The organism is Rahnella sp. 2050, from assembly GCF_040544515.1.
Classification (GTDB): domain Bacteria; phylum Pseudomonadota; class Gammaproteobacteria; order Enterobacterales; family Enterobacteriaceae; genus Rahnella; species Rahnella aceris.
In genome coordinates this window covers 1-57,671 of the sequence record NZ_JBEPKE010000013.1, presented here as the reverse complement: position 1 = coordinate 57,671, position 57,671 = coordinate 1, and the positions used below count along the sequence as shown (strand labels likewise).

The window sequence follows — 57,671 nt, the reverse complement described above, 5'->3', positions numbered from 1 at the left end:
CCACCGCTTCACCACGATACATCACCAGCGTGCGGTCAGCGATTTCCGCCACCACGCCCATATCGTGCGTGATAAACAACACCGCCATCCCTTCTTCTTCCTGCAACGTTTTAATCAGGTCCAGAATCTGTCCCTGAATGGTCACATCCAGCGCGGTCGTGGGTTCGTCGGCAATCAGTAATTTCGGTTTCAGCGCCAGCGCCATGGCGATCATCACGCGCTGGCGCATGCCGCCGGAAAACTGATGGGGATATTCATCAAACCTTTTGGTTGCATTGGGAATACGGACTTTTTCCAGCAACCGCAGAGTTTCTGCCCGCGCTTCGGAAGATGACATGCCCCGGTGCCGTTTGAGACTTTCGGCGATTTGCCTGCCGATACTGAATGTAGGATTGAGCGACGTCATTGGCTCCTGGAAAATCATCGCCATGTCGTTGCCGCGAATATCACGCATCTGCTTATCCGAAAGCGCCAGCAAACTGCGCTGATTCAGCCAGACTTCACCCTCAATCCGGCTGCTTTGTGCTTTCAGCAAGCGCATCACCGACAACGACGTCACGCTTTTTCCCGAACCGGATTCGCCGACGATCGCCAGCGTTTCGCCGGGATAGACATCAAACGACAAATCGCGTACCACCGGCAGCCAGTCGTCTTCGCCGCGAAACGAGGTAGTGAGATGTTTCACGCTCAGCACGGGCTGACGGTTTTCCGGTTGTCCGGTGGTCGGGGTCATTTCATTTGCTCCTGGAGGAAAGCTGCACCTGCGGCACGTAGCTGAAGTCACGGTCAAACGGGAAAGTTTTACGCGGTTTGCGATGGCGTGGCAGGCGTTCGACAAACTGATCGACCACGCCATTCGACAGCGCCATCAGGTTCGGGCTGGCAATCGGTGCCAGTTCCGGTGACAGATAGCCGGATTTCACGACAACAATGTCTGCGGTATGCGGATCCAGTTCCAGCACGGTAAAGTCGCTGATGTTGTGATACGGGCGGCGGCGCGCCGACACCACCACATCAATTCCGCCAATGCGCAGCACGGCCTGACGGTCAGACGGTGCCAGTGCGTCAAGCAGAAAGACGACTTCAAATTCACCTTTCACCTGCGGGCTGGAATGATCGAGCGACGCGCCAAGTGTCAGCGTCAGTATTGACCCGACACCGGCATTGAATGCCGCATCGGTTGCCGGTGCATCAGCAATCCCGGCCACAATGGTATTCTGCGCATACTGTTTGATCAGTTCCTGCAACACATCCGCGCGGTCACCGACACCGCCACCTGTCGGATTATCGCCGGAATCCGCCAGCACCACCGGCCGCGTTTCACTGGCAATCGCTTTTTTCACACAGGCCTCAACGGTGTCGGTTTCGCAGCCGAACACAAAATCTTCCCGTGCGTCCCAGTAAGCCTGTGCCAGTTGAGTGGCCTGCTGCTCCAGCCCAGTACGGTCGGTGCCGGTCATGATCACCGCCGCCGTCGCACGCGGCTCATCCGCCCACACATAACCCACCATCAGTGAGCTGTCCCACACGCCGTCAACTTCATCCATTTCCGGCAAACGGGCGTACAAACTTTTTGCCGGTTCATCTTCCGTGCTGGTGCGCTCACCGGGTAACACCACCGGTACCGGCACCCACAGCAGCGTCGGTTTTACGCCGGTTTGCAGATGCTTTACCAGCATGGCGACAGAACGGCGCATGGTTTCCTCCACATCAATATGCGGCGCAGTGCGGTAGGTCGAAAACATATCAATGGCGTCAATAATGCGTTGTGACACGTTGCCGTGCAGATCATAACTGACGCTGATCGGGCAATCCGGCCCGACGGCTTTACGCGCCGCGGCAATCCAGTCACCTTCGGCATCCTCCAGCCCTTCAACATACATCGCGCCGTGCATCGCCAGATACAAACCGTCGAACGGTTTTCGCGCCTCCAGACCCGCCAGCATTTCCGCTTTGAATTTATCGTACGTCGCACGCGCTACCGGACCACCGGCAATAGCACGGGCGTGAATGGTCGGTAAAAACGTCGCAGGATAGTCCTGCAAAAAACGAAAGCGCGGTGATGCCAGTAACTGCGCATCACGCACGACGGTGAAATCCTTTTCCTCGTTAAGCACCGGATTGTAAGTGCTGCATTCAATATGGATACCGCTGACCGCTATACGCATGTTGCTCATTCCTCAGACAGGCTTCAGACCAACCAGAAAGCGATGTGCGGCTATACTCGCCGCCGCGCGCGCCCAGGTGTCGTCGTTTAGGGTAAAAGTACGAACCGGTGTTTTACCGGCGTTGCCCGGCAACACATTGGCTTCAACAGACTGATGTACAACCGTGCCGAACAGCCCGGAAAAATCGGCATCCTGATGGGCAATCAGGATCAGGTCCGGGTCATTGATTTGAATCAGATGCGATATCGCCAGGCCCAGCGCAGAACCGGCACGGTGCAAAATACGGATTGCCGCCGTCTGGCCCTGCATCGCCAGTTGTTCCAGCCCGCCGATCGTGGAAGCATCCAGCCCTTCAGCTTTGGCCATTTCCGCAATAGCATTGAGGGAGGCCAGCGTGTCGAGACAACCGCGCTTGCCGCAGCGGCATGGAGAACCGTTCAGCTCCAGCGTGCAGTGCGCGATCTCCCCTGCACCGCCGTGTAAACCACGATGCAATTGCCCGGCGATGAAATGCGCGCTGCCAATCCCCGCCCCGTGGCTGACCAGCGTAAAGCTGCTCAGATCCCGCGCCTGACCAAAACTTTTCTCGCTTACCGCCAGCGCTTTGGCGTCATTTTCAATAGCCACGTCCATGCCTGTCGCCTGCGAAATCAGCCTGGCCAGCGGCACATCCCGCCAGCCCAGCAACGCCGACTGCACGCAGGTCGACTGATGTTCATCGATAAGACCCGATAGCGTCACGCCCAGCCCGACCAGCTTTTTTGCCGCCTCGGGATGAGGCTCGAGCAACGCCGGTAAGGCGCTGGCGATATTGGCTGCCAGTTGTTGCGGATCCGCATCAGCAGCAAAAGACACCCGCGAAAGTATTTCGCCATGCAGATTGATCAGGGCCATTTGCGCCGGATTTTGCAGCAAAGAAACACCGGCAAACCACGCGCCGTCAGGATGCACGACCAGACGTACCGACGGTCTCCCCTGTCCGCTGCCCGGCACCGTTTCTGCCTCATGCAGAAAACCGGCCTCGATCATCTCGCGTACCACGCCGCCGATAGCCGCTTTACTCATTCCTGAGGACTGCGCCAGTTCGGTACGGCTTAAACCGCCTGCGGCATTCACTGCGCCCAAAATCTGACGTTGCAAAGTTGTTAGCATATTCGTTTTGGCGCTCTCAGTTTTCGCTCATCTGCATTGACATTAAACGGTAGAAATGGATATATCAATGCCAATTAGTTCACAAATTAAACTAAATGTTCCGATATAAGTATTTCATATGAACTATTTGTTAAATCTCTTTGTTAAAACAAACTGTCATTAAAACCGGCGTTTTACTCAACCGGCAGACTGAGCCAGAGCCACTTAATCCGATTTTTCACGCAGAGGGCAGAACATGAAGATTACCCGTTATATCCGGCGTCCCTTACCGTTAACGCTGCTGAGCAGCGCCCTTCTCGCCGCGTTTTCGCTGCCGGTGTTTGCCGCCACGCTGAACGTGATGCAAAACGAAGCGCCGCGCAGTATGGATCCGGGCAACCAGACCGCGACCTTTACCGGCACGGTACTGGATCCAATGTATGAAGGTCTGCTGCGCATGTCGCCGCAACTCAAACCGGAAGCGGCGCTGGCGACCTCGTGGAGCAGCGATGAAAGCGGGCTGGTGTGGACCTTCAAACTGCGCAGTGGCGTCACTTTCCACGACGGTACACCGTTTAACGCTGACGCTGTTGTCGCCAACTTTGCCCGCCATCTCGATACCAAACGCGGGCTGGCCGCCAGCGGACGTCTGCGCACCTTCCTTGACAGCGTCACCAAAACCGACGATTCCACCGTCGTGTTCAAACTGAAAAAACCGTATCCGGCCTTCCTGAATTTACTGACTACCGGCGCCTGTCTGATGGTCAGCCCTGCAGCGGATAAAACCGGTACGCTGGACAGCAAAGCGGTCGGCACCGGCCCGTACAAAATGGTGCAGTACAAAACCGGCGAATTCGTGCTGGAAGAAAAATATCCGGGTTACTGGGGTGATAAAGCCGCCGGACCGGACGACATTAAATGGACCTGGAGCGCTGAGCCTTCGGTCATGAACATGGCGTTGCAGGCGGGTGAAACCGACGTCATCAACCCTGTGCCGCCACAATTTGCCCGCGTACTGAAAAATAATCCTAAATTCAGTTTGCATGAAAGCCCGGGTGCCGCCGTGTTCTGGGTTGCGCTGAATACCGACCTTAAACCGCTGAGTGACGTCCGCGTCCGTCAGGCACTGAACTATGCCACCGACCGCGACGGACTGGTGCGCGCCATCATGTCCGGTTTCGCACAACCGGCGAATTCCCCGCTGGCACCTGTGACCGCCGGTTATGACAAAACACTGAACCCGTATCCGCTGGATCTGGCAAAAGCCAAAGCCCTGCTCAAAGAAGCCGGTGTGGCTGACGGTTTCACGATGTCGATTGCCGTACAGGGCCAGGATGCCCGTATCGGTCAGGTGCTGCAAAGCATGTGGGCGAAAATCGGCGTGAAACTTGACGTGCGGATCATGGAAAGCGGCGTGTGGACTAAAGCCGCGTTTGCCGATCAGGCCGGTAAAAAAGCCGATAACACCGGTGCGGTGCTGGCTTCCTGGTCTTCCGGCGCCAACGGCGCAGATCTGCAACTCCGTCCGCTGTATTACAGCAAAAGCTTCGCACCCGGCGGCGCAAATCTGGGCTTCTTCAGTGACCCGAAACTGGACGACATGTTAGACAAAGCCGCCTCAATGCTGGATGAAAACACCCGTAATGCGATTTACGTTGACGCCCAGAAAGAAATTAACCAGCAGGCACCGCAGGTGCTGTTGTATTACCAGAATGATTTGTATGCCACCGGCACGAATATTTCAGGTGTCACGATGATCCCGGGTGGACAAATTGTGGTGAAAGATGCACAGAAAAAATAACCGCAGTATCTACAGTGGAAAATAGCCATGAAAGCCTATCTTGCCAAAAAGCTCATCGCCTTCCCGGTCATCCTGATCGGGGTGTCGATGCTGATTTTTGTGTCCATCCGCGCGCTGCCGGGCGATCCGGCGCGTCTGATGGCCGGGCCTGAAGCGACGCAGGAAGCGGTCGATGCCATGCGCGTTCGTCTCGGGCTGGATCAGCCGCTGGTGACGCAATATCTGCATTTTGCCGGTGATGTGTTGCATGGCAATCTCGGCATCTCGCTACAGTCGCAGCAGCCGGTCACGCAGGAAATCGGGGAACGAATGCCGTATACCCTGATGCTGGCGGTGCTGGCGTACTTTCTGGCTGTAGCGGTTGGCGTTCCGGCGGGCATGATAGGCGCGGTTTACCGCAACCGCTGGCCGGATTTTGGCGTGATGTTACTGGCGATTGCCGGCGCGTCCATCGCCAACTTCTGGCTGGGGCTGATGGCAATGAACACCTTTTCGGTCAATCTCGGCTGGCTGCCGCTGCTCGGCGCGACATCATGGAAAAGCTACATTCTGCCTTCCGTGACGCTGGCGGTTTTACCCATGGCGGTGATGGCGCGCATGACGCGTTCCAGCATGCTGGATGTCTTGTCGGAAGATTATATCCGCACCGCGCGCGCCAAAGGTTTGTCCGCCACTACCGTGTATTGCAGCCATGCGTTTCGCAATGCGCTGATCCCGATTGTCACTATTGTGGCGCTCAATTTCGGCAGCCTGATTGGCGGCGCAGTCGTCACCGAATCCGTCTTTAACTGGCCGGGCATTGGTCGCCTGCTGGTGGATTCCGTGCGTTATCGCGATTATCCGGTCATTCAGGGCGTGGCGCTGGTCGCCGTCTGCGGCGTGGTGGTAATGAACCTGCTCGGTGAATTACTGATTGCTTTCCTGAATCCAAAAATAAGGTTCGATTAATGTCTGCCATTATCACGCAATTACCCCGTCGCAAACCGCGCACGTTGCGGTTGTTCCGCTGGTTATGGCGTCATCCGGCCGTGGCTCTCGGGGGATTTATTGTCAGCCTGATCGTGCTGATGGGCTTGTTTGCGCCATTGATCACCCGTCACGATCCTTACGCACAAGACCTGATTGATACCCTGCTTTCTCCGAATGCAAGTCACTGGTTCGGTACGGATGATTATGGCCGCGATATCTTCGCCAGAGTGATTTATGGTGCGCGGATTTCGATTATCGAAGTGGTACTGAGCGTCGGGCTGGCAATGATTATCGGCATTCCGCTGGGAATTATCGCCGGCATGGCGGGCCGTTATACCGACATGATCATCATGTGGTTTATGGACATGCTGTTTGCCTTTCCGGGCATCGTGCTGGCCATTCTGGTGGTCAGTATTCTCGGCGGCGGGCTGGTGAACTTGCTGATCGCGATTTCATTGTTTGCCATTCCGGTATATGCACGCCTCAGCCGTAACCTGACGCTCGGTTTAAAGCAGATGGAATACGTGGAAGCCGCGCAGGCGCTGGGTTTATCAAATTACCGTATTATCGTGCATTACATTTTGCGCAATGCCATCGGGCCGATTATCGTGCAATCGACGCTGACTGCCGGCACGGTGATTCTCGCCGCTGCCAGCCTGTCATTTCTGGGGCTTGGCGTGCAGCCGCCGATGCCGGAATGGGGTACCATGATGAGCGATGGCCGGAACTTCCTCGGCATTAATATTTACCTTTCGCTGTTCCCCGGTCTGGCCATTATGCTGACCGTGCTTGGTTTTAACGTACTGGGCGACGGACTGCGAGATTTACTGGACACACGCTCATGAGTTCTGCAGTTTTTTGCGCCGATATCGGCGGTTCATTTATTAAATTTGGTGTTTCACGTTATTCCGGCGAAGTGGAAGAATGCGGCAAAGTGCCGACACCCGTTGCCTCATGGAATGATTTCGTTAACGCCATGCAAAATCTGATCGACACGTATGGTGCTGATTTACCGGCTGGCACACCACTGGCGATTTCCACCGCCGGGCTGGTCTCCCCCCAAACCGGCGAAATGCTGGCCACCAACATTCCCGCGTTCACCGGACATTCTCTGGCGCAAGATCTCAGTGCTGCTCTGGACCGCCCGGTCACCGCCGCCAACGATGCAGATTGTTTTGCCCTCGCTGAAGCCCATGCCGGTAACGCACAACATCAGTCCGTCGTGGCGGCGATTATTTTAGGTACCGGCGTCGGCGGAGGACTGGTGATCAACGGCCAGCTCGTCCGCGGTCACGGCGGCGTCACCGGCGAATGGGGACACGGTGCGATTACCCGCACGGAACTGACGATTGACAACAAAAAATACGCCGTTCCGCGCCTGAAATGTGGCTGCGGCCAGACTGGCTGCCTCGATATGCTCGGCGGTGCGCGTGGCATGGAACGTTTGCATCAGCATTTTCACAGCCAGCAAAATACCAGTCTGGAGATTGTCACCGGCTGGCTGAACGGGCATCCCGACTGTTCGCTGACCGTGAATGCCTGGCTGGAACTGGTCGCCGAACCGCTGGCGCTGCTGGTCAACATCCTCGGCCCTTCCCGTATCGTCGCGGGCGGCGGGCTGGCCTCGGCAAAAGAACTTATCGCCGCACTGGATGTGAAAGTACGCGGGGGGGTGCTGCACACTTATGCAGAACCGTTGCTGATACCGGGGAAATTTTTGACCGACGGCGGATTAGTGGGGGCATCGGTACTGGGGAGGATGCAGAGTTAGTTGTTTGATCCTTTCCCTGCAATGGCCGTACAGTTTTGGTTTCAACTCCTCCCCCTGCGAAGGGGGAGGCAGGGAGGGGGTTTTAAGTATTGAAACAAAGGCCTGCGTGGTCACGTATCCCACTGATTTATCTTTAATACCCCACCCCAACCCTCCCCTTCGCAGGGGAGGGAGTCAGACCCGTTTTAGCCGATACAAACAATGTTCCCGCAACCAGTGCCCTTCCTCAATCACCGGATGCATGAAGTTCTCTTCGGGATCGCACACCATTCCCAGCTTTTTCATCACTGCCTGTGAGCGGACATTCGGCAGCGCTGTAAATGCCACAATTTCGTTGAGCCCTAGCTGAATAAACCCGGCATCCAGCGCAGCGCGGGCAGCTTCGGTGCAAAAACCCTGTCCCCACGCATCCGCCCGTAAACGCCAGCCGACTTCAACGCACGGGTTGAACGGCAGGTTATATCCCGGTGTATGCAACCCGACGAAGCCCATAAACTCGCCGGTTTCACGTAACTCAACCACCCAGATCCCCCACCCACGTTCAGTGATCAAATCCCGACAGCGGATCGCCATTTCATCACTTTTTTCACGGGCCAGCACTGACGGGAAAAATTCCATCACCTGCGGATCCGCGTTCATGGCGGCAAAAGGTTCAAAATCTTTATCCTGCCACTGGCGCAAAATCAGTCGCGATGTGGTGATAGCCAGCGGCGGCGATGCAACGGGGACGGTAAAAGACTGCATAAACAACTCCTTTTTTATGGCAGACATGGGTTAAAAGTAAATTCTGGTATTTCCTGTTAATGATATTTATAACAATAATAAATAATTCCGGAGCTGCCATTATGATTTTTCACCGCTATCACGGACTGGGTAACGATTATCTGGTCTGCCATCACCGCGTCGCCGCCCTGCTCAGTAACCAGCAAATCCGGCGCATCTGCGATCGTCATTACGGCATCGGTTCCGACGGTTTGCTGATCGACAATGACGATGCAGATATCCCCTCCCTGCGTATTATCAATCCTGACGGTTCAGAAGCTGAGAAAAGCGGCAACGGTCTGCGTATTTACGCCCGTTATCTGTTTGATATTGGCCGCGTCGCGCATGAGCCGTTTCTGGTGAATACACCGGGCGGGCAAGTACGTTGCGAAGTCACCGACGGCGCCCATCAGGTGATCGTGGATATGGGGCAGGCAAAATTCTCGCCAGCCGCTTTACCCGCCAGTGTAGAAGGCGATGAAGCTCTCGCGCTACCCATCGTCGCGGGCGGGCATAATCTCAGTGCGACGCTGGTATCCATGGGCAATCCGCACTGCGTGATCCGGGTGGACAAACTGGATCTGGATTTAGTAAAGCAACTCGGCTCAGAGATTGAAACGCTGGCGATTTTCCCGAAACGTACCAACGTGCAGTTCGCGCAAGTTCTTGATCGCAATAATATCAGCATCGGCATCTGGGAGCGCGGCGCGGGTTATACGCTGGCTTCCGGCAGCAGCAGTTGCGCGGCAGCCAGCGCGATGCGCAAACTCGGGCTGGTGGATGACCATGTCACGGTACAGATGCCGGGCGGAAAACTCGCCATCAGTTTCAGCGGCGACTTTCAGGTCAACATGCGTGGCCCGGTGCAGAAAATTGCCATAATTACCCTTGATAACGACTGCTTCCGGGATATGCCGGCATAGCATTCTGACCTGCTGGACGTTCCCGACTCACCTCCCTTGTATGAAACTCTCCTGACGGCAGCCTGTCTGCCGCTCTTTCTGCACGCCCCCTATAAACAAAACTCATACCTGCATAATGATTTTATGGCAGACAGCATGCTTTGCAGCCCCTAAGTTGGTTATCAGGAAACACAACAATGAATAACCAACTTACTGTTTAATAAATAAAATAATACTTATAAAAACCTCTCACGGCCGTTTTCTGTGCTTAACCGGTCAGTGAAATTTTGTTCAAAGTTTTAATCCGATCACATATTAATAAAAAAAACAGAGAGCGTACCCTATGAGCAACAACACCATCGTGGATGTGAAAACGTGGATAGATGAACGCCCGATATCGAAATATCAATGGGTGGTTTTGTCACTGTGTTTCATCATCATCATGTTCGACGGTTATGACGCCGCGGTAATGGGCTTTATCGCCCCGGCGCTGATCGAAGACTGGGGCATCAGCCGCGCGGAAATGGGGCCGATCCTGGGTGCCGCCATGTTTGGCGTGGCGATCGGCGCGCTGATTGCCGGACCGAACGCGGATCGCTTTGGCCGCAAGCGGGTGCTGATGTGGTCGATTCTGTGTTTCGCCCTGTTCAGCCTGCTGAGTACCTTTGCCCGCACGCCGATGGAAATGGCAATTCTGCGTTTTCTCACCGGTCTCGGCTTAGGCGCGGTAATGCCTAATACCGTGACGCTGGTGTCGGAATACATGCCCGAACGCCGCCGCAGCCTGATGATCACCGTGATGTACAGCGGCTTTAATGTCGGTTCCGGCGCGGGGGGATTTGTCGCGGCCGGTCTGTTGCCGCACTTTGGCTGGAAAGCAGTAATTTTTGCCGGTGGGATTTTGCCGCTGCTGATGCTGCCGTTACTGCTGTGGATCCTGCCGGAATCCGCCATGTACATGGTGGTGCGTAACGTCGCGAAAGAAAAAATTGCCAAAGTGCTGACCCGCGCCGGGGGTGTTTTCAGCGAAGGAACCAAATTTGTGCTCAAGGCACCGGTTATTCAGAAAAAAGCCAAAGTATTCCAGCTTTTCACCAACGGCTACGCCAAAGGCACGATGGTGTTGTGGGTCACTTACTTCATGGGCCTGTTCGTGATTTATCTGCTCAACGGCTGGTTGCCAACCATTATGCGTAACGGCGGTTTCTCGCTGGAACGCGCGGCTATCGTCGCCGGTTTGTTCCAGTTGGGCGGCACTTTCGGCGGCCTGATGGTCGGCGGGCTGATGGACAGACTCACCGCCAAACGTGTCATTGCGGGTTTCTACATGATGGGCGTGGTCAGCCTGCTGTCGCAAGGTATTGGCAACTTTGGCCCGGATATTCTCGCCCTGCTGGTGTTCATCAGCGGTGTCTGTATCAACGGCGCACAGACCGGTTTGCAGGCGTTTTCGCCAGCCTTCTATCCGACCGAAATGCGTGCCACCGGCGTCTGCTGGATGCACGGTATCGGCCGCAGCGGCGCGATTATCAGTTCATCGATGGGCGGCGTTCTGCTGGGTGTTTTCTCCGGCCAAAACATGATCTTTATTATTCTGGCGCTGCCTGCGTTGCTGGCAGGGCTGAGCATTCTTTTACACCGCGCGGCGCACCCGGCCGAGATGATCAAAGGCGTTGATATTACTGACATCCCGGAGTTGTCGCGCACCATGAATATCCGCTAGTCTCCGGATTAGCCACCTGATAATTAGAAACATATTCATCACCATAAATAATGCGGCGCGACGTGCGTGTCGCAGTTACCCTACAAAAAGTATTGAGGATTTAAGATGGCGAAAATCATAGGCGGTTTAGCAGTTTCACATACCCCGACCATCGGTTTTGCGGTTGACCATAACAAGCAGGAAGAAAGCGCCTGGGCGCCGATTTTCGAGAGTTTTGCGCCAATGCAAAAATGGCTGGATGAGAAAAAACCGGACGTGCTGGTCTACATTTTCAACGACCATGTGACCTCGTTCTTCTTCGATCACTATTCCGCCTTTACGTTAGGTATCGACGAGCAGTATGAAGTGGCCGATGAAGGCGGCGGCCCGCGTGACCTGCCTGCGGTCAAAGGCCATGCGGCGCTGTCGCAGCATATCGGTGCCAGCCTGATGGCGGATGAATTCGATATGTCGTTCTTCCAGGATAAGCCTTTGGATCACGGTTTGTTCTCGCCGCTTTCCGCCCTTCTCCCGCATGAAGGCGGCTGGCCAACACAAATCGTTCCGTTGCAAATCGGCGTATTACAGTTCCCTATTCCCACCGCCCGCCGCTGCTACAAACTCGGTCAGGCGCTGCGCCGTGCGATTGAAAGTTTCCCGGAAGATTTAAACGTGGCGATTGTCGCCACCGGCGGCGTGTCGCATCAGGTTCACGGCGAACGCTGCGGGTTTAACAACCCGGACTGGGATGAGCAGTTTGTCGATATGATCGTCAACGACCCGGAACGTCTGACCGAAATGACGCTGGCCGAATTCGCCACGCTGGGCGGCATGGAAGGCGCGGAAGTGATCATGTGGCTGGTGATGCGTGGTGCGCTGTCAGCCAATGTGAAGAAACTGCATCAGGCTTATTACCTGCCGTCGATGACCGGTATCGCCACGCTGATCCTCGAAAATCAGTCGCGTGAAGCACCGTATGATGTGCAACAGCGCCAGCGTGACAAAATCGCGCAACAAATGGCGGGCGTTGAAAAGCTGCCGGGCACCTATCCGTTCACCCAGGCACGCAGTCTGAAAGCGTTGCGCATCAACCGTTTCCTGCACCGTCTGATCCAGCCTGCATGGCGTGAACGTTTTCTTATCGATCAACATGCGCTGTTTACCGAAAACAAGCTGACGGACGAGGAACAGCAACTGCTGCGCGAACTCGACTGGCGCGGCATGATCCATTACGGCGTCAGTTTCTTTCTGCTGGAAAAACTCGGCGCGGTAGTCGGTGTGTCCAACTTACATATTTATTCCGCGATGCGGGGCGAATCGCTGGAAGAATTCCAGAAAACCCGCAATCAGCAAGTTCTCTATTCAGTAGCAGGTAAAGCGAAAGCATGACAATTTTTGATCAACCCAAGATCGACACCCATCACCACGTGTTTGATCCGGCGCGCTTTCCGTACCTGCCGGACACGCCGTATCGTCCGGAAGGTCACGAGATTGGCACCACCGAGTATTACCGTGCCGTGATGCAGGCGTACAACATCCGCCACTCGCTGATTGTCGGCCCGACCTCGGGATATAACACCGACAGTGCGTGTCTGCTGGATGCGCTGCAAAAAGGCAACGGGCGCTTCAAAGGCATTGCCGTGGTGCCGTTTGACATCGGCATTGAGCGGCTTGTAAACCTGAAAAATGCCGGTGTGGTCGGAATTGCCATGAACGTCGCGATGCTCGGCACGGAGCCGTTTTTGCATCTCGACGGCCTGATGGGGCGTCTTGCCGAACTGGATATGTTCGCCGCCATTCAGGTGCAAAACGATCAGCTTCTGGCATTGTTGCCGCTGATTAACCGTACCCGCGCACGGCTGCTGATTGATCACTCCGGGCGACCTGACGTCACGCAGGGGCTGCAACAACCGGCTTTTCAGGCACTGCTCAGCCTCGCTGACCAGCAAAGAGCCTGGGTAAAACTCTCAGGCTTAGCGAAATTCAGCCGTCAGCCTTTCCCGTATCAGGACGGGCACGCCTACCAGCACGCCCTGCTGGATGCCTTCGGCGCGGAGCATTGCATGTGGGGTTCCGACTGGCCGTTCCTGCGGGCGGAGCACCGGATGGATCTCGGTACGTTACTGATGCTGGTCGGACAATTATTTCCTGATGAAAAGATCCGCCAGCAGATTTTGTGGCAGACCCCGAAAGATTTGTTTGGATTTACGGATTACTGAAAAAAGGCAGACACTGATGAACTACAACATTGCCGTATTCAACGGCCCGAATCTCAATTTACTGGGCACCCGTGAACCGGAAACCTACGGTCACGACACGCTGGCGACCATCGAAAAGCTTTGTCATCAGACTGGCGAAAACTGCGGCGCAAAAATCGAATTCTTCCAGACCAATCACGAAGGAGATCTGATTGACCGCATTCAGGCATGCCGTGGCAAAGTGGACGCGATTGTGCTCAACGCCGCTGCGTGGACGCACACGTCCGTCGCCATCCGCGACGCCGTGACCGCCGTCAGCCTGCCGCTGTACGAAGTGCATATCACCAACGTGCATAAACGCGACGCCTTCCGCCACCATTCATTCCTTTCCGACGTTGCCGTCGGCGTAATCTGCGGTTTTGGCATTCAGGGCTATGAATATGCGATCAGACAGGCTGTGGTGAATCTGAATAAATAAAGCAGATTTTTGGAAAAAAACTTAAATAATATAAGGATTCAGAGTGTGAATCCTTATATTTCAGGCATGTTATTCAGCAGATTTTCGAATACCAATACAGCAGACTGCCAGCGACATGACAAACAATGTTGCTGTCTGATCATAAAGAATCACTGAATCCGTCAGTCCGGTAACGAATAAAGCAATAAATGGTAGCACCATGCCTTTAATATTAACTTTCCTCACCCACCCATAGATTAAAACCAGATAAGGCAGCAATAAGGAAAACGTTCCTAATAATCCCTGAAGTGTAGTGACCTCAAGAAATTCGTTGTGCATATTATATTGAACATTGGTATAGCCTTCCGTGTTTTCCGGATGATGCGTTTTGATAAACGCTCTGGCCAACGTGGTTCTCTCATCAGGCGTAGTAAAACCAATATGGTGATGTAACAGGTATATGCCACTTTCCCAGATCGCCACCCTGGCCCCCAGTGATGTTGAACTTTGTACATCATATTTCTGGATATCATTAATACCCTGAGCCCAGCGATGCCCGGTGATGCCGATAATCGTCACAATAGCGAGCACGACCAACCCCGCCATCTGCCAATTTTTTCTTAAGTCTATTTTATACTCTAAAAATATAAAGGTAAGCTTAAGGAATATGAGAGCGAGAATGGTAATTCTTGTCCCACATAAATACAGGAGGATAAAGGTCAGTATAAAAGCCCCTAAATCCAGACATTTTGAATAACGATGATTTTCTAACCGGCTTAACCCCAGATAAGCCGCGTATATGAAAATAATCATATAAGAGGACATTGACGCTGCATCAGTCGTCAGTTTTATCCGGTCATTCACGGTATAAAAATGTTCATGTAACCCGAAGCCCAGCGTAACAATCAACCCCAGCACGATTATTACTTTACTTAAGAATATAGTTTTTTGAGTTGTCAGCGAACCATACACAGAAAGGCATAAGATGACAAAAGCACCCAGCAGGATCCTTTTGCTCCCTACTAAATAATTGTTAATGATGCCTGCGCTCGTCGGCGAGGGATCTATGCCATTATGCTTTAGCATCATTGCCCAGACAAAACGGACAGCGGCTAAGAAAAACAATGAAAAGAACATCACCAGATAAAAATGTTCATTCTTAAATGAGATATCCTTTTTGTAAATAGCATATAAAGTGGTAAAAAAACTGACGTAAGAAACAACATAAAATATTTTTTGTGGCCATCCGGTGATAAACATGCTCAATGAAAGTGAAATGCAAAGAGCAATAACTGATGCATTTACAATTATTTTCAAAGGAGCTGTAGCAGATTTGCTATTCATCTTTTCCCTCAGCAATCTTATTAAGAATATTCTTAAAATTATTCATATACGCATCTTCGTAAAACTTCCCGATACTTTCCTTTATCACTGCCTGCTCTGGCAATACCCGATCACTGCCTATTTTATTAATGATTTGAGAAAGCCTAATAATGTCATTTTGCGGATAAAGTTGCCCATTAATATTGTTTTCAATTATTTCTGACGGACCGCTGATACAATCAGAGGAGACGCAATATATTCCCCGGGATATCGCTTCCAGCAGCACAAGCGGGAAACCTTCGAAATTAGACGTCATGACCAGGCAAGTGACTTCTTTGATATTATTTTCGACATATTCCCAGGGGTCACTTTGCCATCCATGCCAGGTAATCTGATCAGAAATCCCCGACTGTTGCGTATAAGATTGACATATGGCCAAATCTTCACCATCTCCCACGATATCTAATGACCAGCGGACATTGACCCGGGCAAGCGAATCAAAGAGATCTTTTAACTGCTTTTGTCTTTCAAAATGTATTCTGCCGATGTAGAGGATTCTGAGCGACTCAGGTCTTAAAATAACCGTATCCGTTTTTTTCACGGGGTTAAAAACCACATCGACGTTATTTTTGTCGACACCCAACTCTGTCAGTTGATTTTTTATTTCATCGCTGATCGCAAAATGATGTTCTGCTGATAACAGATAATGCGGGCGATACCGCTCCCGGGGTGGAAGATGCATCCATGTCGATAAAACAGTCTTATGCGCAGAAAAGGTAATTGCACGACGTGCCATTAAGCTGGGTATTGTATTAAGTGTAATGACATGTTCTGGTTTATATTTTCTGATAAAAAAGAGAAGCCGCAGAGTATGTATGAAGTTTTTTACTTTTTTATTTCGTAGTGTGCAGACACTTTCAAATAGCACGGCATTATCGAGCCAGGATTTTGAGTACGTCTTTTCACCACTATTGATGACGAAAAAACCCGCCTCAAACTCTTCACTCTTTTTGAGTGCTGATATTACCTGGCTGGTCACGTTTTCCATGCCGCCACGCCCGATAAGTAAATCTGTCACAAGCACTATTTTCTTTTTATTAATAACTTCTTTTTCTTTAGTTATCATAGTCCAGTCTCTTCACAGCCCTCAAACCGCGAGAGCAATATTCAACCTTTATTTCTCAACACATATTTATACAAGGTTTATCAAAAAACAGGCATTCCCTTCACAAGGGCGGACATCTTACCTTAAAATGACAGGCCATTCATGTACAAAACAGACACAAACGTAACCTTGTCTTAAAAATTAGAGAATTCCCAATACTGACAGAGCCTGTAAAACGAGGGCGATCTGATACAGGTATTTTGTTTATACAACGAACCGGAATTCATCCTGTTTGTATTAAGGATAATAATGACCCAAAACCCAAAGCACATAACAACATCGTTCATATTTCACACACGATAATTACCCGTAATCAAAATTTTCATATGAAAATGGGGTTGCCACACACTTTTCTGATCTCCATCACCAGCGCCTCTGCGGCAGGTGAAAGCAGACTTCCGGCGCGGAAGGTCAGGCCAATGGCGCGGTGCGTATCGGCCAGATCCAGCGGCAGTTTAACCAGTTCGCCGGATTCAAGCTCATGCTCAAGCTGGCGGGCTGATACTGCTGCCAGCATGTCCGAACCGAGCAGCAGCCCACGCACAATCCCCAGATCACCGCTTTCCACCACCGGGTCCGGCGGCGGTATCCCCATGGCGGCAAAACTGTTATCCAGCAGGTGTCTTGCCGGGGTTTCAGCACGCGGCAACACCCAGCGCGCCTCGCGCAGAGTTTCCTGCGTGACATTTTCTGCCAGCAACGGATGTCCTTTTCTCGCCAGAATCACCATGCTTTCGGTAAACAATGTTTCTGTTGCCATATCAGCCGCATAATCACGGGATCTCAGCGCGCCAAAAATAAAGTCCACTTCGCCGGACCGCAGCTCGGACGCCAGTGCGCTGAAGGCACTTTCGTTGGTCACCACTTTCACGCCGCTGTAGCGCTGCGTCAGGCCGATAATCGCCTGCGGCAGTAAGCGCGTGCGCCCGAGTGGCAAAGCGCCAACCTGCACAGTGCCTTCCAGCACACCGCGACGGGCGGCAATGTCGGCGGGAATATGACGCAATTCATTAAGCGCACGACGCAGGTTCGGCACGATATCCTGCCCCGCAAGTGAAGGCATCATGCCATGCGGTGTGCGTTCCAGCAGCGCAACACCGGCACCGTTTTCCAGTACTTTCAGCGCAGCACTGACCGCGGGCTGGCTGAGGCCGAGCAGCGTGGCGACCGTCTGCATATGCCGGGTTTTACACAGAGAGATAAAAATTTGCAGACGCCGGACGTTAAACAGATACAGCGGTTCGGTATCCCCGCGCCTTTGCCCGCTTTTGCCCTGTAATTTCGCCAGCTGTGAGGGGATCTGCCGCAATTCGGCAATCGCACGTCGCGCACGCGGCAGCACGCATTTACCGAAATCCGTCAGTAGCATGCCGTTGGCATGACGTTCAAACAGCGGAACGTCGAGGGACTGTTCCAGATCCCGTATCGCCCGTGTTACCGCAGATTGTGTGCGGTACAGTTCATCAGCCGCGCGGGATACACTTCCCTGGTCGACCACCTGACAAAATGCTCTGATTTGCATCAGGTTACTCAACATCTGCGACTGTGCCATCCCCTTCTCCTTTCAGCTTTTTTTGCGTGACCTTTCCCTGCAATATAAATAAAACGCATACCCCCTGCAATCAAATGAATTACCCGTCGCAGACTCAGACTGACAGCATGGAACTCAGACATTTTGAGAACAAAAACCAAGGACATCTCCATGACTCAGCCAAAAAAAGAGAACACTAAAAGTGCATTAGTCGTCAGTGCCCACTCTGCCGATTTCGTCTGGCGTGCGGGTGGCGCCATCGCCAGACATACTCAGGCCGGTTACGCCGTGCACATCGTTTGCCTGTCGTTTGGTGAACGCGGTGAGTCTGCCAAACTGTGGCGCAAAGGCAATATGACCGAAGAAGTCGTGAAAGCATCACGCCGCGAAGAAGCCATGGCCGCCGCCGAAATCCTCGGGGCCAGTGTCGAGTTTTTCGATATGGGCGATTATCCGCTGCGCGCCGACAAGGAGTCGTTGTTCCGTCTGGCTGATGTTTACCGCCGCGTACAGCCGCATTTTGTGCTGACCCATTCGCTGAAAGACCCGTACAACTACGATCACCCGATGGCGACGCATCTGGCTCAGGAAGCACGGATTATCGCGCAGGCAGAAGGCTATAAGCCGGGTGAAACCATTGTCGGTGCACCCCCGGTTTACTGTTTTGAACCACATCAGCCGGAACAGTGCGACTGGAAACCCGATGTTCTGCTCGATATCACTGATGTCTGGGACAAGAAATATCAGGCCATTCAATGCATGGCCGGTCAGGAACATCTGTGGGAATACTATACCCGCGTCGCCCAACAGCGCGGCGTGCAGGCCAAACGTAACGTCGGGATCACCAGCACCAAAAACATCGTTTACGGCGAAGGCTATCAGAGCCTCTTCCCGCGAGTGACGGAGGATTTAGCATGAGTCTGGTCGGCAAAAAAGGCGTCGTGATTCGCCATATTCCACGGGCAAATAAAGCAGATGTGTCGGCACTGGCGGGTTTTGGCGTGGCGACGGTACATGAAGCGCAGGGTCGCAAAGGCTTGCTGGATGCGGGCATCCGTCCGATACAGCAGGATTGTGCGATTTCCGGCAGCGCCGTCACCGTGCTCACCGCACCGGGCGATAACTGGATGTTCCACGTCGCAGTCGAACAATGTCAGCCGGGCGATATTCTGGTGGTTGCGCCAACCTCGCCATGTTCTGACGGCTTCTTCGGCGATTTGCTGGCAACGTCACTGAAAGCGCGCGGCGTGGTCGGGCTGGTTGCCGATCTCGGCGTGCGTGATACCAAAACGCTGCGCGATATGGGTTTCCGCGTCTGGTCACGGGCCGTTCACGCGCAGGGTACGATCAAAGAAACGCTCGGCTCCGTGAACGTGCCGGTTGTCTGCGCCGGACAGCTAGTGAATCCGGGCGATGCCATTGTGGCCGATGATGACGGCGTTGTGGTCATCCCCCGCGAAGAGGTCGCACAAGTGGCACAGGCCAGCCGTGAGCGGGAAGCCCTGGAAGAAAGCAAACGTGCCAGGATGGCTGACGGTGAACTCGGATTGGATATCTACAATATGCGTCCGCGTCTGGCAGAAAAAGGCCTGAAGTATTTCGATTCGCTGGAAGAACTGGAAAATGCCGCAAGGCGCTGAGGAGCCGATATGCCGCAGACCCGAATCCCCTGCCTGCTGATGCGCGGCGGGACGTCAAAAGGCGCATTTTTTCTGGCGGACGATTTACCGCACGAGCAGGCCTTACGCGACAATGTGCTGCTGGCGGTGATGGGTTCCCCCGATCCGCGCCAGATTGATGGCCTTGGCGGCGCCGATCCGCTGACCAGCAAAGTGGCGATTATCCGCCCTTCGGCACGCCCTGACGCCGACGTCGATTATCTTTTTGCGCAGGTTAATGTCGATAAAGCCGTGGTGGATTACGGACAAAACTGCGGCAATATCCTGGCTGCCGTTGGCCCGTTCGCCATTGAAAGGCAACTGCTGAGCGCGGTTGAAGGGATTACCCCGGTGCGGATCTTCATGGAAAACACCGGCCAGATTGCGACCGCGCATGTGCCGGTAAAAGAGGGTCAGGTGTGCTATCAGGGTGATTTGCGCATTGACGGCGTACCGGGCACCGCGGCCAAAATCAGCGTGGAATTTGCCGATATCGCCGGTTCCAGTTGTGGCGCGTTGCTGCCAACCGGTAACGCCCGTGACACGTTTGACGGTATCGACGTCACCTGCATCGACAATGGCATGCCCGTTATTCTGCTGCGCGCCGCCGATTTCGGGTGCAGTGGTTATGAAAGCCGTGAACAGCTGGATGCAAACACGGAACTGAAAAAACGCCTCGAATCCATCCGCTTACAGGCGGGCCCGAAAATGAAACTCGGCGATGTCACGCAGCGCACCGTGCCAAAAATGACATTAATTGCCGAACCGCGAAATGGCGGTGCCATCTCCAGCCGGACGTTTATTCCGCATCGCTGCCACGCCTCGATTGGCGTACTCGGCGCGGTCAGCGTCGCCAGCGCCTGCCTGATCCCCGGCAGCATCACCGATGGGCTGGCACATACGCCGTCCGGCAACACGCCGTTAATCAGCGTGGAACATCCGGCCGGGGAATTCAGCGTGGAATTACAACTCGATCCGACAAAAACAGGGGCAGAACGGCTGGCTGGCTGTGCCCTGTTACGTACCGCAAGGCTGATTTTTGAAGGCCGTGTCGCCATCCCCGCCAGCATCTGGGACGGTCATCAGGACGATCAACAGGGATCTCATCATGAATAACGTGACCCGCATTACCCTCATCGGCCTCGGCGAAGTGGGCACCATTCTGGCAACGGATCTGAAAAAGCAAAATCCGGCACCGGATATCGTGGCGTTTGATAAGCTGACAGATTCAGCGGTTATCCGGCAGCGCGCCCGTGACGCCGGAGTGCATTTTGCGCCGTCACTGGAAGACGCCGTGAAAGGCAGTCAGATCATTTTCTCCGCTGTGACCGCCGCCGAAGCGTTGAATGTAGCCGGTGCCGTCGCCCGGCATCTCGCACCCGGTCAGTTCTTTCTCGATCTGAATTCAGTTTCGCCGCACACCAAACGCGAAGCGATGGCGCTGATTGAGCAGGCGTGTGGCAATTACATTGATGTCGCCGTCATGGCCCCCTATCCGCCTGCAAGGCTGAAAACCCCGTTACTGCTGGGCGGCACACATGTTTACGCGATCAATGAATGGCTGAATGAAACCGGATTTAACAGCAAAGTTCACAGCAACACCGTCGGAGAAGCCTCGGCGATAAAAATGTGCCGCAGTGTGATGATAAAAGGCCTGGAAGCGCTGACCGCCGAATGTCTGAGTGCCGCACGTCAGTACGGCGTCGAGAAAGAAGTGCTCGCCTCGTTGCACGCCAGCTTTCCGTCACTGGGCTGGGACGGACCGTTTCCGCATTATCTTATCAGCCGCATCGCTGAACACGGCAAGCGCCGCGCCGAGGAAATGCGTGAAGTGGTGAAAACACTGGAAGACGTCGGCGTCGCGCCCAACCTGAGCCGGGGAACCGTACTTGCCCAGCAGGGGCTGGTGGATGCGCTGGCCGCGAAGGGGGTCAGATATACGGATCTGGAGCCGTTTGACTGGGGGAGGACAGTAGATCTTTTACGAAAATAAGTTGTCCCTTTCTCACCTGACCGGAGGAGAAAACCGGTCAACTCCCTCCCCTGCGAAGGGGAGGGTTGGGGTGGGGTATTACAGAGAAATCATAGCGTTGAAGTTTGCTTTGGCACGTTTTTACCCGGCGGATACTTCAACAATCTTTTCGCCATTAATACCCCCTCCCCGCCTCCCCCTTCGCAGGGGGAGGAGCTAAAACCAAACTCTGGTCAGATTTAACTGGCGTGCTTCCTTCCCTTCGCAGGGGAGGAGCTAAAAACTACACCCGCTCCGGCATAACCCGATGACACCTCGCCACCACGCCGCCCACCCCATGCACAAGATCCTGCGGCATCTGACAACCATCCCCGGCCAGCGGACAACGTTCGCGGAAGTAACATCCCATCGGCAGGTTACGGTTGCTGGGTAATTCACCTTTCTTATCGACTATCCCTTCATCAAGCTGACGACCGGCGCGGGGAACCGAATCCAGCAGCAGACGGGTGTAAGGATGTTGCGGTTCGGACAATACGTTTTCCGCAGTGCCCAGTTCCACAATTTGCCCGAGATACATCACCGCCACGCGGTCACTCATGTGGCGAACAACCGACACATTGTGAGAAATCAGCACATAAGTCAGGTTGCGCTGGCGTTGCAGTTCCACCAGCAAATTGAGGATTTGCGCCTGCACTGAAATATCCAGCGCCGAGGTCGGCTCATCCAGCACGATGATGTCTGGCTCTGAAGACAGCGCACGGGCGATAGAAATACGCTGACGCTGACCGCCGGAAAACTCATGCGGCAGACGGTCGAGGTATTCCCTGCGGATCCCCACCTGCTCTGCCAGCGTCGCAGCCAGTTCACGACGCTCGCGGCTGCTGTTGTGTTTTTGCACGAACACCGGTTCGGTGATGATCCGCCAGACCGGCAGACGTGGATCCAGCGACGACTGCGGATCCTGAAACACCATTTGCATGCCTGAACCGAACCAGGAATTGTCATGGCGTGCGCGGTGCACTTCGCCGCTGCTCGGCTTTTGCAGCCCCATCAGCAACTGCGCCAGCGTGCTTTTCCCGCAACCGGATTCGCCGACAATGCCTAGCGTTTCGCCGCGGATAATATTGAGATCCAGCCCGTTCAGCGCGTGCACATAACTGGTGGGTTTGCCGCGCCAGTTATAACTGGCCGCGAACCGCACGCGCACATCCTGCAACTCTACCAGTGCCTCAGCCATCATCAGGAATGCTCCTCAATGCGTTGAATGTGGATTTCGCCGGCATGACGCTGCGGATGCCAGCAGGCAACAGATTGCTGCGGAAAATGCGGCAGCGGGGCCAGCGCCGGTGTCTGTATGCACTGGTCATCGGCATGATTGCAGCGGCCACGAAACGCACAGCCCTGCGGCAGTTTGGCCAGATTCGGCACCGTGCCCGGAATGGCTTTCAGCAGGCTGCGCGGCTCGCCGTTTTCCGGCGCGGCCTGTAATAATCCGATGGAATACGGATGCGACGGCGTGTCGATCACATCCGTCGTATTGCCGCTTTCAATCACATGTCCGGCATACATCACATAAACCCGGTCGCAAAGCTGGGACACCACGGCCATATCGTGAGTGATAAATAACACGGCGGTTCCGCTGGCACGGGCTTTGCGCTGGAGCAAACGCAAAACCTGACGCTGCACCGTAACATCCAGCGCCGTGGTCGGTTCATCGGCGATAATCAGCTCCGGCTCGCAGGAAAATGCCATGGCGATCAGCACACGCTGACGCATACCGCCGGAGAGTTCGAACGGATAACGTGACATCACCTGCTCCGCATCGGCAATCTGCATGTCCTGCAGCAGGCCGATGGCTTTTTGCCACGCCTGTGCCTTGCTGAGTTTTTGGTGCAGACAAATGACTTCGCACATCTGACGGCCAATTTTACGCGTCGGATTCAGGGCGTTCATCGGCTCCTGGAAAATCATCGCCACGCGCGCGCCGCGCAATGTGCGCATCTGCTCCTCACTGGCGTGAATCACGTCGGTGCCGAGCATGCGTAACGCACCGCCGGTCACGGTAAAACCGTCAGGTGGCAGCAGGCGCATCGCCATCATCGCCGTGACCGATTTGCCTGAGCCGGATTCACCGACCACGCCGACGATTTCGCCAGCGTTCACTGAAAGCGACACCTGATTCAGCGCTTTCACTTCTCCGCCGTAAACCGGAAAGACCAGTTGCAGATTGTCGATTTCCAGTACCGGCGCCTGGGATTGTTCAGTCATCTCAGCGCCCTCTGCTTTTCGGATCCAGCAGGTCGCGCAGACCGTCGCCGAACAGGTTAAAACCGGTGGCGGTAATCAGAATTGCCACACCTGGAAAGGCTGAATACCACCATTGATCGAGAATATAATTGCGGCCGTTGGAGACCATCGCGCCCCACTCTGCGGTCGGTTGTTGAGCGCCCAGGCCGATGAACCCTAACGTTGCCGCCATCAGAATCGAGGTACCGATATCCAGAGAAGCCTGCACCACCAGCGGCGGCATCACATTGCGCAGCACGTGCCAGGTAATGAGATGCCAGCGTGACGCGCCGAACGTCCGCGTAGCCTGCATATGAGCCTGATGACGCAGCATCAGCGTCTGACCGCGCGCCAGCCGCACATAAAACGGAATGCGCACCACCGCAATCGCCAGCATGGCGTTAAACAAACTCGGCCCGAGCGCGGCGGCCAGCGCCATGGTTAATACCAGCGACGGCACCGACAGCATGATGTCCATACAGCGCATAATCAGCGCATCCACCACACCGCCGACCACGCCGGAAAAACAGCCAAGCAACGAGCCTGTCGTGCCCGCGATGATCACCACCGCCAGCCCGGCGGCTACGGATTGCTGGCTACCTATCAGCACACGACTGAACAGATCCCGCCCGACTTCATCAGTCCCAAACCAGTGCAGCGCGGAAGGTGCCTGCAAGCGGTCGGTCAGGCTGATGGCGTTCGGATCATGCGGCACCAGCCACGGCGAAAAGATCATGATGAAAAGCACAATCAGCATGATCGCCAGCCCTAACATCGTCAGCGGACTGCGGCTCAGCAAATAGAATGTGCGCCGCCAGTTGGCAAAGCGCGGTTTGACATCTGGCGCCACGATGTCGGCCCGATGATTATTGACGCCCGGTTCAATCACAGACATTGGCTCACCCCTCACGGCCGATGCGCGGATCGATCCACACATACAGTAAATCGACGCATAAATTGACGATGACGTAGGCAAACGACACCACCACCGCAAAACCCATCACCGCCGGGAAATCCAGCGCCTGAATCGAATTCACCACGTACGCGCCCATACCCGGCCAGGCAAACACCGTTTCGGTCAGCACCGCGCCATACAACAAATCGCCCATCGCCAGCCCAAGCACGGTGACCGACGGGATCAGCGCGTTCGGCAAGGCGTGGCTCAGGATCACCCGCCAGCGTGACAACCCGTTAGCCCGCGCCGTCCGAATGTAGTCTTCACTCAGTTGCTCAAGCATCGCCGAGCGAATTTGCCGCGCCACGATCCCCATGTGTACAAACGCCAGCGTCAGCGCAGGCATCGCCAGATGTTGCAGGCTGTTCCAGAAGGCGTCCCGGTTACCGGTCAGCAGGGAATCGAGCACATAAAAGCCGGTGATATTGGCGGGCGGATCCATCCAGTCATCCAGCCTTCCGCCGCCCGGCAGCAGGTTCAGATGCCCGTAGAACAGGATGATGACGCCCAGTCCCAGCCAGAACGCAGGCGTGGAAATGCCGAGCACGGAAAGCAGACGCACCAGATGATCCGGAAATTTATTGCGGTACACCGCCGACAACACGCCCAGCGGAATGCAGAGCACAATCGCCAGAAACAGTGCGCTGACCGCCAGTTCCAGGGTCGCCGGGAAGAACGCTTTCAGGTCTTCGAGTACCGGACGACCGGTACGGATCGACGTGCCCAAATCGCCGTGCAACAAATCGCTGACGTAACGGAAAAACTGCACGTAAAGCGGCTGATTCAGCCCCAGTTGCTCACGGATATGTTCGACCATTTCATTACTTGCCCGATCGCCCGCCAGCAGCCGCGCCGGATCACCCGGGATCATATGCGAGATGATAAAAGTAATGACGCACACGCCCGCCATCACCAGTATCAGACCCCAGCAGCGCTGGCGAATCAGAGTCCAAAAAGTCATAGTTTTTCCCCGTAAAACCCCTTTCAGGTCGTGAAAGGGGTTTTCGTGAATGATATTGCGGTTATTGCTTATGCATCTGACCAACATTGAAGACTTGCTCCAGCATCGGGTTGAAAACAAAGCCTTTAACGTCTTTGTTCATCGCCACCTGATAGTTTTTCTGGAACAAATACACGTATGCCGCTTCGTCGATAACGATTTTCTGCGCCTGCTGGTAATAGTCGGTGCGCTGTTTCTGATCGGTCACTGACACGGCTTTTTTCAGCAACGCATCAACGTCAGGATTTGAGTAGAAGGAACGGTTACCGGGCAGGCCTTTTTTGTCGGACTCAAACCAGTAGTTCATAAACATGTACGGGTCGGCGAAGTCCGGGCTCCAGTTACCAATTGAGATGTCGTAATCACCCTGCCCGATGCGGTCACGCATGGTGGCGTTAGCCAGTTTTTCCAGCTTCACGTTAATCCCGGCCTGGCCGAGGCTGGCCTGCACGGAAAGCGCGATGGATTCCCAGTTCGGATCGTTATCGGAGTACAGGAAGTCCAGCGTCTGCGGCTTGTCTTTGACTTTCTCCAGGTCAGCTTTGGCCTGCGTCAGATCTAAGGTGTATTGCTTCGCCGTCGGGTCGAAACCCCACATGCCATCAGGAATTGGCCCGCGCATTTGTTTGGCGTTACCGCCGAGAATGCCTTTCACCATGCCCTGATAATCCACGGCAGAAGAAATTGCGCGGCGTAAATCCACCTGATTCAGCGGCGTTTTGCCGTTATTGAGATACAGATAGGTCACGCGCAGCGACGGGAATTCTTCCACGGCGACTTTATTTTCTTTTTTCAGGGCAGCCAGCTGGTCCATCGGCAGGGAATCGGCAATGTCCAGATCCCCGCGCGACAGTTGCAGGCGGCGGGTGGCGCTTTCACCGATAATTTTCACGGTCACACGTTTAAAGGCTGGTTTTGCGCCGCTGTAATGCGGATTGGGCACCAGCACCAGTTGCTGACCTTTTTGCCAGCGATCGAGTTTATAAGGGCCGGAACCGGCAGTATGTCCCGCCAGCCACGCCTTACCTTCATCGGCCGGATTGGCTTTGGCAATCGCCGGATTGACGATACCCGCGCCGTCATTTGCCAGCGTGTACAGGAATGGCGCGAACGGCGTTTTGAGCGTAAAGGTCACCGTCATCGGATCGACAACGGTCACCGTCATGTCTTTCGGGAAGGCTTCCGACGGCCCCTGACCGATTTTCATCAGTCGTTCGAACGACCATTTCACCGCATCGGCATTGACGTCGGAACCGTCATCAAATTTAGCGCCCGGCTTGAGTTTGAAGGTCCAGACCCGTTGATCCGGTGATGCCGTCCAGCTTGCCGCCAGATCCCCTTCAACCTGCGTCGAGCCTTTGCCGTCTTCGGTTTTATACTGCACCAGACGCTGATACGCCGGATACGTGACCGTCCAGTCGTTGTTGTCGATAGTCACCGCAGGATCCAACGTTTGCGGATCGGCTGCTTTACCAATCACCAGCATGTCTTTCGGCACGGCGGCCTGCGTGGCAAAACTTAAGCCTGACAAGGCGAGAAAAATGGCACCGGCGACCTGTGTTTTCGTATTTTTGCGGAACGTGTTGATTGCTGTGTTGCTCATCTGAGAACTCCTGGCTCTGTCAAAAAGTGATAAGAGACGTGCAATAATTACGCGGCATTAACCGGCGGATAGCAGCCGAACCGCTCTTCCAACAACGGATACGTTTTGGCATCCGGTAATTCAAAGTGCCACCACTCGCTGGTGATACCCTTAAAGCCACCCGCCGCCATCACGGCGTTAAGCAGCAAGCGGTTACGCTGAATATGTGGCGGTAAATCGGGGTAAAACGGATGCGATACTTCGGTCATTTCATCGAAGCCCGCGCCCATATCCACCGCCTCACCCTGCTCATCCAGCAAGGTCAGATCCACCGCCACACCGCGGCTGTGGTGCGAACCGAGTCTGATATCCACCACATAATCCGGATTCGGGAACGCCGCCCACAAACAGGCCTGCGCCGCCTGCGGCCGGTAAGCGTCATAGATTTTCAACGTGAATCCGGCCAGTTTCGCGACTTCGTTACAACGAACCAACGCCGACGCGGCATCGGGATGCAGCAGGCAGAGGGATTCGCGATAAATCGGCTGACCGGTCAGGTTATCGGCGGTGGCATATTTCAGGTCGATCACCGCATCAGGCAGAATTTCAGCCAGATCGATCAGGGCAACATCAGGTGTTTTCGTATTCATCAATAAATCTGTCCGCTGGTTTAGAAATTCAGGATTCAAATTGTCCAAGCTGTTTTTGCAGGATGCGGTTATTCGCCAGGCGCTGTTCTACATCGTGACCGCGCAGTTCGAGCACCGCCGAGCACAACAGATTGAACAGGCAGCTTAGCGGCGCCATCGAGTCCCAGAACTGGCCGGTGTCGGTTTTCACCTGCAATAAATCCACCGGATAATCGCGCGCCCACGGACAGTAAATGTCGGTGATCAGTGCCACGTTCAGGCCGCGTTCACAGGCAGCTTCGCAATAAGTTTGCGCCATCTTCGAATAGGCACGGGTGTCGGTCACCACCAGATAAGGCTGCGCGAATTCCGAATTCAGGGATTCGACATAGGTGCCGGAAAGCCCGTCGGCGAAATAGACTTTTGGCCGTAAGTACTCGAGATAACTGGAGAAGTTGTTGGCAATGCCGCGTACCGACTGGATACCGAGAATAAACACCGTCTCCGCATCGGCCAGACGGCGGCTGACCTGTGCAAAACTGTCAGTTTGCGCCAGCTGATACACGTGATTAATGGCTTCGAGTTCGAGCGTCAGCGACTGTTGCAACTTTTCCTGCTGCGGCTGTTTGCTGCGTTCGCGATAAGCGCCCAGACGGTCGGTAACCACCCACGGCTGATATGATGTGCCGCTTTGCAGGCGCAGCGTTTGCTTGAAGTGATCGAGATTGCGATAGCCGAGACTGCGCAGATATCGCCCGACAGAAATGCCACTGGTCGCCGCGCTGCGCGCAATGCTGTCCGCCGTTTCAAACGGGATCTGTGCAAGATTTGCCAGCAGATAGCTGGCAATGCGTTTGCCCGTGGGTGTCTGCCCGGCAAACGAGGCTTCGATTTGTTCAATCACATCCTGCGCTGGCTGCATCAGTTAATCCCCTGTTGCTTCATTGTCAAAAAGCTAGCCGTTGTTAGTAAAATAACAATGCACGGGGTGTGCCAGTTTCGAAATATGAGTGAAATTTGTGCAGCAGATCTGAATTTATGACGATTTTATGGCCAGTGGCTGGCAAAAAACTTGCAGAATAACGGCCAGAATAAAACTTACCGATAACTCCTGCACAACAATCAGGCAACTTGTGAATACTTTTAGTGCAATACAGACGTGAAAAGGCGTGACGTACAGAAAAATGGCAGAGGTTTTAATCACTTTGCCTTAATAGTCAACAAGTTGAATATTAAGAAAGCAGTCAGACAACTTTTTTCGTTAACCCTTTGACATGCCCACAGGCAGTCGCTATTATTCGCCCCGTTCCAACGATTCCTCTGTAGTTCAGTCGGTAGAACGGCGGACTGTTAATCCGTATGTCACTGGTTCGAGTCCAGTCAGAGGAGCCAAATTAGAAAGGCCCGCTTAAGGAAACTTAAGCGGGCTTTTTGGTTTTTATACGCCGGAGCCCCTGCCTGTATGGCGTTGAGGCAATCAGTGAGCATGAAAACCTTCCCGCTGCATTTTCAGTTTCCCCTCCGCACCGGGAGAATTTGGTGGTCAGATTTGGGGTCAGGTGAGTTCGATTCGGGTTGATACGGAACCACGGCTTACCGGAGGTAAACCCTGCATTCTGGCTGTTTGTGCGCAGAATATTCCCGCAGACAGAGCTTAACGTTGATAAATCCGTGTTTCATAGGGCCGTAAAATGTGCAGCGCTCCCTCCTCCTGATAGTTACCCAGTAGCAATTGCGCACCTTCCAGCGCCAACTGTTGTGAATCAACCTCTTGTGGACAGGCGCTGAAATTACCGATCACCAGGATCTGCTGATTTTCCAGCGTACGCAGATAGGCGTAAATATGGGGATGGGAAGGCAACAGGAGTTGATAGTTCCCCTCAATCAGCGCTGGCATCTGCCGCCGCAGGCGGATCAGCGCACGATAAAAATTCAGAACGGAATGGTTATCTTCGCGCTGCTGCGCGACGTTGATTTCGCGGTAATTGCTGTTTGCAGGAAACCAGGGCGTCACGGAGCTGAAACCGCCATGAATGCTGTGATCCCACTGCATCGGTGTACGTGAGTTATCGCGCCCGGTACGGCTAAGAATTGCCAGAATGTCTGACTCCTCCATGCCCTGTCTGCGCATTTCACTCGCACGTTTTCTTGCGGCAACATCGTCAAAATCATCCAGGCTGGCGAAATGCGTATTGGTCATGCCGAGCTCCTGTCCCTGATAGATAAACGGCGTTCCTTTCATCAGGAAGTACATAGCCGCAATGGCAGTCGCACTCTCACGATGATAGTTTTCCGCGTCGCCCCATCCTGACACCACGCGGGGAAGATCATGGTTCTCGACGTATAACGCATTCCAGCCTTTATTTTCCAGCAGCGTCTGCCAGCGCGTGAAAATATCTTTTAAGCCCATCAGATCGAGGCCAGACTGCGCTTTAGTGTGTTGACCGTCCTGCCACAGCTTTACGTGCTCAAACTGAAAGATCATATTCAGTCTGCCGCGCTGCTCACCAACCCACTCCTCGCCCTGTTCAGCGGTGACGCCGTTCATCTCACCGACGGTAACAATGTCGTAGCGGCTGAGTACCTGTTCACACATGTCATCGACGTAATCGAGCAATCCGTCATAATTCAGATGGCGTTCGAACGACGGCACATAAGGGAGTCCCTGCGGATTAGGCATGTCACTGAATGCTGGCTCTTTTTTCATATGACAGATAGCATCAATTCGGAAGCCGTCCACGCCTTTATCAAGCCACCAGCGCATCATGGTGTAAATGGCCGAGCGCACGCCGGGGTTCTCCCAGTTGAGATCCGGCTGCCTTTCAGAAAACAGATGTAAAAAGTACTGCCCGGTGGCCGCGCTATATTTCCAGGCGGACCCGTTAAAAATGCTCTCCCAGTTATTCGGCTCCCCACCCTGTTTACCGTCGCGCCAGATGTACCAGTCGCGTTTCGGATTATCGAGGGAGGAACCCGACTCCACAAACCAGGGATGTTCATCAGAAGTATGATTAACGACCAAATCAATAATCAACCGCATCCCGCGCAGATGAACCTGCTTCAGCAGGTGGTCAAAATCGGCCATCGTGCCGAATTCTGCCATGATTTGCTGGTAATCGCTGATGTCGTAGCCGTTGTCGTCGTTGGGTGACTGATATATCGGACAGATCCAGATCAGATCGATCCCCAGATCCTTAAGATAATCGAGTTTTTCAGTTATGCCGTTAATATCGCCAATACCATCGCGGTTGCTGTCTTTGAAGCTGCGTGGATAGATCTGATACGCCACGGCCTCTTTCCACCAGTTTGCCATCAGAGACTCCCGATTAATAAAGCAAAAGATTCATAGGGTTGCAGTTGTAAACGCGCACCCAGTTGCTCACGTGGCGCATAGTTACTGATCAGGCACTGGCCCTGCAACGACTGCAGGTTGTCCGGCACGTCAAGCGTCAGGGGTTCACGGGTGAAATTATTGATCACCACCAGCGTCTGGTCGCCCGACGTGCGTAACCAGGCAAAAACCTGCGGATGGCTGTTGAAAATCTGCCTGAAGTCGCCGTGAACCAGCAGCGGTTGTTGCTTACGCAGCGCCACAAGTTTCTGGTAGTGGTAAAAAACAGAGTTGGGATCGTCAAGCGCCGCCGCCACGTTTATCTGTTTATAATTGGGATTCACGTCAATCCAGGGCTGTGATGTTGTAAAACCAGCATGCTGACTGCTGTCCCACTGCATCGGCGTTCGGGCGTTATCGCGACCGTTGGCGTGGATCCCCCTCATCATCTCTTCGTGACTGACGCCTTCGGCCACCCGTTCCTGATACAAATTCAGACTTTCAATATCCCGATAGTCGTCAATACGCGGAAAACGCACGTTGGTCATGCCAATCTCTTCACCCTGATAAATGTAAGGCGTGCCTTTAAGGCAATGGAGCGCTGTGGCCAGCATTTTTGCCGACTCGACGCGATACTGACCGTCATCGCCAAATTTGGAAACGGCGCGTGGCAAATCGTGATTACTCCAAAACAGCGAGTTCCAGCCGCGGTGGGCTAACGCTGTCTGCCATTTGTCGATAACAGCCTTGAAATGCAGCAGATCAAAGGGCTTGTTGCGCCACTTTCCATGATGTTCATCCCAGAAAAGCCTGATGTGCTCAAACTGAAAGACCATCGTCAGTTCCTGCCGCGCTTCGGCGCTGTAAAGCAGTGCATCTTCCGGCGTTGCACTCCACGTCTCACCAACGGTTATGCTGCCGTACGGGCCAAAGGTGGCGCGGTTCATCTGATGAAGATAAAGATGCAGATTTTTACCGTTTGCCATGATCTGTTGATCGACGTCTTTGCCGATCAGGTCAATAACATCCATTCTGAACCCGCCGATACCACGCGCCAGCCAGCGGTTCATCATCGCGTGGATGGCGGCACGTACGTCGGGATTTTCCCAGTTGAGATCGGGCTGGCGCGTTGAAAACTGGTGCAGATAATATTCCCCACTGGCCTTATCCAGTGTCCAGGCGCTGCCGCCAAAATGGGAACGTTGATCATTGGGCGGTCCGCCGTCGGCCGCCGGTTTGCGCCAGATGTAGAAATCACGGTAAGCACTGTTTTTTGATGTCAGCGCATCAATAAACCACGGATGCTCATCGGAGGTGTGATTGACAACCAGATCCATCAGAATGCCGATATCCCGTGCTTTTGCTTCCGCGATCAGATGCTCTATTTCAGCCATCGAGCCAAAAATATCGGCAATATTCTCGTAATCGGAGATGTCATAGCCGTTATCGTCCATCGGCGAACGATAAACCGGCGACAGCCACAGCATATTGATGCCGAGCTGCTGCAAATAGTCGAGTTTACTGATGATGCCGTTGAGATCACCGGTACCGTCACCGTTACTGTCCATAAAGCTGCGCGGATAGACCTGATAAACCACGGCATCCTTCCACTGCTGTGCGCTGTGCATATCACTCATGACTTTCTCTTCCCTAAACGGATTAATGATTCATGGTCAGATGGCGATGGAACGCCCGACCGTGACTGTCGAACAGGTAACAGCGCTCCACCGGCAGCCGCACGCCAACGATCTCGCCAACCTGAATGGCTGAACGTTCTGCGTGACGGACCACCCAGGGTTCACTGGCATTGCCGTTATCCAGATACAACAAAGTTTCGTTGCCCATCTGCTCAACAAACATCACCTCTCCCTGATATTCACACTCTTCCCGATTGCCGCTGCGAATATGTTCCGGGCGAATACCAATGTTCACGCTGCGGCCCTGTGCCGCTGCCGGCGTGGCAACAGGCAGAACCAGCGCCTTGCCGTTATCCAGCTCGACCACGCTTTGTTGTTCACCCGCCTGGCGCAGCGTGGCAGGAAGCAGATTCATCTTCGGCGAACCGATAAACTGCGCCACAAACTCATTGGCAGGTTGGTCGTACAGCTCCAGCGGCGTGCCCACTTGCTCGATGTTGCCCTGATTGAGCACCACAATACGGTCGGCAAGCGTCATCGCCTCAACCTGATCGTGGGTAACATAAATAATGGTGACGCCCAGACGTTTGTGCAGGGCCGACACCTCCATGCGCATCTGCACGCGCAGGGAAGCGTCAAGGTTTGAAAGCGGTTCGTCGAACAGGAACAGACGGGGTTCACGGACGATGGCACGGCCAATCGCTACACGCTGGCGCTGGCCGCCGGACAAGTCTTTTGGCCGTCTCGCCAGCAGGGGTTCGAGCTGTAAAATACGTGCGCACTCACGCACGCGCTGGTCGATTTCGGATGCCGGATGGCGCGCAAGTTCCAGCCCAAACGCCATGTTCTGATAGACGCTCATGTGCGGATAGAGGGCATATGACTGAAATACCATGCCAATGCCGCGTTCTGCCGGCGTGTCATCGTTCACATAGTTCCCGTCGATATACATGCCCCCGCCACTTATCTCCTCAAGCCCGGCAATCATCCGCAGTAGTGTTGACTTGCCGCAGCCGGAAGGCCCGACGATCACCACAAACTCTCCGCTTTTAATGTGCAGATCCAGCGATTTGATGACCTCTGTCTTTGCACCATAGCGTTTTTGAATCTTGTCCAAGGTCAGTTGCGCCATATTCCCCTCCGAATCCATGATGTTGTTATGCCGGAAGCTCCCGGCATCAATAGAGTCTGTCTTTATTTCAGATAGTTAAGCCATGGGCTCTGACGAGAAATCATCACATCCACCAGTTCTGGAATAGCACGGCATTTGTTGTTCACCGGGTCAACCAGCAGTGCCTGAATCACCAGATCGCGGGCCCCTTCAAGGATGGCCTCCGCCGTCAGGTCGTGGATGGCAACCTGATTACTGAGTAACCCGCCGATACCGGCCGGGACATCGATCTTGATCCCATGTACACCTTTCCGGTCAATAATCGCAGGCACTTCCACGGCGATAAACGCTGGCAGTTGTTTGATAAATCCGCGGTTCGGAATGTTGACGGCGGCCTCCTCATAGCCTGAGTCGGTCAGAATTCCCTCGATGACGGGCACCACGCGCTCCTTCAACTTAAGCTCAATCTTCGGCTGCACCTCACCGAGGTAGTTACGATAGAAAGTATAAAAGTCGAGAATGCCGCGATGATCGCTGACCTCGCCCGCCCAGCTGATGTATTCGCCAAAATGGCTGTCGCCGGTGATAGGCAGGTGGTGAAACTTCTCAAGGATTTCTTTGAATAACGTACGGTCTGCCCAGGGATACGAGCTGTCTTTGCCGCCGAGCGCATGACGTTCGGTGCTGCCTTCGGTTTCCACCCACTTACCGTGGGAGCGGGTATACGCCAGGATGTCGCTGTAACCCGGCAAAGTCGCGAAATAGTCCGGGGCTTTGGTCCTGACGTCGGCATACGCGTCTTTACCACTGTCTTTATACCGGGCTTCTAACAGCACGCTGAAGTGGTTGAGGCCACCCGAACGCAGATTCAGATTATCGAAGGAGGTTCCCAGCATTTCAGGCAGATAGCGCTCAAGGGACGCTATTTCGTGACACATGCCGACAAAATTCAGCTCAGGGAAGGCACGATGCACGGTGGTACAAATGCGGCTCATCGGATTGGAATAATTAAATATCCAGGCGTCAGGGCAAATGTTGGCCACGTCGGCGCAGATGTCCAAAATAGGCGGAATAATACGCAGCGCATGGAACAATCCCCCCGGGCCGCCGTTCTCGCCATAGACCTGCTGAATGCCATACTGCTGCGGGATCTGCCAGTCAAGATCCCACAGGGCAAAACGATCGCCCACCTCAATCGAGATAATCACAAACCCGGCACCGCGCAACGCCGTGGCACGGTCAGTGGTCGCACTGACGATAAAGGGGAGATCTTCTTTTGCCAGGAAATCACGGGCCGTCTTTTCCGTTACCGCCAGCGAGGCCGGATTGATGTCATGGAGTACGATTTCACTGCCGTACAGCGCGGTGCTCTGGAAAATGTCACCCAGCGTACCGTAACCAAACTGCGCACTGCCTGCGCCCACTAAAACAATTTTTGTAGCCATATTATTCGGGTCTCCTGACGATACTGATTGAGGCATCAGCCTTTGACTGCGCCGTTGGTTAATCCACTGACAATGCGTCGCTGGAAAATAAGCACCAGCACCACAATGGGAAGCGTGACGATGACTGAGGAAGCCATGATGGCGCCCCATGGAAGTTCGAATTGGGAAGATCCTTGCAACATACTGATCGCCACGGGAACGGTTCGCTTGTCGCCGGAAATCACAAACGTCAGGGCAAACATAAATTCATTCCAGGCGCCGATGAACGCCAGCAGTCCGGTCGTCACCAGCGACGGCCCCATGATGGGCACAAAGATACGGCTGATAATGGTCCAGGTGCTGGCACCATCGACGATTGCCGCTTCTTCCAGCTCGACGGGAATCGCCTTCATAAAGGTGGTCAGCACCCAGATTGTGAAGGGTAATGAAAAGGTGGTGTAGGACAGGACCAGCGCGCCAAGCGAGTCATACAATCCCATAAACCGCACCAGCTCAAACATACCTGACAGCACAGCCACCTGCGGGAACATGGACACACAGAGAATGGTGAACAGCAGATACTTTCGCCCTTTAAAACGAATGCGCGACAGCGCAAAAGCAGCCGTGATTGACACCAGCAGACACAGACCAACAGTGAGCGTTGCCACCACCGCCGAGTTAAAGAGACTGCGGGCAATGCCGTTATCCATCAACGCGGTCACGTAATTCCCCCAGTTCATTTCATTGGGCAACCAGATCACGGTGAACAGATTTGCCCCCGAACGTAGCGAGGTGATAATCGCGTAGTAGAACGGGAACAGGCAGATCAAACAGGCAAATGCAGATCCTGCAAAAATCAGTGAACGCTGTGCGAGTTTTTGCTGCTGACGTTTCATTTTCATGATTATTCCTCTCCATTGCGGCGGCGACCCAGCATCAGGAAGCAGGCTGCAATCCCTGCCACCATCATGAATACCAGTACCGACGCGGCGGAACCGGATCCCATCTCCTGATAACTCACCAGCAAATCTCGTGCATAACCCGACACCGACACAGTGGCTTCACTGTTGGAGGTCAGGATATAAATCAGATCAAACACCCGTAGCGCATCCATGACGCGGAAAATCAGCGCGACAATCATTGCCGGCATGATCAACGGCAGTGTGATTCGACGAAAACGCTGCCAGGTATTGGCCCCGTCAATCCGCGCCGCTTCATACAGATCGCGCGGAATCAGCTGCAACGCGGCCAGCAGCATCAGCGCCATAAACGGTGTGGTTTTCCAGACATCGACGATGACCACCGCCCACATGGATAACCCCGGGTCTGCTACCCACGCCAGCGGGGAGTGAATAACCCCAAGCCTGAGCAACAGATTGTTCACCACCCCATACTGGTCATGGAACATCCAGCTCCACATTCTGGCGGACACAATCGTCGGGATCGCCCACGGCACCAGAATGGCGGTTCGCACCAGCCCCTGACCGCGAAACTTCTGGTTCATCAGCAAGGCAAGTAGCATGCCGAACACCAGTTCAAGCGACACCGACATCACACTGAAACGCAGCGTGTTACCAACGGCCTTCCACCACAGCGGATCGGCCAGGACGCCGTAATAATGGGCACCGTCGGCCAGGTCAATGTAGTTGGTGAGGCCGACAAAACGGTAATCATCGGGCGAATCCAGCATGGCATCGGTGAAGCTGTAAAACAGTGTGCGGAACAGCGGCCAGCCTGCAACGGCGGCCAGTAACAGAAGAGATGGCGCCACCAGCAGCCAGGCGATACGGCTGCGGCGTAGCTGATAACCGGGCTTGCTGCGCTTCACCGCGCGGCTGCCAACGTTATCGTCAGGAAGTGATAGTGAGGGTGTTTCTGGCTTCATGCGTCAAACTCCGGACCGTTAATGGGGACGCTGAACTCAGCGCCATCCTCTGGCTTTAATTCTCTCCAGCCGCTGCTGCAACTCTGCCACTGCGGTCGCCCCGTCGCTGTCGCCACGCAGCACGTTGTAAGTTGCGTTATAAATCGCTTTGGAGACCTGCGCGTACTGGCGTTTGGTCTGCGATGCAGGGCGAGGCCTGGCCAGCAGGAAGATCTCTTTAAACTCGGCGAGATAGGGTGCCTGCGCCAGGACGTCAGGATCGTCATACAGCGCGGTGCGTGACGGCGCCCTGCCCATCAGCGTCAGCCCTTTCTTCTGTGATTCGGCACTGCTGACAATTTTTAACAGCGCCAGCGCGGCTTTCGGATTTTTGGTGTAAGCGCTGATCGCCCAGTGCCAGCCGCCCATGGTGCTAACAGAGGTGCCGTCCTCGCTCCGGGGTAACGGAATGACGCCGACTTTGCCACGGATCGGGCTGCTGCGGTCTTGCGCCAGCGTGTAGGCATAAGGCCAGTTGCGCATAAACAGGGCATCACCGTTCTGGAAGACCGGACGGGACTCCTCTTCCATGTAACCTAATGCTCCCGGTGGAACGATTTTCCCGATCCATGCCGCGGCCATATCCAGCGCCTGTGCGGCGCGTTGATTGTTGATGGTGATATTGCCGTTAGTATCAATAAAACTGCCGCCCTTCTGCGACTCCACCCACTCCAGCGCATTGCAGGTCAGCCCCTCATAGGCTTTGCCCTGAAACACCAGCCCCCAGAAGTTTTGATGTCCCGCTTCACGCTCACCTTGTTGAATCAGCGTGGCAATACGCGTCAGCTCGCTCCAGGTCACAGGCGGCTTTTGGCCGTATTTCGCCAATAAATCTTTGCGATAAAACAGCGCGCCTGCATCCATGTAAGCGGGAATGGCTTTGACACGACCGTTAACGATGTCGTTTTGGAACGCGTTCGGGAAAAAATCATTGCGGATATCACTGACGCTATCTGTTAAATCCAGCAGATGTTTATCCAGCACACCGATCCAGACGGTGTCGGCCAGGAAGAGATCGATCGCGCCCGAATCTTTGGCGGCGAATATCTGTTGAAACAACGACAATTTTTCATTCGAAGCCGGTGGAAGATCGATAAATTCCAGCGTGTGACCGGTCTGCGCTTCAAACTGCTGTTTAATGTCGTTACAGAACTGACGACTTTCCTTGCCAGGCGGACATTCCATACGCAGGGTGTCGGCATGAACCAGACTCGATGTCAGGGTCAGCGTGGCTGCAACCAGTCCCGGGATTACTCGTCTCATGGCTTACTCTCAGGTCGTGGCGGGAATACCGTCATAGGAGGAAAATAGCGAAGCGGAGACATTGGTGGAAATTGATTTTCACTGCTAAGGTATACAAATTATCTATACCACCTGGGAAATGTGTGATCTTGGATAAAATTCTGCGGCAGTTTATCGAAGTGGCGATGTTCAAAAATGTGAGTCATGCAGCAAACAAACTTTGCCTTAGTCAGCCGACACTTACACATAATATGAAGAAGCTGGAGGAGAATCTGGGCGTGCAACTGCTTGTGCGCACCTCAACGGGCGTGAAAACGACCGAGTACGGCGATCTTTTGCTGGAGCAGGCGCAGATGATGCAGCGTATTTATGAAAATACGCTGAGTAAACTGGCGCTTATCAAAGCGCGTCAGGTGCAGAGTTTGCGGATGGGCACCGGGCATGCCTGGTGGCACATGTTTGTACGCGACAGTTTCAACACTTACCGCACGCTGCATCCCACGGTAAATATCCATATCGATCAGGGAAATCACCTGCGACTGATGGACTTACTGCTTGGCGGTGATATCGATCTCTTTATCGGGCATGAGATTCAGGGGCTGAATTCCAGGGCAGGCATCACCTTTGTGCCGCTGTTCAGCGTCACCGACAGCCTGTTTGTCCGACGCGGGCATCCGTTAGGCAACAACGTCATCGACCCCTTCCAGCTGCAAGACTATCCTTGCGTTGAACTGACGCCGGATGAAGGGCGTTTTCAACACATGGTCGAGGACATGCAACCCAAAAGGCTGGCGCGCAACCAGATGCATCTTGAAGATAGGGTGATCTGGTCAACTAACTCGATGATGGCGGCAATAGACATGGTCAATGATTCCGACGCCATCATGCTGAGTTATCCGACGTGCATGGCGGACTACTTTGCGCGTTACGGCATTATACCGCTGCAAACCACGCAACAAAGCCCGCGCTATAACGTGGGCTTTTATATGATGCGGGAGAAGATGGATGCGGCGCACGTGGTGCAGATGCAGGCATTGATGCAAGAGCATCTGGCGCGGGTCAGCCACCTGCTGGTCTGACTATTTTTGAGTTAACGCCGTCAGCGCCTGATACAGCGACCGGGTATTGCCCGGTCCGACCACCAGATGATACTCCGTGTCGCATTGTGGTGTTTCTACTTCAAGTACAGCCCGAATGGCCTCCGGTGCTTCTAATGCCTGCCTGTCGAGCAGGGAGGCATCGCGTACCTGCATCCGGATCCTACTGGCACAGTAGGTCATTTTAGTGAGGTTATCCGCGCCGCCAATTGAGTGAACAACTAACGCTGCCAGTTGTTGGGTTTCCATATTCTCTCCTGATAGCCCTTAATGTTTCCGCAGCAGCATAAGTCTGACGTTCAATAAAGTGAAATCGATTTATTCGCAAGCGATATAGACGTTGTCTATATCTTTACGGCAGGGCCTCTGCCATTGAATACCTCAGGCATTTCCCGTTTTCCCTCCGCTCCGGGACAATCATCCCCTCCCGGATGGGGGTTTAACGCTGACAATCAATAAGCGCGACGTAACGCCGCGCTTTGATTTACATGCAGAATACGTTTTCATTCGCTTACTGCGGAACAGGTGTCACCAACGGCTCGCCCGCAAAATAGGCGTTGACATTTTCCAGCACCAGACGCGACATCTCTTTGCGCGTCGCCCAGGTAGCACTGGCCATATGCGGCGTGACCACCACATTTGCCCGGTGTAACAATGCGTGCGGAACGTGCGGTTCGTCGGTGAAAACATCAAGACCGGCTCCCCCGAGTGTCCCCTCTTCGATGGCTTCAATCAGCGCCCGCTCATCGACTACCGAACCACGGGAAATATTGATCAGAATGCCTTCCGCGCCCAGAGCATTCAATACATCGCGGTTAACGAGGCCGCGGGTTTCGGCACCACCGTTGGTACAGACCACCAGAAAATCACTCGCCCCGGCCAGCGATAGCAAAGTTGCATGGAAGGTGTAATCCGTGTCGGCAAGTGCAGCGCGATCCGTATAGGCGATCGACATATTAAATGCCGCAGCGCGTTTGGCGATAGCACGCCCAATACGCCCCATGCCAATAATGCCTAACCGCGCCCCTGAGACTTTACGGGTCCAGGGATAACCGCCCTTCTGCCATGCTCCCTGTTCGATAAAGCGTTGTGCTGCGGGGATCTGGCGTGACGTTGCCAGTATCAACCCCATGGCCAGGTCGGCGACGTCATCCGTCAATACGCCGGGGGTATGGGTCACAGCGATCTCACGTTCTCTTGCTGCGGCAACATCAATACCGTCATAGCCAACACCAAAGTCGCTGATGAGTTCAAGGTTAGGTAGCCGTCCCATAAATTCGCGACTGACCACGGCTTCGCCGTTAGTGAGTACTACACGAAACTCGGCGGCCAGCCGGTCAAACTCCCCGGCGGCCATGTCGTTGTATTCATACACATCGTATAGCGCGTTCAGTTGTGCATTCAACTGATCTGGCAGCGATGCCTGCTTCAATATTTTCTGTTTAACCGCGATATTCTTCATAACGAGACCTTAGTGTTGCGATAATGATGAGGCTGACGATTTTGTCGCTATTACTTTAGCCGGACGGCCGACATAGATACCGACGATGCCGCCGATAACCAGTGCCGTAGCAATGATCAATAAGCCATAATGGAAACTGCCGGTGACATCCTTTATTTTTCCCAGCAATGGCGGCAATCCCAGACCGGCAAAGTTGGCAATGGCATTAATGAAAGCAATAGAAGCCGCCGCAGCAACACCCGCTAATTTTTCGGTCGTTACCGCCCAGAATATCGGGGTAAGCGCGAAGTTAAAGCCTACAGTCAATACCAGCATAATATAGGCAATAAAGAGGTTACTGGTATATATCGAAGCAGCCAGCAGTAAGCCGGAAATAATTAACGGCACCCCCAGATGTAGCGATCGCTCTTTGGTGAGATCCGAATGACGTCCATTCACGTACATAAATATCGCGGCAAAGGCAAAAGGAATGGCCGACAAAACGCTAATAACGAAATTACTCTGTTCTGTAGCCACACTTTTAATAATGAGCGGCAGGAAGAGTGTAATACCAATTGAGCAAAATGCTTGCAGGAACCACACCAGACTCAACATCAATACCACTTTATTCCTGAGCGCACTGGCCCATGAATGATGTTTCCCTACTTCTACGTCACCATTCTCTTGTTGTAACCGGGTGTTCAGCCATTTTTTCTCGTCCGCACTCAACCAGGTGGCATGATTTGGCGTATCCGGCAGACGTAACAGTACCAGACAGCCGAGAATGATGGCCGGGATGCCTTCCATCGCAAACAGCCAGCGCCAGCCCGCGATATCAGCAATGCCGTGCATATTGAGAATACTGCCGGAAATCGGTAATCCAATCACTGACGCCAGCACCGATCCCATATAGAAGAACGACATGGCACGGGCGCGGTTGCTCTTGGGAAACCAGCAGGAGATATAGTAGATAATCCCCGGTGTAAACCCGGCTTCTGCCATACCCAGCAAAAAGCGCATCACGTACAGTTGTGTCGGCGTATGGACCAGTGACATCCCGGCGCTGACAACCCCCCAGGTAATCATGATGCGCGCAATCCAGATGCGTGCACCAACCCGCGTCATAATGACGTTACTGGGTATTTCAAAAATGATGTAGGAGATATAGAACATACCGACACCCAGGCCATACATACTGGCAGACAGGCCCAAATCGGCATTCATTTGCAGTGCCGCAACGGATATATTGGTTTTATCCAGATTGGCAACAAAGTAGCAAATAATAATAAAAGGTATTATTTTTGCGTTTAATTTTTTTAGTGTTGTAGAGCACAGATCGATGTTCATTATTATCACCTTAATGAGTCTGTCCCTGGTGTCAGGGCATAAGATGGCCATTCCACGTAATGTGGATTAAAAAACAAATACGGATATATCGATATTATTAATTGCTTTATTGATATAGTTTTACCTGATAGCTCTGTTACTTAAAATATATAGAACAGGTTACCATTCGGCGACAGCACCATCTTCATAACGCCAAATTGGGTTGCGCCAGTCAGGGGCATTCTTACTGCGCTCAATCACCAACTCCTCATTAATTTCAACGCCCAGTCCGGGTTTATTCAGCGGATAGAAATAACCATCCGTCATGGTAAAGTCTTCTTTATTAATGACATAATCCAATAATTCGGCTCCCTTATTATAATGGATACCCATACTCTGCTCCTGGAATACCGCATTACGCGCCACAAAATCCAGATGCAGGCAAGAAGCCAGTGCGATCGGCCCCAACGGACAATGCGGTGCCAGCGAAATATCGTAAGACTCTGCCATCGCAGCAATTTTGAAGCATTCCGTGATCCCACCCGCGTGCGACAAATCCGGCTGGATAATGGCTAAACCACCGTCGGCCAATACACGTTTGAACTCAAAGCGCGAGAACATGCGTTCACCGGCAGCAATGGGAATATGTGTCTGAGCAGCCAGACGAGGATAGTATTCTGCCTGTTCGGCCAGTACCGGTTCTTCGATAAATAGCGGACGGTAAGGTTCGAGCTCTTTGATCAGAATCTTCGCCATAGGTGCATTGACGCGGCCATGGAAGTCGAGTCCGAACTCAATGCTGTTACCGAATGCTTCACGTATTTGCGCCACGACGGCGACGGCATCGTCAACTTTACGTGAATTGTCTATCATGCCCATTTCTTCGCAGCCATTGAGTTTAAAGGTATCAAAACCAATGCCTTTCAACTTTTTAATGCCTTCAATCACATCTGCCGGGCGGTCGCCGCCAACCCAACTGTAGGCTTTAATCTTATCGCGAACCAGACCACCGAGCAGTTGATAAACAGGAACGCCCAGGGCTTTGCCCTTAATGTCCCACAGTGCCTGATCGATGCCGGAAATCGCGCTCATCAGAATCGGACCACCGCGATAAAATCCACCGCGATAGAGGGTCTGCCAAATGTCATTGATGCGCGCCGGATCCTGTCCGATCACATATTCAGACAGCTCATGCACAGCAGCCTCAACACTGCGGGCACGGCCTTCAACTACCGGCTCTCCCCAACCGACAATGCCTTCATCAGTTTCTATTTTCAGGAACATCCAGCGCGGCGGCAGCCGGTAGGTGGTTAGTTTGGTCACTTTCATCGGGTTGATTCCTTATAAGCTTTAACAAAGGCGTTAGCTTGTTGTGTCGTACGTTCAACAGACTGTCCGGCACGGTAGAGATCACTTCCCAGCCCTGCACCGATACAACCGGCATTAAGATAGAGATGTAAATTTTCAGGAGTGATACCCCCCACGGCAAAGACCGGAATTTCTGGCGGTAGCACCGCTTTCAACGCTTTGATGTAATCCGGTCCAAAGGCGTTGGAAGGGAAGATTTTCAGCGCCTGAGCGCCCGCATCCAGTGCATTGAAGGCTTCCGTCGCGGTCGCGCAACCAGAGCAGACGGTCATGCCATACCCCACAGCCCGGCGAATCACTTCCGGCTGAATATTAGGGGTGACCACCAGACGGCTGCCCATCGCATTCAGTTCATCAACTTGCGCAGGTTGTAAAACCGTCCCGGCACCAATCAGCGCCCGATGCCCGAACTCTTTCACCGTTTCACTGATGCTGCGCTGCCAGTCAGGCGAGTTGAGTGGGATCTCCACGGCATCAAAACCTGCCTCCAGCAATGCTGTCACATGCGCCTGAACGTCTTGTGGCGTGATACCGCGCAGAATGGCGATTAACGGAAGTTCAGTATTCCAACTCATTGATAATACTCCTTATACCTGCCTGGAAAGCGCGGTCGCCTTCCAGCGTTTGCCAGGTCAGTCCGGCAAACTTCAATGCCTGCTGGTAACGTGCGGTCAGTTTGGGACTCCCAATTAAGGTAATGGGCTGATCGCCAGTGATGCCGTATTGCCGCTGCATTTGCGACACTTCATTGCCGATCAACAACCCCGACAGCCATTCACTGACGGCGCTTTTATCTAATTGCCCTAACACATGCGCCGCGCGGGTCTCAAAAAGACTGCGAATAATGTTGGTTTCTTTGAAACCACTCTCCAGCCCCTGCTGGAATACCGCCGGATTTGCCTGTTGCCCGGTCAGCCCGATACCAATCAGCGAATGGTGTATCAGCAAATGGTGGAGTTCGCCGGTCATGACAGTACGGAAATCAACAACCTCGCTACCATCCATCTGTACCCATTTACTGTGCGTTCCCGGCATCAGATAAAGCGAAGCCGGACATTCTGTATAAGCACCTATTAACTGTGTTTCTTCACCGCGAATGACATTGCAATTACCCTCGCTGACCACACTCAGACCGGGAATAATCCACGCGTTGAACGGTGTGGCCTGCTCCACCCGCGTTAACTGTCTGGAGAAATCAGTCAGCCGCGTCGGGCAAGGCAGATAAGGTACCGTCATCCATCCTGCGTTGCTGCCAACCATTCCCGCCATCAGAACCGGTACCTGATGAGCTTGCCAGGGTAAAAGTGTGTCGCGGAAAACCTGTTCAGGAGTACGGCCATTGAGCCGGGTAACCCCCGCTTCTGACTCCAGGTGATCGGTACATTCACCGTTCAGGTAGAGCCAGGCGCGCAAGTTGGTCGAACCCCAGTCAATGGCGATATAACTTTCTCTCATGTAATATCCTTCAGCCTTTTGGTCGAGCTGGCGATCATTGTCAGTGCCGCCTGTTCTGCTGCATCTGCGTTCTGATGCCGTATCGCATCGTACAGATCCTGATGCTCCTTCAATGTGCGCGGCATGTTGGCTTCATCGGCCATATAGGTCCGTTCAAATACGGCACGCTGTAAGGAACTTATCGCCACACTGAGTTGTTGCAGCACCGGGTTATGCACCGACGCCAGTACCGCTTCGTGAAAACGGATATCAGCCTCATTGAAGGCGTCACGATTTTGGTGATCGGCGATCATATCGTTAAGCGCTTTTTCAATAACCGCTAATTCGCTGGAGGTCGCCCTTTCCGCAGCCCAGCGGGCAATGACCGGTTCAACCAGATTACGCACCTCGCTCATCGCCGGGATCAGCCGCGGGTCATAATCATTCGCCAACGACCACTGCAAAACATCGGTATCCAGATAATTCCACTGGTTGCGTAAAGCCACAAAAGCACCGCGATAACGCTTTATCTCCACCAGCCGCTTCGACATCAACGAGCGAAGCACTTCACGAATGATGTTCCGTGACGTCTGGAACTCTTCGCACAACTCCGTTTCCGCTGGCAGCGCAGACCCCGGGGCATATTTGCCACTGACGATTTGCTGCCCTATCTCGAGAATAATGCGATCGGTTTTGCTCAACTCCTGGCTACTCATAGATGCTCCACAAAAGACTAAAAGGAAAAGTTGCCGGGTACTTTACCTGTATCGAGCCTATGCGTCGCAAGATCACCGCACAATTCACAATTATTGTTCTTAACCTTGATTTAAATTGTAGTACAAAGTATTAATCATGTACTGCAATGTAGATCACAAAACGGTCGATACCTTGCGATTTTGCTGAACAGCAGGGGTTAGCACGAAGATCGTTTTCGTTTGGCGAAAATCCAACAAGATGAGAATCTTTTATCGCTTTCTGGCCTGAGTTCGCTGGCCAGATGGGCTGAGAGAAATGCGTCGAATTGAATTAAACAGGCTGGATGATGCCATCAGTCTCTTTTAGGCATACAGCGAACTGGCTGGTATCACGGGCTCTCCTGTCAACCTCAATCTTCCAGTGAATTGAGTTTCTCGTCCTGAAAACAAGGTGTGCGGGGTGAAGACAGGTAATCGAAAAGTGCCGATGCGTCTTTCTGTTTGAATGCGCGAATAATGAGTCGCGGTGTGGTAGTTAAAATCATTAAGACCACATATTATCTGGCAGGTGTTTATGCATTCTAATTAATATCGAACTCTAATGTGAAACCAAGTTTTCCTATACTCTATATCTGTACTTATCCTGATGTTAATAATCCTTCTGGCATTCAAGGGGCGCTCCCACCTATCAAACCTGGCGTCGGTAAAGCTTCCAATACCAATGATGTAGTATAGTGTTCCACGTCACCTTTCAGCATGCATGATTATTGGTTCTTTTGGCATAGTGAAAATATCGTATCAGATTCCTCCCCCACCAGCGGTCTGATTTTAGCTGTTCTTATCGGGTTTACGCTACTATTAAGCACATTCGTTAATCAGTATAGCGGCAAGACGTTTATGCCAAGTATTGATCCCAATTTATTTATATTCATAGTTATATATTCTCAAAGGAAGATTTAGTTGAACCAAACAGGAATCGCTTCATTTTATATACAGCATGCCTGAGGTTTTTTAAAATTTTACTGGAAGTTTTTTGGATTATATTGTATTTCCAAGTATTGGGAGCTTTTAATGCATGGTCTGGTGAGATGCTGCTATTAAGGTTGGGTTCGGACGTTACGTCAGATATCACACGATAATTCCCTGTATTTATTTTTACATCAAATCGGCTAAAAAATGTTTTCTTCACCTCACTGCCTTTAAAAAATAACATCGTGATTACTAAAATGAAATAAAACAAACGCAGGCTGAAAGTACTCATGTTTTGATCACCTTTGCATAAAGACGAAAAATCCTCTCTTCATTTAAATTGTGCACAATAATCATGGATAGCGCGTTGTAGTTATATGGAGGTAAGATGTAGATAAGGGAAATATCGAATCTAAAGAGTGCAATGAACAATCTTTTCCATTGAGATTCTGGCGTAGTGCAGTTGTAGATGAATTACTTATGGCTCGACTTCTGAGAGTTATGTGTATCAATCTTCGTCATAGGTTTTATCACACGCCGGACACCCTGATTTTAATAAGCAGTTCTATTCATCTCCATATTAAATACACATAGACGACAAACTAGCACAATGAAGAACGCCCAGAATCATTCCCTTCTATCAGGAGGGAAAATGAAAAAACTATTATTTTTGGCTAAAAAAACTGAATATATAGCTAAGGTTTTGCGAAGTTTTATAGTGAATGATGAAGATTTTCTAAGCCAACGGCTAAAGGAAATGCAGGGATCGCAACCTAATTTAACAAAACCATCCACTTTGAATGAGAAAATCTGTTATAGAATGATCCACCAAAGGAATCCACTGCACACGATTCTCGCGGACAAAATAAAAGTTAGAGAATATGTGAAAAAAAGGACAGATCTTGTAGCGATTATCCCTATAATCAAAGTCTATAATAATACAAAACAAATAAATTTCGATGAACTCCCTGAAACGTTTGTATTAAAATGTAACCATGACAGTGGGAGTTCGATAATTTGCACAAACAAAAAAACTTTAAATAAGAAGTTATGCTTAAAAAAACTTGAGCTGGCTTTATTTAAAAATATGTATTACAGCACCAGGGAATGGCACTATAAAAATATAGAAAAGAAGATCATTTGTGAGGAATATGTGATCTTAGAGAAAGTAAGAGATAAAGACCCACGGCCAGAAATGCTGAGGATCCATTGCTTTAACGGGATTGCCTGCTTCATTGAAGCTGATTTTACTGACTCCAATGGTAACGAATTTATCAATGTTTATGATAGGAAGTGGAAATTACAGCCATTCCAGATGGAATATCCAAACTATCATGGAGATATCGTTGAACCTGATTCTTTTTATAAGGCTTTGACGGCCGCTCAGGAGATATCATCAGGGATTGACTACTGTCGCGTGGATCTGATGTTAAATAATGATAAGCTATATTTTAGTGAAATAACACTCACTCCCTGCCGTGGCAAGTTAAAAATAACGCCAGAGAAATGGGATCGCAGACTGGGAGAGATGTGGGAGTTAGACGTTTACTAAAGAAGGCTCGGAAGAGCCTTTATCGTTATTTTTGGATATCAGATAAGGGCCACTGTAATAAAAATGTGGAGTGACAATATACCGACATTTCATAAAAAACGTCCCCACTGTGTGCTTGCATTATTGCTCTGGCTACCGAAAGTCCCAACCCACATCCCTGAGGATTAATTGCACGCATATTCTCCCCTCTCTGGAAAGGTTCAAACATATAAGGTTGAAAATCTTTATCAATACCAGGTCCACTATCCGTAATTGAGATACAGTAGTTGTTTTCACTCACCCGATAACTAATTACTATTTCTCCAGGAGTTGCATAATTGATGATATTATCTAGTATAATGTTCAGGCACTGCGTTATTCTCATCGAATCACACATAATGCATTCATCAATATTCGGTTTGGTGATAAAGAATCCGAATATATCAATTTTGTCCTGAAAATTTTCTAAAGATTTTGAAACTATATTCTCAAATTTTTCCGGCTTAATTTGTATGGTAAAAGAATGCTTATCAGCAGAGCCTATCAGCCGGAGATCCTCAATCAGCCTGGAGAGTCCTTCCGTCTGAAGGAGTAAATTTTTGAAGAGGTTAGGTTCTGGGTTAAAAATACCATCCACTAAACCATGCAACCGACCTCTTAATATCGTTACCGGCGTTCTCAGTTCATGAGCGATAGCCGCATTCCATGATTTTCTGTCAGCGTCCATGACTTGCAATCTTTCAGCCATCAGGTTGAAATCACTGACAAGATTATTTATCTCTAAAAGATGACTTCTTTTGGTGATCGCGCGTGCACTCAAATCGCCATGCGTGATTCGTTGCAGGCTCAGGGCAACGGTATTTAAGGGAGAAAGAATGCGCGTTGATAATTTTAATGCGAAGAATACAGCAATGGTAAAGCTCAGGAGTGAAGCTATAGCAATCCATACCCAGTCAATGAATGTCATGGCCTCATCATTGGCAGATGAGGCATAGCTCGGCAGGCTATAGACAACCGCGTAGAAAATATAGGTCCCCAATACTGAGATAAGAATGATACATAGTGTGAGTCCCAGCATAAAAAAAAGGATCTGCCTGCTCAGGTCATTTTTTCTTTTCATTTTTCACTTCCAATCCGGTATCCAATGCCGCGTATACTTTCCGGAACATTATCCAATCCAATCCTTTCCAGTTTCTTTCTTAATTTGCTTATATGGCTATCAATGGTTCTGTCAAGTTTATCCCCTTCAGGCAGGCAAGCATCCATTAATTCTTCCCGGGAAAATACTCTTCTTGGGTGTCTGGCCATATATGTCAATAACCTGAACTCCGAGGTGGTTAAAACCGGACTGTAGACAGCCCCATCAATGAGTACTTCCACACAGAACTCCTCAGGGTAAATAGTGATGAACCTCGTTCTAATTGGACTTTTCCCCTGTGGCTCCGGAGATTTTACCCTTCGCAAAACAGCTTCTATCCTGGCGAGAACTTCGAGTGGATTAAAAGGTTTGATGATGTAATCATCAGCTCCCAGTCGTAATCCCATCAGCTTATCAATATCCTGGTCAAAAGCAGTAATCATAATAACGGGCACGTTACTTTCTTTTCTTAACGACGATAGAAAATTCCAGCCGGTGATATCGGGTAATTGTATATCCAGCAAGATAAGGTCTGGTTTTTTCAATCTGAACAATGCCATAGCGGTGGTGCCGTCCTTTGCATGTATTGCCTCCATTGCTGATTTTCTTATGTAACTAACTAATATATCAGCTATTTCTGGTTCGTCTTCAACCACCATTATCAGGTTATGACCGTTCATGCTCTTCTTCCATTTTGATTTAAGCTAATGCTGCCTTACTTTATAGTGCTCGTGATAAAAACTCCAGAGCGGTTTTAAGTCAAAGCGAAGTCATCACTAAATGTCATTATTTTATTTTCCTCCATACTCCCTCCATAAAGAAGTCATCAAAAAAACATAAGCAACCTATACTATTAATTCCTTAAGAGAGTTAAGAAGCAATATCACACCTTGAAAGGAAGAATGGGATTGGTTATGGAGTGGCTGGTGTTGAATGTGCAGATTTTACAACAAAGTCATCAGGCACTTATTCTTGAGTCAGGGAAAATCAGGGTCATCGCTCATGTTAATACCCAGTTCGACGTAAAACCTCAAGATATAATCTCCCCGGTTAAAGATGCTTTTTATACTATTAATCATCATATAGAAAAAAGAATACTTTTTTTTGAGCGCGTGTGAATTTACTCCTGAATGCTGGGTTCGCCTTACTGTGCCCGCGAAATAATTACACCTGTTTTACTTTTAGAAAAATATAAATATCCGTCATGAATACACTTAAAAATATTGTTGAACACAGTGCACTGGCAACTCTCAAATCTCTGGGCCGCCGCCATTACAGAAAATTGTTTATCACGCTGCTATTGGTTATTGCAGAAAACGTAGCATGGCTACTTTATCCGCTGCTGGCGAGCTTTGCCATTAACGCCATACTGGCCGGCAAGGCAATGCATGCGGTGCTATATGCAGCCATGGTTCTATTCATGTGGGCTCTCGGGGCAGCTCGCCGCAGCGTGGATACGCGCACATTTGCCCGGATATATGCAGAGCTGGCGGTGCCGGTAATCATGGCGCAGCGCCGGGATAATGAACGCCCTACCACCGTGGCGGCGAGAGTCGCATTGTCGCGGGAGTTTGTTGATTTCTTTGAAATACATCTGCCGGTGTTGATCACGGCAATCTCTTCTATTACGGGAGCAACGTTAATGCTTCTGGTTATAGAGCCCAGAACCGGCATTGCCTGCCTGCTCATTCTTATTTTATTTGGAGTGTGTCTGCGCCGGTTTACACAGCGAAATGAAGTCCTTTTCGAACGTCTTAATAACCGTCTGGAAAAGGAGGTCAGTCTGATCAGCGGTGCTTCCTTCTCACCGCTGACCCGCCATTATCACGTGCTGGCCAGATTGCGGATCGCCTTGTCCGACAGGGAAGCGCTGGGATATCTGGCTATCGGTGCGGCGGCTACCCTGTTATTTGGCATGACTATCCTTACGATGACGCTTAGCGGTGGGCAGGATGCAGGGCATATCTACGCTGTAATGACCTACATGTGGATGTTCGCGATGAGTCTGGATGACGGACCTCAGCTACTTGAAAAGTATTCTCAGCTGAGGGATATCGGGAAAAGGGTTAACACCGGACAGGTATAACTTACCCGTTTTAGATCATAAGGATAGCTGCTTTAGCTTGTTCAGTTGCAGTACCTTTATATGGATTATAGTTATGCCACAGTTTTTCATTGAGCGCCCGATCTTCGCCTGGGTTGTTGCTCTTTTCATCGTACTTTCCGGCCTTATTGCCATCCCGCAATTACCGGTAGCCCAGTACCCGTCTGTTGCGCCACCGGCCCTGACCCTATCGGCCTCTTATCCCGGCGCCACGCCGGAGACAATGAATGCCTCGGTTATCTCACTTCTGGAACGTGAAATTTCCTCAGTGGACAATCTGCTCTACTTTGAGTCGGCCACTGACTCTTCCGGTAATGCCTCTATTACGGTGACATTCCAACCCGGAACCAATATTCAGTTGGCGCAGGCAGAGGTGCAGAACCAGCTTAAGGCGGTGGAACCAAGGTTGCCACAAGCCGTCCGCCAAAACGGAGTTCAGGTGGAAGCGGCCAACTCTGCATTCTTGATGATAGTCGGTCTTAAGTCACCTTCCGGCCGCTACAGTGCAGAAGACCTGAGTGACTATTTTGCTCGTAACGTCTCGGAAGAACTTCGCCGTGTTTCCGGCGTTGGAAAAGTGCAACTTTTTGGTTCCGAAAAAGCGATGCGTATTTGGGTCGATCCGATGAAGCTGTACAGTTACCGACTCTCTTTCAATGATATCTCGACGGCAATCCTCCAGCAAAATGCACTCATAGCTCCAGGCCGGGTGGGTGATGAACCTGCGATATCCGGACAACGGGTTACCTACCCGCTGATGGTGCATGGGCAGCTCTCTTCCGTTGAGGCCTTCAGAAACATCATGCTACGGGAAAATACCGATGGCTCACGCGTCCGGCTGAACGATGTTGCCCGCGTTGAGCAAGGGTTGCAAAGCTATGCCTTTGCCATACAGGAAAATGGCAAACCGGCCACGGCTGCGGCGATCCAGCTGGAAACCGGTGCCAACGCCGTCTCTACAGCCAAGGGGGTCAGAACACGTCTTACGACTTTGTCGAGCGTACTGCCAGAGGGGATGGAGTTCTCGGTATCATTTGATACCGCCCCCTTCGTTAAGCTGTCGATAGAAAAGGTAATACAGACTTTTTTTGAGGCTATGCTGCTGGTGTTCCTGGTAATGTTGCTTTTTTTGCAGAACCTGCGCTATACCTTCATTCCGGCCATCGTGGCACCTGTTGCACTCCTGGGCACCTTCACCGTCATGCTTCTAAGTGGTTTTTCAATCAATGTGCTGACGATGTTTGGCATGGTACTGGCTATTGGGATCATCGTGGATGATGCCATTGTGGTGGTTGAAAATGTCGAGCGTCTGATGGCAGAAAAAGGGCTATCGCCGCGGGAAGCAACGCAAAAGGCTATGCTTGAAATCACTCCGGCCATTATCGGCATAACTTTGGTTCTTACCGCCGTGTTCATTCCTATCGGTTTTGCATCGGGGTCGGTTGGGGTTATCTACAGGCAGTTCGTACTCTCAATGGCAGTGCCGATATTACTCTCTGCTTTTCTTGCCATGACGCTGACGCCGGCACTTTGCGCCTCTCTTTTGAAGCCGGTTGATAAGCATAGCACCATGAAACGGGGGTTTGCGGGCTGGTTTAATCGTCATTTTAGCCAACTTTCTATCAGGTATGAATCCGGTTTGCGTTTTGTGTTAAAGCGAACCGGCCGAATTATGGTGCTTTACATTCTCCTTTGTGGGGTCCTGTTTGCCGCGCTAGGTGCGCTTCCGTCCTCCTTTATTCCAGATGAAGATCAGGGATATTTTATGACTTCAGTACAGCTTCCTGCGGATGCCACACAAGAGCGTACCCGGGAAGTCATGCATCGTTATGAATCGCTCGTTGCTGCCCGGGAAGGCATTCAGAGCAATCTTACGATATTTGGTTTCGGTTTTTCTGGATCAGGACCTAATACGGCGCTGGCATTTACCACCCTCAAAGGATGGAACGAGCGCCAGGGTACAGATGCAGCCAGGGAAGCAAATTACGCGCAGGCCGCCATGAGCGCGGAACCGGCAGCTTCTGTGATGAGCATTATGCCGCCCGCCATATCGGATATGGGCACGTCTTCCGGCTTAACTTTTTATCTGGAGGACCGTGCGGGGCTCGGTTATGCAGCGCTCATCTCCGCGCAGAAAAAACTTCTGGATCTGGCGGCTAAAAGTCAGGTGGTCACGGATGTTTACCCTGATGGGCTTGCTGAAGGCGCCAGGGCCACACTGGATATTGACCGTGAAAAAGCACAGGCTATGGGCGTTTCTTTTGAAGAGATTAATCAGACGCTCTCGTCCGCTTTTGGCTCAAATTACGTCAATGATTATACGTATAAAGGACGCGTGCAGCAGGTCATCGTTCAGGCTGATGCGCCTTACAGAATGTACACCCACGATGTATTGAAGCTGTATGTCAAAAATAGTAAGGATGAAATGGTACCACTGGCTTCATTTGTAAAAATCAACTGGAGTCTTACAGCGCAGCAACTAAACCGATATCAGGGCTTTCCTGCCGTCAGAATCACCGGCAGCGCCTCACCCGGCTATTACAGCGGGGCAGCTATGGCCGAAGTGGAAAGGCTGGGAGCCATGCTTCCCGCTGGCTTCATGATTGAATGGACCGGCACTTCACTGCAGGAGCGTTCCTCCGCGTCACAAATGCCTGTGCTGATGGTGCTTTCTGTGCTCGTGGTGTTTATGGTACTGGCAGCCCTGTATGAGAGCTGGGCCATTCCCTTATCGGTGATGCTGGTTGTCCCCCTTGGCCTTGCCGGTGCGGTTGCGGCCGTCTATATAGCGGGTATGCCTAACGATATTTTCTTCCGGGTAGGCATGATCACTTTAATTGGGTTATCTACTAAAAATGCGATCCTGATTGTAGAATTTGCCCGCCAGCTTTACACCGAGGGAATGGATATTTACGAGGCAACGCTGCAGGCAGCACGGCAGAGGTTGCGCCCCATTATTATGACGTCGCTTGCGTTTACTCTTGGGGTGGTACCATTGATGTTAGCAAGCGGTGCCAGTGCTCAGACGCAGCACGCCATTGGTACAGGCGTTTTTGGCGGCATGATAAGTGGCACACTATTGGCCATCTTCTTCGTACCTGTTTTTTATGTTGTTGTGATGAGAAGTTTATCGAACACCAAATCCCATAAAGGGTCCTGATGCGAAGATTATTTCTTCCTGATAAATTCCCATTCACGAAAATAAAGTGGTCGACGTTTTAACCGGAGGAGTGCATGCGTCGTATCCAGAAGATAAACAGGCATTAAGCATCAAAGCATGTAGCCGGGAATGACCGTGTCCTATTTCACTCGTTTACACAGTGTAAATGACAATCAGGTGTTCAAAGGGTTTAAGCTCGCGAGCCAAATCACTAATGATCGCAAGATCAGAACTTATTGCTTCTCGGATGCTGAGTTCCATATCCAAATTTTTTATCTCCAATGAGGATCCTCGACCGAGTCTGTCAGCCAGTCGGATTAATTATAAAATCAGTTACGACGAGGATGCATTACAGCAAATTTGCACTTTTCGTTGAGTCCTGTGGACCTGGATTGCATTGTTCTTTTGTTCCTGGGAGATAAAAAGTGCCATTCTCAGCAGGATCCGTTCCTCCTGGACATCCTGCCCTACCTGGTGAATTATCTGAACTGCCGCCGTCAGAGCCCCTCCCTCCGTCTGCACCTGGTTTACCAGGTTGTGACATAGACCCACCGTTTCCACCATCCGCAGCACCCACAGAAAAAGCGACAAACGCGAAAATACACACAAAAAAGTGTTTATCCATATATGCATCTCCATTATTGAATAGACTCATGCTGACCACATGAATTTTCTAAAATATCCGTTGAATCTGCTCTCATCAATTAAAATATCGTGATGTAAATAATGTCCGCTGTTGGCACGCAGCAGACAAACACGTGACGCTGAAGGTCTGCTATGAGCGGGGGCCTGATATCGTGCCCAAAAAGGTAGGAAAGTCATTTACCCAACACGAATCTGACTTCACTATGCAACTTGTTAAGGACATGATCATTGCTAAGAATTTTGATTAACCATTTTGTTTGAGTGGATATGCAAGTCATTACTTGTTATAACTCTTTGAGATCAGGCTAAAATGTAAAAGGTCAGAAAGGATGAACAATACTAATTGGACTTGGGAAACACATTTCAATATAGACAGCTCAGTACTTCTTAAAATTGTGGTGGTAGTACTTCTTTTAGTTTGGGGTTGTGCTGAGCTGCGGAAAAGAAGGAAAAAAAAACCAAATTTAGAAGCTTCAATCTCAAAAGCCAACGCCAGAGAACGCCACGAATGGCGCTATATAAGATATCCATTTAAGGTGCTACAGATTGCATTCACTCTGTATATTTTATGGTCAGTCATTCACTACCTTTTAACATAAATCCTAAACTATTTTTCATCATAGACTTAATCCTATGGCTGATAACTTTTGATTTACTCTGTCCGCTTCTGAAAAAGAGTCGAGCACACCTTTTCCAACCCATTGATATATTATCAGCTTTAGTAAAATCGCTCTGCAGCCCTAGAAAGACCACCGGCAGCTATGGGCGAAGAGCAGACTTTGAATGCGGTTATAGCAGCAAGAAAATACCGCTCTATTAGGCCATGAAGGCTGAAAATTATGGTTATATATAAATTCAAAAGTCAGGGTTAATACTTTATTTAAGGGGGATTTGTGCGAACTCGTCCATCATCTCGGTTAATAGTTCTTTCGCCTGAAAATCACGTCTTGCTCTTTAACTTCTGCCATAAAGATGATGCTTTGAGCGGCAAGAAATACTGGGCAACTCCAGGTGGAGGACTTGAACACAATGAATCTTTCGAGCAGGCTGCTTTACGCGAATTACTTGAAGAAACGGGGCTGATAAGAACAGATGCAGGACCGCAGATAGCATCCAGAACCTTCACAATGATGCTACCAGGTGGAGAGACTGTTCTTGCTGAAGAGCATTTCTTTATTATTAATACAAATAAATCAGATATTGATCGCTCAAGGTGGAGTAGCAACGAAAAAAATGTTATTCGCGATCATTACTGGTGGACAATAGAAGAGCTCAGACATACCGATGAAATAATCTTCCCACTCGATTTGATCATTAACATACTTGAAAGCAAGTTAACCGACTCCCTAGTATTTAATGTATCGAAAATACCTTGATTTCCGCCTCTGGCACAGGGCTGCTGTCGCAGCCCCTGATAGCCTCAAACCTCGAGTGATTCATGTGCCTTGAACAAAGAGAGAGCTGTTTACAGGGACTTCCCCTTTCGTGCCAGGAAGTACATAATTGATTGATATTTAAACACCACATGGCGTCTTTATGGATCTCTTCTGAAGTGCGGGGTAACTCTGTATGAATGTACCGCAAACAAAATCTGAATTGCTTTTAGCAATCGATAAAAATTTCAATAAATTAATCAGTTATCTTAATGCCATCCCCCCCGAACTCACCTTAGATAACTCAATGGATGGACACTGCAAGGGCACGGAAATGAGTGTTCGCGATCTGGTTTCCTATCTGCTCGGGTGGAACACTCTGGTTGTAAAGTGGATCACTTCCGACGGGAAAGGATTGCCTGTTAATTTTCCAGAAACCGGTTTTAAGTGGAATCAACTTGGGCTTCTGGCGCAAAAATTTTACTCTGATTATAGCGAATTGGATTATAACGCGTTAATTACTGAGCTCGAGGAAGTAAAAGATGAAATAGTGAAACTTATTGATGGGCTCACTGATGACGCTTTGTATGCTAAACCATGGTACACAAAATGGACTATGGGGCGAATGATCTCATTTAACACATCATCTCCCTATGCCAATGCCAATGCTAATGCTAATGCTAATGCTAATGCTAATGCTAATGCTAATGCTAATGCTAATGCTAATGCTAATGCTAATGCTAATGCTAATGCTAATGC

The 57,671-nt window shown here is 51.7% G+C and carries 51 protein-coding genes, 1 tRNA gene and 1 pseudogene (1 of these 53 running past the window's edge); 21 read left to right on the top strand and 32 right to left on the bottom strand.

Going from position 1 to position 57,671, the window contains the following annotated elements:
- The 3 genes in view from ABIC79_RS24955 to ABIC79_RS24945 are tightly spaced (at most 12 nt apart) and all read right to left on the bottom strand, a layout consistent with a single transcriptional unit that may run on beyond the window.
- Window positions 1-733, bottom strand: the 5' end (the start) of a protein-coding gene (locus ABIC79_RS24955) for an ABC transporter ATP-binding protein (protein ID WP_112198673.1). Its footprint begins 1,100 nt before the window's first position; 733 of the gene's 1,833 nt are visible here — the first part of the coding sequence; the start codon lies at window positions 731-733; its stop codon lies off the left edge, out of view.
- 1 nt (window position 734) lies between these two features.
- Entirely contained in the window at window positions 735-2,168 is a 1,434-nt protein-coding gene (locus tag ABIC79_RS24950; protein ID WP_126124965.1) for a M81 family metallopeptidase, read from the bottom strand.
- A gap of 12 nt (window positions 2,169-2,180) precedes the next feature.
- Window positions 2,181-3,320: an ROK family transcriptional regulator gene (locus ABIC79_RS24945; RefSeq protein ID WP_013575959.1), complete on the bottom strand. Its 1,140-nt coding sequence runs from the start codon at window positions 3,318-3,320 to the stop codon at window positions 2,181-2,183.
- Between the two features lie 235 nt (window positions 3,321-3,555).
- Here ABIC79_RS24945 and ABIC79_RS24940 point away from each other — a divergent pair, with 235 nt between their 5' ends.
- Genes ABIC79_RS24940 through ABIC79_RS24925 form a run of 4 tightly spaced genes read left to right on the top strand, consistent with a single transcriptional unit; the run spans window position 3,556 to window position 7,840 of the window.
- On the top strand, window positions 3,556-5,100 hold the full coding sequence (locus ABIC79_RS24940) for an ABC transporter substrate-binding protein (protein WP_354568837.1): 1,545 nt from the start codon (window positions 3,556-3,558) through the stop codon (window positions 5,098-5,100).
- 27 nt (window positions 5,101-5,127) lie between these two features.
- Window positions 5,128-6,048 (top strand): ABC transporter permease, encoded by a 921-nt coding sequence (locus ABIC79_RS24935; protein ID WP_013575961.1) that lies wholly within the window; start codon window positions 5,128-5,130, stop codon window positions 6,046-6,048.
- Entirely contained in the window at window positions 6,048-6,914 is an 867-nt protein-coding gene (locus ABIC79_RS24930) for an ABC transporter permease (RefSeq protein WP_121019210.1), read from the top strand. The genes ABIC79_RS24935 and ABIC79_RS24930 overlap by 1 nt, the downstream gene beginning before the upstream one ends.
- A complete protein-coding gene (locus tag ABIC79_RS24925; protein WP_112152534.1) occupies window positions 6,911-7,840 on the top strand; it encodes an ROK family protein in 930 nt (309 codons plus the stop codon). Before ABIC79_RS24930 ends, ABIC79_RS24925 begins: the two co-directional genes overlap by 4 nt.
- A 174-nt stretch (window positions 7,841-8,014) precedes the next feature.
- Here ABIC79_RS24925 and ABIC79_RS24920 read toward each other — a convergent pair whose 3' ends face one another.
- A complete protein-coding gene (locus tag ABIC79_RS24920) occupies window positions 8,015-8,584 on the bottom strand; it encodes a GNAT family N-acetyltransferase (RefSeq protein WP_013575964.1) in 570 nt (189 codons plus the stop codon).
- Between the two features lie 101 nt (window positions 8,585-8,685).
- On the opposite strand from ABIC79_RS24920, the gene dapF reads away from it, so the two are divergent.
- The 5 genes from dapF (at window position 8,686) to aroQ (ending at window position 13,882) form a co-directional block, all read left to right on the top strand.
- Window positions 8,686-9,525 (top strand): diaminopimelate epimerase, encoded by an 840-nt coding sequence (gene dapF / locus ABIC79_RS24915; protein WP_015690076.1) that lies wholly within the window; start codon window positions 8,686-8,688, stop codon window positions 9,523-9,525.
- Window positions 9,526-9,847: 322 nt separating this feature from the next.
- On the top strand, window positions 9,848-11,227 hold the full coding sequence (locus tag ABIC79_RS24910; RefSeq protein WP_015690077.1) for an MFS transporter: 1,380 nt from the start codon (window positions 9,848-9,850) through the stop codon (window positions 11,225-11,227).
- Between the two features lie 105 nt (window positions 11,228-11,332).
- Window positions 11,333-12,595, top strand: a complete 1,263-nt coding sequence (locus ABIC79_RS24905; protein ID WP_121019208.1) for a gallate dioxygenase — start codon at window positions 11,333-11,335, stop codon at window positions 12,593-12,595.
- Window positions 12,592-13,425 (top strand): amidohydrolase family protein, encoded by an 834-nt coding sequence (locus ABIC79_RS24900; protein WP_250981150.1) that lies wholly within the window; start codon window positions 12,592-12,594, stop codon window positions 13,423-13,425. The genes ABIC79_RS24905 and ABIC79_RS24900 overlap by 4 nt, the downstream gene beginning before the upstream one ends.
- 16 nt (window positions 13,426-13,441) lie before the next feature.
- Window positions 13,442-13,882: a type II 3-dehydroquinate dehydratase gene (gene aroQ, locus ABIC79_RS24895; protein WP_015690079.1), complete on the top strand. Its 441-nt coding sequence runs from the start codon at window positions 13,442-13,444 to the stop codon at window positions 13,880-13,882.
- 69 nt (window positions 13,883-13,951) lie between these two features.
- Here the strand turns inward: aroQ and ABIC79_RS24890 are convergent, their stop codons facing one another.
- From ABIC79_RS24890 to ABIC79_RS24880, 3 genes are all read right to left on the bottom strand, one after another.
- Window positions 13,952-15,205 (bottom strand): O-antigen ligase family protein, encoded by a 1,254-nt coding sequence (locus tag ABIC79_RS24890; protein WP_354568831.1) that lies wholly within the window; start codon window positions 15,203-15,205, stop codon window positions 13,952-13,954.
- Window positions 15,198-16,310 (bottom strand): glycosyltransferase, encoded by a 1,113-nt coding sequence (locus ABIC79_RS24885; protein WP_354568829.1) that lies wholly within the window; start codon window positions 16,308-16,310, stop codon window positions 15,198-15,200. Before ABIC79_RS24885 ends, ABIC79_RS24890 begins: the two co-directional genes overlap by 8 nt.
- 361 nt (window positions 16,311-16,671) lie before the next feature.
- Window positions 16,672-17,901 (bottom strand): LysR family transcriptional regulator, encoded by a 1,230-nt coding sequence (locus tag ABIC79_RS24880; RefSeq protein WP_131637878.1) that lies wholly within the window; start codon window positions 17,899-17,901, stop codon window positions 16,672-16,674.
- 150 nt (window positions 17,902-18,051) lie between these two features.
- Between ABIC79_RS24880 and galB the strand changes: the two genes are divergently transcribed.
- Genes galB through ABIC79_RS24860 form a run of 4 tightly spaced genes read left to right on the top strand, consistent with a single transcriptional unit; the run spans window position 18,052 to window position 21,531 of the window.
- Window positions 18,052-18,798, top strand: coding sequence for a 4-oxalmesaconate hydratase (gene galB / locus ABIC79_RS24875; protein WP_013575973.1), 747 nt, complete (start codon window positions 18,052-18,054; stop codon window positions 18,796-18,798).
- Entirely contained in the window at window positions 18,795-19,520 is a 726-nt protein-coding gene (locus ABIC79_RS24870) for a 4-carboxy-4-hydroxy-2-oxoadipate aldolase/oxaloacetate decarboxylase (RefSeq protein ID WP_131637880.1), read from the top strand. The genes galB and ABIC79_RS24870 overlap by 4 nt, the downstream gene beginning before the upstream one ends.
- Before the next feature lie 9 nt (window positions 19,521-19,529).
- The gene (locus ABIC79_RS24865) at window positions 19,530-20,654 is read left to right on the top strand and encodes a 4-oxalomesaconate tautomerase (RefSeq protein WP_354568826.1); all 1,125 of its coding nucleotides are present in this window, start codon (window positions 19,530-19,532) and stop codon (window positions 20,652-20,654) included.
- Window positions 20,647-21,531 carry an NAD(P)-dependent oxidoreductase gene (locus ABIC79_RS24860; RefSeq protein WP_223510185.1) on the top strand — a complete coding sequence of 295 codons (885 nt, stop codon included), beginning with the start codon at window positions 20,647-20,649 and terminating at the stop codon, window positions 21,529-21,531. Before ABIC79_RS24865 ends, ABIC79_RS24860 begins: the two co-directional genes overlap by 8 nt.
- 262 nt (window positions 21,532-21,793) lie before the next feature.
- On the opposite strand, the gene ABIC79_RS24855 is transcribed toward ABIC79_RS24860, so the two are convergent.
- From ABIC79_RS24855 to ABIC79_RS24825, 7 genes are all read right to left on the bottom strand, one after another.
- Window positions 21,794-22,750 carry an oligopeptide/dipeptide ABC transporter ATP-binding protein gene (locus tag ABIC79_RS24855; RefSeq protein WP_354568823.1) on the bottom strand — a complete coding sequence of 319 codons (957 nt, stop codon included), beginning with the start codon at window positions 22,748-22,750 and terminating at the stop codon, window positions 21,794-21,796.
- Window positions 22,750-23,778, bottom strand: coding sequence for an ABC transporter ATP-binding protein (locus tag ABIC79_RS24850; RefSeq protein ID WP_354568821.1), 1,029 nt, complete (start codon window positions 23,776-23,778; stop codon window positions 22,750-22,752). The genes ABIC79_RS24855 and ABIC79_RS24850 overlap by 1 nt, the downstream gene beginning before the upstream one ends.
- A 1-nt stretch (window position 23,779) precedes the next feature.
- Window positions 23,780-24,691 (bottom strand): D,D-dipeptide ABC transporter permease, encoded by a 912-nt coding sequence (gene ddpC, locus ABIC79_RS24845; protein ID WP_354568819.1) that lies wholly within the window; start codon window positions 24,689-24,691, stop codon window positions 23,780-23,782.
- A gap of 4 nt (window positions 24,692-24,695) precedes the next feature.
- Window positions 24,696-25,712 carry an ABC transporter permease gene (locus tag ABIC79_RS24840; protein ID WP_354568817.1) on the bottom strand — a complete coding sequence of 339 codons (1,017 nt, stop codon included), beginning with the start codon at window positions 25,710-25,712 and terminating at the stop codon, window positions 24,696-24,698.
- 61 nt (window positions 25,713-25,773) lie between these two features.
- Complete coding sequence (locus ABIC79_RS24835; protein ID WP_131637888.1) at window positions 25,774-27,354, bottom strand: ABC transporter substrate-binding protein; 1,581 nt, start codon at window positions 27,352-27,354, stop codon at window positions 25,774-25,776.
- A 47-nt stretch (window positions 27,355-27,401) separates the two neighbouring features.
- Window positions 27,402-27,983 carry a D-alanyl-D-alanine dipeptidase gene (gene ddpX, locus ABIC79_RS24830; RefSeq protein ID WP_013575982.1) on the bottom strand — a complete coding sequence of 194 codons (582 nt, stop codon included), beginning with the start codon at window positions 27,981-27,983 and terminating at the stop codon, window positions 27,402-27,404.
- Between the two features lie 28 nt (window positions 27,984-28,011).
- Complete coding sequence (locus tag ABIC79_RS24825; RefSeq protein ID WP_354568814.1) at window positions 28,012-28,884, bottom strand: MurR/RpiR family transcriptional regulator; 873 nt, start codon at window positions 28,882-28,884, stop codon at window positions 28,012-28,014.
- Between the two features lie 394 nt (window positions 28,885-29,278).
- On the opposite strand from ABIC79_RS24825, the gene ABIC79_RS24820 reads away from it, so the two are divergent.
- A tRNA-Asn gene (locus ABIC79_RS24820) sits at window positions 29,279-29,354 on the top strand.
- A 262-nt stretch (window positions 29,355-29,616) separates the two neighbouring features.
- On the opposite strand, the gene ABIC79_RS24815 is transcribed toward ABIC79_RS24820, so the two are convergent.
- From ABIC79_RS24815 to ABIC79_RS24785, 7 genes are all read right to left on the bottom strand, one after another.
- On the bottom strand, window positions 29,617-31,275 hold the full coding sequence (locus tag ABIC79_RS24815; RefSeq protein ID WP_217147263.1) for a glycoside hydrolase family 13 protein: 1,659 nt from the start codon (window positions 31,273-31,275) through the stop codon (window positions 29,617-29,619).
- Window positions 31,275-32,930: an alpha,alpha-phosphotrehalase gene (locus ABIC79_RS24810; RefSeq protein WP_354568811.1), complete on the bottom strand. Its 1,656-nt coding sequence runs from the start codon at window positions 32,928-32,930 to the stop codon at window positions 31,275-31,277. The genes ABIC79_RS24815 and ABIC79_RS24810 overlap by 1 nt, the downstream gene beginning before the upstream one ends.
- Before the next feature lie 22 nt (window positions 32,931-32,952).
- Window positions 32,953-34,062 carry an ABC transporter ATP-binding protein gene (locus ABIC79_RS24805; RefSeq protein WP_354568809.1) on the bottom strand — a complete coding sequence of 370 codons (1,110 nt, stop codon included), beginning with the start codon at window positions 34,060-34,062 and terminating at the stop codon, window positions 32,953-32,955.
- A gap of 62 nt (window positions 34,063-34,124) precedes the next feature.
- Complete coding sequence (locus tag ABIC79_RS24800; protein WP_354568807.1) at window positions 34,125-35,486, bottom strand: family 4 glycosyl hydrolase; 1,362 nt, start codon at window positions 35,484-35,486, stop codon at window positions 34,125-34,127.
- A 35-nt stretch (window positions 35,487-35,521) separates the two neighbouring features.
- The gene (locus ABIC79_RS24795) at window positions 35,522-36,367 is read right to left on the bottom strand and encodes a carbohydrate ABC transporter permease (protein ID WP_354568805.1); all 846 of its coding nucleotides are present in this window, start codon (window positions 36,365-36,367) and stop codon (window positions 35,522-35,524) included.
- Window positions 36,368-36,369: 2 nt separating this feature from the next.
- Window positions 36,370-37,350, bottom strand: a complete 981-nt coding sequence (locus ABIC79_RS24790; protein ID WP_013575989.1) for a carbohydrate ABC transporter permease — start codon at window positions 37,348-37,350, stop codon at window positions 36,370-36,372.
- A 36-nt stretch (window positions 37,351-37,386) separates the two neighbouring features.
- Window positions 37,387-38,652 carry an ABC transporter substrate-binding protein gene (locus ABIC79_RS24785; RefSeq protein ID WP_013575990.1) on the bottom strand — a complete coding sequence of 422 codons (1,266 nt, stop codon included), beginning with the start codon at window positions 38,650-38,652 and terminating at the stop codon, window positions 37,387-37,389.
- Window positions 38,653-38,774: 122 nt separating this feature from the next.
- Between ABIC79_RS24785 and ABIC79_RS24780 the strand changes: the two genes are divergently transcribed.
- Window positions 38,775-39,710, top strand: coding sequence for a LysR family transcriptional regulator (locus ABIC79_RS24780; RefSeq protein WP_013575991.1), 936 nt, complete (start codon window positions 38,775-38,777; stop codon window positions 39,708-39,710).
- Here ABIC79_RS24780 and ABIC79_RS24775 read toward each other — a convergent pair whose 3' ends face one another.
- The 9 genes and pseudogenes from ABIC79_RS24775 to ABIC79_RS24735 all read right to left on the bottom strand — a co-directional run bounded on the left by ABIC79_RS24775 (window position 39,711) and on the right by ABIC79_RS24735 (window position 47,253).
- A complete protein-coding gene (locus ABIC79_RS24775; protein WP_013575992.1) occupies window positions 39,711-39,977 on the bottom strand; it encodes a PTS sugar transporter subunit IIB in 267 nt (88 codons plus the stop codon). It lies immediately after the preceding gene.
- 262 nt (window positions 39,978-40,239) lie between these two features.
- The gene (locus tag ABIC79_RS24770; protein ID WP_131637892.1) at window positions 40,240-41,190 is read right to left on the bottom strand and encodes a 2-hydroxyacid dehydrogenase; all 951 of its coding nucleotides are present in this window, start codon (window positions 41,188-41,190) and stop codon (window positions 40,240-40,242) included.
- A 9-nt stretch (window positions 41,191-41,199) separates the two neighbouring features.
- Entirely contained in the window at window positions 41,200-42,516 is a 1,317-nt protein-coding gene (locus ABIC79_RS24765; RefSeq protein ID WP_013575994.1) for an MFS transporter, read from the bottom strand.
- Between the two features lie 159 nt (window positions 42,517-42,675).
- Window positions 42,676-43,824 carry a galactonate dehydratase gene (gene dgoD / locus ABIC79_RS24760; RefSeq protein ID WP_015690092.1) on the bottom strand — a complete coding sequence of 383 codons (1,149 nt, stop codon included), beginning with the start codon at window positions 43,822-43,824 and terminating at the stop codon, window positions 42,676-42,678.
- Window positions 43,821-44,438 carry a 2-dehydro-3-deoxy-6-phosphogalactonate aldolase gene (locus ABIC79_RS24755; protein WP_013575996.1) on the bottom strand — a complete coding sequence of 206 codons (618 nt, stop codon included), beginning with the start codon at window positions 44,436-44,438 and terminating at the stop codon, window positions 43,821-43,823. The genes dgoD and ABIC79_RS24755 overlap by 4 nt, the downstream gene beginning before the upstream one ends.
- Window positions 44,422-45,318 carry a 2-dehydro-3-deoxygalactonokinase gene (locus ABIC79_RS24750; protein WP_119261763.1) on the bottom strand — a complete coding sequence of 299 codons (897 nt, stop codon included), beginning with the start codon at window positions 45,316-45,318 and terminating at the stop codon, window positions 44,422-44,424. The genes ABIC79_RS24755 and ABIC79_RS24750 overlap by 17 nt, the downstream gene beginning before the upstream one ends.
- The gene (dgoR, locus tag ABIC79_RS24745; RefSeq protein WP_013575998.1) at window positions 45,315-46,013 is read right to left on the bottom strand and encodes a D-galactonate utilization transcriptional regulator DgoR; all 699 of its coding nucleotides are present in this window, start codon (window positions 46,011-46,013) and stop codon (window positions 45,315-45,317) included. The genes ABIC79_RS24750 and dgoR overlap by 4 nt, the downstream gene beginning before the upstream one ends.
- Window positions 46,014-46,335: 322 nt before the next feature.
- Window positions 46,336-46,537: pseudogene (locus ABIC79_RS24740) on the bottom strand (GNAT family N-acetyltransferase); the annotation flags it as partial.
- A gap of 389 nt (window positions 46,538-46,926) precedes the next feature.
- On the bottom strand, window positions 46,927-47,253 hold the full coding sequence (locus ABIC79_RS24735) for a hypothetical protein (protein ID WP_119261764.1): 327 nt from the start codon (window positions 47,251-47,253) through the stop codon (window positions 46,927-46,929).
- A gap of 360 nt (window positions 47,254-47,613) precedes the next feature.
- Here ABIC79_RS24735 and ABIC79_RS24730 point away from each other — a divergent pair, with 360 nt between their 5' ends.
- On the top strand, window positions 47,614-48,513 hold the full coding sequence (locus ABIC79_RS24730; protein ID WP_119261765.1) for an ATP-grasp fold amidoligase family protein: 900 nt from the start codon (window positions 47,614-47,616) through the stop codon (window positions 48,511-48,513).
- Between the two features lie 25 nt (window positions 48,514-48,538).
- Here ABIC79_RS24730 and ABIC79_RS24725 read toward each other — a convergent pair whose 3' ends face one another.
- Window positions 48,539-49,612 (bottom strand): ATP-binding protein, encoded by a 1,074-nt coding sequence (locus ABIC79_RS24725; RefSeq protein WP_119261766.1) that lies wholly within the window; start codon window positions 49,610-49,612, stop codon window positions 48,539-48,541.
- A complete protein-coding gene (locus ABIC79_RS24720) occupies window positions 49,609-50,310 on the bottom strand; it encodes a response regulator (protein ID WP_354568798.1) in 702 nt (233 codons plus the stop codon). Before ABIC79_RS24720 ends, ABIC79_RS24725 begins: the two co-directional genes overlap by 4 nt.
- Window positions 50,311-50,544: 234 nt before the next feature.
- On the opposite strand from ABIC79_RS24720, the gene ABIC79_RS24715 reads away from it, so the two are divergent.
- From ABIC79_RS24715 to ABIC79_RS24695, 5 genes are all read left to right on the top strand, one after another.
- Window positions 50,545-50,748, top strand: coding sequence for a hypothetical protein (locus ABIC79_RS24715; protein ID WP_162906063.1), 204 nt, complete (start codon window positions 50,545-50,547; stop codon window positions 50,746-50,748).
- 86 nt (window positions 50,749-50,834) lie between these two features.
- Window positions 50,835-51,716: an ABC transporter six-transmembrane domain-containing protein gene (locus tag ABIC79_RS24710; RefSeq protein ID WP_119261769.1), complete on the top strand. Its 882-nt coding sequence runs from the start codon at window positions 50,835-50,837 to the stop codon at window positions 51,714-51,716.
- A gap of 73 nt (window positions 51,717-51,789) precedes the next feature.
- On the top strand, window positions 51,790-54,894 hold the full coding sequence (locus tag ABIC79_RS24705) for a multidrug efflux RND transporter permease subunit (RefSeq protein ID WP_119261770.1): 3,105 nt from the start codon (window positions 51,790-51,792) through the stop codon (window positions 54,892-54,894).
- A 1,538-nt stretch (window positions 54,895-56,432) separates the two neighbouring features.
- A complete protein-coding gene (locus tag ABIC79_RS24700) occupies window positions 56,433-56,915 on the top strand; it encodes an NUDIX hydrolase (protein WP_037034576.1) in 483 nt (160 codons plus the stop codon).
- Window positions 56,916-57,108: 193 nt separating this feature from the next.
- Window positions 57,109-57,671: ClbS/DfsB family four-helix bundle protein (locus tag ABIC79_RS24695; RefSeq protein WP_502947792.1), on the top strand; the 563-nt coding region annotated here is incomplete at its 3' end.

Coding starts and splice junctions, on each gene's coding strand:
- ABIC79_RS24750 (WP_119261763.1), bottom strand. CDS start 45,318: ATGAGAGAAAGTTATATCGCCATTGACTGGGGTTCGACCAACTTGCGC.
- ABIC79_RS24890 (WP_354568831.1), bottom strand. CDS start 15,205: ATGAATAGCAAATCTGCTACAGCTCCTTTGAAAATAATTGTAAATGCA.
- ABIC79_RS24880 (WP_131637878.1), bottom strand. CDS start 17,901: ATGGCACAGTCGCAGATGTTGAGTAACCTGATGCAAATCAGAGCATTT.
- ABIC79_RS24765 (WP_013575994.1), bottom strand. CDS start 42,516: ATGAACATCGATCTGTGCTCTACAACACTAAAAAAATTAAACGCAAAA.
- ABIC79_RS24815 (WP_217147263.1), bottom strand. CDS start 31,275: ATGGCAAACTGGTGGAAAGAGGCCGTGGCGTATCAGATCTATCCACGC.
- ABIC79_RS24920 (WP_013575964.1), bottom strand. CDS start 8,584: ATGCAGTCTTTTACCGTCCCCGTTGCATCGCCGCCGCTGGCTATCACC.
- ABIC79_RS24785 (WP_013575990.1), bottom strand. CDS start 38,652: ATGAGACGAGTAATCCCGGGACTGGTTGCAGCCACGCTGACCCTGACA.
- ABIC79_RS24945 (WP_013575959.1), bottom strand. CDS start 3,320: ATGCTAACAACTTTGCAACGTCAGATTTTGGGCGCAGTGAATGCCGCA.
- ABIC79_RS24950 (WP_126124965.1), bottom strand. CDS start 2,168: ATGCGTATAGCGGTCAGCGGTATCCATATTGAATGCAGCACTTACAAT.
- ABIC79_RS24775 (WP_013575992.1), bottom strand. CDS start 39,977: ATGGAAACCCAACAACTGGCAGCGTTAGTTGTTCACTCAATTGGCGGC.
- ABIC79_RS24855 (WP_354568823.1), bottom strand. CDS start 22,750: ATGATGGCTGAGGCACTGGTAGAGTTGCAGGATGTGCGCGTGCGGTTC.
- ddpX (WP_013575982.1), bottom strand. CDS start 27,983: ATGAATACGAAAACACCTGATGTTGCCCTGATCGATCTGGCTGAAATT.
- aroQ (WP_015690079.1), top strand. CDS start 13,442: ATGAACTACAACATTGCCGTATTCAACGGCCCGAATCTCAATTTACTG.
- ABIC79_RS24905 (WP_121019208.1), top strand. CDS start 11,333: ATGGCGAAAATCATAGGCGGTTTAGCAGTTTCACATACCCCGACCATC.
- ABIC79_RS24910 (WP_015690077.1), top strand. CDS start 9,848: ATGAGCAACAACACCATCGTGGATGTGAAAACGTGGATAGATGAACGC.
- ABIC79_RS24810 (WP_354568811.1), bottom strand. CDS start 32,930: ATGAGTGATATGCACAGCGCACAGCAGTGGAAGGATGCCGTGGTTTAT.
- ABIC79_RS24735 (WP_119261764.1), bottom strand. CDS start 47,253: ATGAGTACTTTCAGCCTGCGTTTGTTTTATTTCATTTTAGTAATCACG.
- ABIC79_RS24940 (WP_354568837.1), top strand. CDS start 3,556: ATGAAGATTACCCGTTATATCCGGCGTCCCTTACCGTTAACGCTGCTG.
- dapF (WP_015690076.1), top strand. CDS start 8,686: ATGATTTTTCACCGCTATCACGGACTGGGTAACGATTATCTGGTCTGC.
- ABIC79_RS24825 (WP_354568814.1), bottom strand. CDS start 28,884: ATGCAGCCAGCGCAGGATGTGATTGAACAAATCGAAGCCTCGTTTGCC.
- ABIC79_RS24715 (WP_162906063.1), top strand. CDS start 50,545: ATGGAGTGGCTGGTGTTGAATGTGCAGATTTTACAACAAAGTCATCAG.
- galB (WP_013575973.1), top strand. CDS start 18,052: ATGACTCAGCCAAAAAAAGAGAACACTAAAAGTGCATTAGTCGTCAGT.
- dgoD (WP_015690092.1), bottom strand. CDS start 43,824: ATGAAAGTGACCAAACTAACCACCTACCGGCTGCCGCCGCGCTGGATG.
- ABIC79_RS24900 (WP_250981150.1), top strand. CDS start 12,592: ATGACAATTTTTGATCAACCCAAGATCGACACCCATCACCACGTGTTT.
- ABIC79_RS24725 (WP_119261766.1), bottom strand. CDS start 49,612: ATGAAAAGAAAAAATGACCTGAGCAGGCAGATCCTTTTTTTTATGCTG.
- ddpC (WP_354568819.1), bottom strand. CDS start 24,691: ATGTCTGTGATTGAACCGGGCGTCAATAATCATCGGGCCGACATCGTG.
- dgoR (WP_013575998.1), bottom strand. CDS start 46,013: ATGAGTAGCCAGGAGTTGAGCAAAACCGATCGCATTATTCTCGAGATA.
- ABIC79_RS24720 (WP_354568798.1), bottom strand. CDS start 50,310: ATGAACGGTCATAACCTGATAATGGTGGTTGAAGACGAACCAGAAATA.
- ABIC79_RS24835 (WP_131637888.1), bottom strand. CDS start 27,354: ATGAGCAACACAGCAATCAACACGTTCCGCAAAAATACGAAAACACAG.
- ABIC79_RS24860 (WP_223510185.1), top strand. CDS start 20,647: ATGAATAACGTGACCCGCATTACCCTCATCGGCCTCGGCGAAGTGGGC.
- ABIC79_RS24865 (WP_354568826.1), top strand. CDS start 19,530: ATGCCGCAGACCCGAATCCCCTGCCTGCTGATGCGCGGCGGGACGTCA.
- ABIC79_RS24935 (WP_013575961.1), top strand. CDS start 5,128: ATGAAAGCCTATCTTGCCAAAAAGCTCATCGCCTTCCCGGTCATCCTG.
- ABIC79_RS24770 (WP_131637892.1), bottom strand. CDS start 41,190: ATGAAGAATATCGCGGTTAAACAGAAAATATTGAAGCAGGCATCGCTG.
- ABIC79_RS24840 (WP_354568817.1), bottom strand. CDS start 25,712: ATGACTTTTTGGACTCTGATTCGCCAGCGCTGCTGGGGTCTGATACTG.
- ABIC79_RS24800 (WP_354568807.1), bottom strand. CDS start 35,486: ATGGCTACAAAAATTGTTTTAGTGGGCGCAGGCAGTGCGCAGTTTGGT.
- ABIC79_RS24705 (WP_119261770.1), top strand. CDS start 51,790: ATGCCACAGTTTTTCATTGAGCGCCCGATCTTCGCCTGGGTTGTTGCT.
- ABIC79_RS24730 (WP_119261765.1), top strand. CDS start 47,614: ATGAAAAAACTATTATTTTTGGCTAAAAAAACTGAATATATAGCTAAG.
- ABIC79_RS24710 (WP_119261769.1), top strand. CDS start 50,835: ATGAATACACTTAAAAATATTGTTGAACACAGTGCACTGGCAACTCTC.
- ABIC79_RS24795 (WP_354568805.1), bottom strand. CDS start 36,367: ATGAAAATGAAACGTCAGCAGCAAAAACTCGCACAGCGTTCACTGATT.
- ABIC79_RS24850 (WP_354568821.1), bottom strand. CDS start 23,778: ATGACTGAACAATCCCAGGCGCCGGTACTGGAAATCGACAATCTGCAA.
- ABIC79_RS24805 (WP_354568809.1), bottom strand. CDS start 34,062: ATGGCGCAACTGACCTTGGACAAGATTCAAAAACGCTATGGTGCAAAG.
- ABIC79_RS24870 (WP_131637880.1), top strand. CDS start 18,795: ATGAGTCTGGTCGGCAAAAAAGGCGTCGTGATTCGCCATATTCCACGG.
- ABIC79_RS24885 (WP_354568829.1), bottom strand. CDS start 16,310: ATGATAACTAAAGAAAAAGAAGTTATTAATAAAAAGAAAATAGTGCTT.
- ABIC79_RS24755 (WP_013575996.1), bottom strand. CDS start 44,438: ATGAGTTGGAATACTGAACTTCCGTTAATCGCCATTCTGCGCGGTATC.
- ABIC79_RS24930 (WP_121019210.1), top strand. CDS start 6,048: ATGTCTGCCATTATCACGCAATTACCCCGTCGCAAACCGCGCACGTTG.
- ABIC79_RS24925 (WP_112152534.1), top strand. CDS start 6,911: ATGAGTTCTGCAGTTTTTTGCGCCGATATCGGCGGTTCATTTATTAAA.
- ABIC79_RS24790 (WP_013575989.1), bottom strand. CDS start 37,350: ATGAAGCCAGAAACACCCTCACTATCACTTCCTGACGATAACGTTGGC.